66 protein-coding genes and 1 pseudogene (1 of these 67 running past the window's edge) are annotated in these 57,671 nt (G+C 37.8%); 5 read left to right on the top strand and 62 right to left on the bottom strand.

Annotated elements, in window-relative coordinates; genetic code table 11:
* The 11 genes from ACERJO_RS12015 to ACERJO_RS11965 form a co-directional block, all read right to left on the bottom strand.
* Positions 1-174, bottom strand: the beginning of a protein-coding gene (locus tag ACERJO_RS12015; protein ID WP_373647629.1) for a glycosyltransferase family 1 protein. Its footprint begins 966 nt before the window's first position; only the first 174 of its 1,140 coding nucleotides appear in the window; the start codon lies at positions 172-174; its stop codon lies off the left edge, out of view.
* A 17-nt stretch (positions 175-191) separates the two neighbouring features.
* A complete protein-coding gene (locus ACERJO_RS12010) occupies positions 192-1,316 on the bottom strand; it encodes an aminotransferase class I/II-fold pyridoxal phosphate-dependent enzyme (protein WP_247103720.1) in 1,125 nt (374 codons plus the stop codon).
* A gap of 22 nt (positions 1,317-1,338) precedes the next feature.
* The gene (locus ACERJO_RS12005; protein ID WP_373647628.1) at positions 1,339-1,989 is read right to left on the bottom strand and encodes an acetyltransferase; all 651 of its coding nucleotides are present in this window, start codon (positions 1,987-1,989) and stop codon (positions 1,339-1,341) included.
* Positions 1,986-2,597, bottom strand: coding sequence for a sugar transferase (locus tag ACERJO_RS12000; RefSeq protein WP_373647650.1), 612 nt, complete (start codon positions 2,595-2,597; stop codon positions 1,986-1,988). Before ACERJO_RS12000 ends, ACERJO_RS12005 begins: the two co-directional genes overlap by 4 nt.
* A gap of 159 nt (positions 2,598-2,756) precedes the next feature.
* On the bottom strand, positions 2,757-3,824 hold the full coding sequence (locus tag ACERJO_RS11995) for an EpsG family protein (protein WP_247103234.1): 1,068 nt from the start codon (positions 3,822-3,824) through the stop codon (positions 2,757-2,759).
* A gap of 24 nt (positions 3,825-3,848) precedes the next feature.
* Entirely contained in the window at positions 3,849-4,745 is an 897-nt protein-coding gene (locus ACERJO_RS11990) for a glycosyltransferase family 2 protein (protein WP_247103235.1), read from the bottom strand.
* A gap of 21 nt (positions 4,746-4,766) precedes the next feature.
* A complete protein-coding gene (locus tag ACERJO_RS11985) occupies positions 4,767-5,879 on the bottom strand; it encodes a glycosyltransferase family 1 protein (RefSeq protein WP_247103236.1) in 1,113 nt (370 codons plus the stop codon).
* Entirely contained in the window at positions 5,824-6,957 is a 1,134-nt protein-coding gene (locus tag ACERJO_RS11980; RefSeq protein WP_373647627.1) for a glycosyltransferase, read from the bottom strand. The genes ACERJO_RS11985 and ACERJO_RS11980 overlap by 56 nt, the downstream gene beginning before the upstream one ends.
* Positions 6,920-8,086 carry a glycosyltransferase family 4 protein gene (locus tag ACERJO_RS11975; protein ID WP_373647626.1) on the bottom strand — a complete coding sequence of 389 codons (1,167 nt, stop codon included), beginning with the start codon at positions 8,084-8,086 and terminating at the stop codon, positions 6,920-6,922. The genes ACERJO_RS11980 and ACERJO_RS11975 overlap by 38 nt, the downstream gene beginning before the upstream one ends.
* Before the next feature lie 332 nt (positions 8,087-8,418).
* Positions 8,419-9,072 (bottom strand): CpsD/CapB family tyrosine-protein kinase, encoded by a 654-nt coding sequence (locus ACERJO_RS11970; protein ID WP_247103239.1) that lies wholly within the window; start codon positions 9,070-9,072, stop codon positions 8,419-8,421.
* Positions 9,073-9,078: 6 nt separating this feature from the next.
* Positions 9,079-9,780, bottom strand: coding sequence for a YveK family protein (locus tag ACERJO_RS11965; protein ID WP_247103242.1), 702 nt, complete (start codon positions 9,778-9,780; stop codon positions 9,079-9,081).
* A gap of 333 nt (positions 9,781-10,113) precedes the next feature.
* Here ACERJO_RS11965 and ACERJO_RS11960 point away from each other — a divergent pair, with 333 nt between their 5' ends.
* Both ACERJO_RS11960 and ACERJO_RS11955 read left to right on the top strand, forming a co-directional pair.
* Complete coding sequence (locus ACERJO_RS11960) at positions 10,114-10,512, top strand: hypothetical protein (RefSeq protein ID WP_247103244.1); 399 nt, start codon at positions 10,114-10,116, stop codon at positions 10,510-10,512.
* Positions 10,509-10,739: a helix-turn-helix domain-containing protein gene (locus tag ACERJO_RS11955; RefSeq protein ID WP_247103246.1), complete on the top strand. Its 231-nt coding sequence runs from the start codon at positions 10,509-10,511 to the stop codon at positions 10,737-10,739. Before ACERJO_RS11960 ends, ACERJO_RS11955 begins: the two co-directional genes overlap by 4 nt.
* A 104-nt stretch (positions 10,740-10,843) precedes the next feature.
* On the opposite strand, the gene ACERJO_RS11950 is transcribed toward ACERJO_RS11955, so the two are convergent.
* The 4 genes from ACERJO_RS11950 to nfsA all read right to left on the bottom strand — a co-directional run bounded on the left by ACERJO_RS11950 (position 10,844) and on the right by nfsA (position 13,912).
* Positions 10,844-11,176, bottom strand: a complete 333-nt coding sequence (locus tag ACERJO_RS11950; RefSeq protein ID WP_247103257.1) for a helix-turn-helix domain-containing protein — start codon at positions 11,174-11,176, stop codon at positions 10,844-10,846.
* A 96-nt stretch (positions 11,177-11,272) separates the two neighbouring features.
* Positions 11,273-11,398 carry a DNA-binding anti-repressor SinI gene (gene sinI / locus ACERJO_RS11945; RefSeq protein ID WP_247103259.1) on the bottom strand — a complete coding sequence of 42 codons (126 nt, stop codon included), beginning with the start codon at positions 11,396-11,398 and terminating at the stop codon, positions 11,273-11,275.
* Positions 11,399-11,811: 413 nt separating this feature from the next.
* The gene (locus tag ACERJO_RS11940) at positions 11,812-12,987 is read right to left on the bottom strand and encodes a pyridoxal phosphate-dependent aminotransferase (protein ID WP_247103261.1); all 1,176 of its coding nucleotides are present in this window, start codon (positions 12,985-12,987) and stop codon (positions 11,812-11,814) included.
* Between the two features lie 196 nt (positions 12,988-13,183).
* Complete coding sequence (gene nfsA, locus ACERJO_RS11935) at positions 13,184-13,912, bottom strand: oxygen-insensitive NADPH nitroreductase (protein ID WP_373647624.1); 729 nt, start codon at positions 13,910-13,912, stop codon at positions 13,184-13,186.
* Positions 13,913-13,999: 87 nt separating this feature from the next.
* Between nfsA and ACERJO_RS11930 the strand changes: the two genes are divergently transcribed.
* A complete protein-coding gene (locus tag ACERJO_RS11930) occupies positions 14,000-15,199 on the top strand; it encodes a DUF418 domain-containing protein (RefSeq protein ID WP_373647623.1) in 1,200 nt (399 codons plus the stop codon).
* Between the two features lie 57 nt (positions 15,200-15,256).
* Here the strand turns inward: ACERJO_RS11930 and ACERJO_RS11925 are convergent, their stop codons facing one another.
* From ACERJO_RS11925 to ACERJO_RS11890, 8 genes are all read right to left on the bottom strand, one after another.
* Entirely contained in the window at positions 15,257-16,252 is a 996-nt protein-coding gene (locus ACERJO_RS11925) for a siderophore ABC transporter substrate-binding protein (protein WP_373647622.1), read from the bottom strand.
* Positions 16,253-16,361: 109 nt separating this feature from the next.
* Positions 16,362-17,117, bottom strand: coding sequence for an iron ABC transporter ATP-binding protein (locus ACERJO_RS11920; RefSeq protein WP_373647621.1), 756 nt, complete (start codon positions 17,115-17,117; stop codon positions 16,362-16,364).
* Positions 17,111-18,061, bottom strand: a complete 951-nt coding sequence (locus ACERJO_RS11915; protein WP_373647620.1) for an iron chelate uptake ABC transporter family permease subunit — start codon at positions 18,059-18,061, stop codon at positions 17,111-17,113. The genes ACERJO_RS11920 and ACERJO_RS11915 overlap by 7 nt, the downstream gene beginning before the upstream one ends.
* A complete protein-coding gene (locus tag ACERJO_RS11910; RefSeq protein WP_247103270.1) occupies positions 18,051-19,004 on the bottom strand; it encodes an ABC transporter permease in 954 nt (317 codons plus the stop codon). The genes ACERJO_RS11915 and ACERJO_RS11910 overlap by 11 nt, the downstream gene beginning before the upstream one ends.
* Positions 19,005-19,346: 342 nt before the next feature.
* On the bottom strand, positions 19,347-20,135 hold the full coding sequence (locus tag ACERJO_RS11905) for a 6-phosphofructokinase (protein WP_373647618.1): 789 nt from the start codon (positions 20,133-20,135) through the stop codon (positions 19,347-19,349).
* Positions 20,136-20,150: 15 nt separating this feature from the next.
* Positions 20,151-21,140: a Gfo/Idh/MocA family protein gene (locus tag ACERJO_RS11900; protein ID WP_247103276.1), complete on the bottom strand. Its 990-nt coding sequence runs from the start codon at positions 21,138-21,140 to the stop codon at positions 20,151-20,153.
* A gap of 15 nt (positions 21,141-21,155) precedes the next feature.
* Complete coding sequence (locus tag ACERJO_RS11895) at positions 21,156-23,213, bottom strand: ATP-binding protein (protein ID WP_373647617.1); 2,058 nt, start codon at positions 23,211-23,213, stop codon at positions 21,156-21,158.
* Positions 23,214-23,364: 151 nt separating this feature from the next.
* The gene (locus ACERJO_RS11890; protein ID WP_373647616.1) at positions 23,365-24,777 is read right to left on the bottom strand and encodes a PAS domain S-box protein; all 1,413 of its coding nucleotides are present in this window, start codon (positions 24,775-24,777) and stop codon (positions 23,365-23,367) included.
* A gap of 297 nt (positions 24,778-25,074) precedes the next feature.
* On the opposite strand from ACERJO_RS11890, the gene ACERJO_RS11885 reads away from it, so the two are divergent.
* The gene (locus ACERJO_RS11885) at positions 25,075-25,722 is read left to right on the top strand and encodes a hypothetical protein (protein ID WP_373647614.1); all 648 of its coding nucleotides are present in this window, start codon (positions 25,075-25,077) and stop codon (positions 25,720-25,722) included.
* A 98-nt stretch (positions 25,723-25,820) separates the two neighbouring features.
* On the opposite strand, the pseudogene ACERJO_RS11880 reads toward ACERJO_RS11885, so the two are convergent.
* From ACERJO_RS11880 to ACERJO_RS11845, 8 genes and pseudogenes are all read right to left on the bottom strand, one after another.
* Positions 25,821-25,973: pseudogene (locus ACERJO_RS11880) on the bottom strand (sporulation protein YhbH); the annotation flags it as partial.
* A 20-nt stretch (positions 25,974-25,993) separates the two neighbouring features.
* Positions 25,994-26,218: a DUF1198 domain-containing protein gene (locus tag ACERJO_RS11875; protein ID WP_373647612.1), complete on the bottom strand. Its 225-nt coding sequence runs from the start codon at positions 26,216-26,218 to the stop codon at positions 25,994-25,996.
* Positions 26,219-26,239: 21 nt separating this feature from the next.
* Entirely contained in the window at positions 26,240-26,464 is a 225-nt protein-coding gene (locus ACERJO_RS11870; protein ID WP_373647611.1) for a hypothetical protein, read from the bottom strand.
* 37 nt (positions 26,465-26,501) lie between these two features.
* The gene (locus tag ACERJO_RS11865) at positions 26,502-27,092 is read right to left on the bottom strand and encodes a hypothetical protein (RefSeq protein WP_373647610.1); all 591 of its coding nucleotides are present in this window, start codon (positions 27,090-27,092) and stop codon (positions 26,502-26,504) included.
* Between the two features lie 352 nt (positions 27,093-27,444).
* Positions 27,445-27,582: a DUF3953 domain-containing protein gene (locus ACERJO_RS11860; protein WP_373647649.1), complete on the bottom strand. Its 138-nt coding sequence runs from the start codon at positions 27,580-27,582 to the stop codon at positions 27,445-27,447.
* Positions 27,583-28,037: 455 nt separating this feature from the next.
* The gene (locus ACERJO_RS11855) at positions 28,038-28,526 is read right to left on the bottom strand and encodes a pyridoxamine 5'-phosphate oxidase family protein (protein ID WP_373647608.1); all 489 of its coding nucleotides are present in this window, start codon (positions 28,524-28,526) and stop codon (positions 28,038-28,040) included.
* A 288-nt stretch (positions 28,527-28,814) separates the two neighbouring features.
* Complete coding sequence (locus tag ACERJO_RS11850) at positions 28,815-29,474, bottom strand: SOS response-associated peptidase (protein ID WP_373647607.1); 660 nt, start codon at positions 29,472-29,474, stop codon at positions 28,815-28,817.
* A gap of 56 nt (positions 29,475-29,530) precedes the next feature.
* Entirely contained in the window at positions 29,531-29,848 is a 318-nt protein-coding gene (locus ACERJO_RS11845) for a hypothetical protein (RefSeq protein ID WP_373647606.1), read from the bottom strand.
* A gap of 277 nt (positions 29,849-30,125) precedes the next feature.
* On the opposite strand from ACERJO_RS11845, the gene ACERJO_RS11840 reads away from it, so the two are divergent.
* A complete protein-coding gene (locus ACERJO_RS11840) occupies positions 30,126-30,569 on the top strand; it encodes a hypothetical protein (protein ID WP_373647605.1) in 444 nt (147 codons plus the stop codon).
* 42 nt (positions 30,570-30,611) lie between these two features.
* Here the strand turns inward: ACERJO_RS11840 and ACERJO_RS11835 are convergent, their stop codons facing one another.
* The 31 genes from ACERJO_RS11835 to ACERJO_RS11685 form a co-directional block, all read right to left on the bottom strand.
* Complete coding sequence (locus ACERJO_RS11835; protein ID WP_373647604.1) at positions 30,612-31,763, bottom strand: peptidoglycan-binding protein; 1,152 nt, start codon at positions 31,761-31,763, stop codon at positions 30,612-30,614.
* Positions 31,763-32,032 (bottom strand): holin, encoded by a 270-nt coding sequence (locus tag ACERJO_RS11830; protein WP_373647603.1) that lies wholly within the window; start codon positions 32,030-32,032, stop codon positions 31,763-31,765. The genes ACERJO_RS11835 and ACERJO_RS11830 overlap by 1 nt, the downstream gene beginning before the upstream one ends.
* A gap of 89 nt (positions 32,033-32,121) precedes the next feature.
* Complete coding sequence (locus ACERJO_RS11825; protein WP_373647601.1) at positions 32,122-32,439, bottom strand: hypothetical protein; 318 nt, start codon at positions 32,437-32,439, stop codon at positions 32,122-32,124.
* Between the two features lie 95 nt (positions 32,440-32,534).
* Positions 32,535-34,703: a peptidase G2 autoproteolytic cleavage domain-containing protein gene (locus ACERJO_RS11820; RefSeq protein ID WP_373647599.1), complete on the bottom strand. Its 2,169-nt coding sequence runs from the start codon at positions 34,701-34,703 to the stop codon at positions 32,535-32,537.
* On the bottom strand, positions 34,700-35,005 hold the full coding sequence (locus ACERJO_RS11815) for a hypothetical protein (RefSeq protein ID WP_373647598.1): 306 nt from the start codon (positions 35,003-35,005) through the stop codon (positions 34,700-34,702). Before ACERJO_RS11815 ends, ACERJO_RS11820 begins: the two co-directional genes overlap by 4 nt.
* A complete protein-coding gene (locus tag ACERJO_RS11810; protein ID WP_373647597.1) occupies positions 35,005-35,583 on the bottom strand; it encodes a putative phage tail protein in 579 nt (192 codons plus the stop codon). The genes ACERJO_RS11815 and ACERJO_RS11810 overlap by 1 nt, the downstream gene beginning before the upstream one ends.
* The gene (locus ACERJO_RS11805; RefSeq protein WP_373647596.1) at positions 35,573-36,700 is read right to left on the bottom strand and encodes a baseplate J/gp47 family protein; all 1,128 of its coding nucleotides are present in this window, start codon (positions 36,698-36,700) and stop codon (positions 35,573-35,575) included. Before ACERJO_RS11805 ends, ACERJO_RS11810 begins: the two co-directional genes overlap by 11 nt.
* On the bottom strand, positions 36,693-37,148 hold the full coding sequence (locus ACERJO_RS11800) for a DUF2634 domain-containing protein (protein WP_373647595.1): 456 nt from the start codon (positions 37,146-37,148) through the stop codon (positions 36,693-36,695). Before ACERJO_RS11800 ends, ACERJO_RS11805 begins: the two co-directional genes overlap by 8 nt.
* On the bottom strand, positions 37,141-37,554 hold the full coding sequence (locus tag ACERJO_RS11795; protein WP_373647594.1) for a hypothetical protein: 414 nt from the start codon (positions 37,552-37,554) through the stop codon (positions 37,141-37,143). The genes ACERJO_RS11800 and ACERJO_RS11795 overlap by 8 nt, the downstream gene beginning before the upstream one ends.
* Positions 37,555-38,544 carry an XkdQ/YqbQ family protein gene (locus ACERJO_RS11790; RefSeq protein ID WP_373647593.1) on the bottom strand — a complete coding sequence of 330 codons (990 nt, stop codon included), beginning with the start codon at positions 38,542-38,544 and terminating at the stop codon, positions 37,555-37,557.
* Between the two features lie 2 nt (positions 38,545-38,546).
* Positions 38,547-39,197 carry a LysM peptidoglycan-binding domain-containing protein gene (locus ACERJO_RS11785; protein ID WP_373647591.1) on the bottom strand — a complete coding sequence of 217 codons (651 nt, stop codon included), beginning with the start codon at positions 39,195-39,197 and terminating at the stop codon, positions 38,547-38,549.
* Positions 39,198-39,223: 26 nt separating this feature from the next.
* On the bottom strand, positions 39,224-42,718 hold the full coding sequence (locus ACERJO_RS11780) for a hypothetical protein (protein WP_373647589.1): 3,495 nt from the start codon (positions 42,716-42,718) through the stop codon (positions 39,224-39,226).
* A 176-nt stretch (positions 42,719-42,894) separates the two neighbouring features.
* The gene (locus tag ACERJO_RS11775) at positions 42,895-43,392 is read right to left on the bottom strand and encodes a phage tail assembly chaperone (protein ID WP_373647588.1); all 498 of its coding nucleotides are present in this window, start codon (positions 43,390-43,392) and stop codon (positions 42,895-42,897) included.
* Between the two features lie 31 nt (positions 43,393-43,423).
* A complete protein-coding gene (locus ACERJO_RS11770) occupies positions 43,424-43,867 on the bottom strand; it encodes an endoglucanase (RefSeq protein WP_373647587.1) in 444 nt (147 codons plus the stop codon).
* 14 nt (positions 43,868-43,881) lie between these two features.
* A complete protein-coding gene (locus ACERJO_RS11765) occupies positions 43,882-45,282 on the bottom strand; it encodes a phage tail sheath subtilisin-like domain-containing protein (protein WP_373647584.1) in 1,401 nt (466 codons plus the stop codon).
* Positions 45,279-45,515 carry a YqzN/YkzM domain-containing protein gene (locus ACERJO_RS11760; RefSeq protein ID WP_373647582.1) on the bottom strand — a complete coding sequence of 79 codons (237 nt, stop codon included), beginning with the start codon at positions 45,513-45,515 and terminating at the stop codon, positions 45,279-45,281. Before ACERJO_RS11760 ends, ACERJO_RS11765 begins: the two co-directional genes overlap by 4 nt.
* Positions 45,508-46,344 carry a hypothetical protein gene (locus ACERJO_RS11755; protein ID WP_373647581.1) on the bottom strand — a complete coding sequence of 279 codons (837 nt, stop codon included), beginning with the start codon at positions 46,342-46,344 and terminating at the stop codon, positions 45,508-45,510. Before ACERJO_RS11755 ends, ACERJO_RS11760 begins: the two co-directional genes overlap by 8 nt.
* 1 nt (position 46,345) lies before the next feature.
* Complete coding sequence (locus tag ACERJO_RS11750) at positions 46,346-46,780, bottom strand: hypothetical protein (RefSeq protein WP_373647579.1); 435 nt, start codon at positions 46,778-46,780, stop codon at positions 46,346-46,348.
* A gap of 1 nt (position 46,781) precedes the next feature.
* The gene (locus ACERJO_RS11745; RefSeq protein ID WP_373647577.1) at positions 46,782-47,171 is read right to left on the bottom strand and encodes a hypothetical protein; all 390 of its coding nucleotides are present in this window, start codon (positions 47,169-47,171) and stop codon (positions 46,782-46,784) included.
* Positions 47,171-47,506, bottom strand: coding sequence for a hypothetical protein (locus tag ACERJO_RS11740; protein ID WP_373647576.1), 336 nt, complete (start codon positions 47,504-47,506; stop codon positions 47,171-47,173). Before ACERJO_RS11740 ends, ACERJO_RS11745 begins: the two co-directional genes overlap by 1 nt.
* 11 nt (positions 47,507-47,517) lie before the next feature.
* The gene (locus ACERJO_RS11735) at positions 47,518-48,552 is read right to left on the bottom strand and encodes a hypothetical protein (protein ID WP_373647575.1); all 1,035 of its coding nucleotides are present in this window, start codon (positions 48,550-48,552) and stop codon (positions 47,518-47,520) included.
* Between the two features lie 31 nt (positions 48,553-48,583).
* A complete protein-coding gene (locus ACERJO_RS11730) occupies positions 48,584-49,099 on the bottom strand; it encodes a DUF2190 family protein (protein ID WP_373647574.1) in 516 nt (171 codons plus the stop codon).
* A 27-nt stretch (positions 49,100-49,126) separates the two neighbouring features.
* The gene (locus ACERJO_RS11725; RefSeq protein ID WP_373647573.1) at positions 49,127-50,278 is read right to left on the bottom strand and encodes a hypothetical protein; all 1,152 of its coding nucleotides are present in this window, start codon (positions 50,276-50,278) and stop codon (positions 49,127-49,129) included.
* Between the two features lie 73 nt (positions 50,279-50,351).
* Entirely contained in the window at positions 50,352-50,513 is a 162-nt protein-coding gene (locus ACERJO_RS11720) for a hypothetical protein (protein WP_373647572.1), read from the bottom strand.
* A gap of 15 nt (positions 50,514-50,528) precedes the next feature.
* The gene (locus ACERJO_RS11715; protein ID WP_373647571.1) at positions 50,529-51,899 is read right to left on the bottom strand and encodes a DUF6883 domain-containing protein; all 1,371 of its coding nucleotides are present in this window, start codon (positions 51,897-51,899) and stop codon (positions 50,529-50,531) included.
* 9 nt (positions 51,900-51,908) lie between these two features.
* Complete coding sequence (locus ACERJO_RS11710; protein WP_373647570.1) at positions 51,909-53,402, bottom strand: phage portal protein; 1,494 nt, start codon at positions 53,400-53,402, stop codon at positions 51,909-51,911.
* Entirely contained in the window at positions 53,395-54,822 is a 1,428-nt protein-coding gene (locus ACERJO_RS11705) for a DEAD/DEAH box helicase family protein (RefSeq protein ID WP_373647569.1), read from the bottom strand. Before ACERJO_RS11705 ends, ACERJO_RS11710 begins: the two co-directional genes overlap by 8 nt.
* Entirely contained in the window at positions 54,819-55,721 is a 903-nt protein-coding gene (terS, locus tag ACERJO_RS11700) for a phage terminase small subunit (RefSeq protein ID WP_373647568.1), read from the bottom strand. The genes ACERJO_RS11705 and terS overlap by 4 nt, the downstream gene beginning before the upstream one ends.
* A 46-nt stretch (positions 55,722-55,767) precedes the next feature.
* Complete coding sequence (locus tag ACERJO_RS11695; protein ID WP_373647567.1) at positions 55,768-56,007, bottom strand: hypothetical protein; 240 nt, start codon at positions 56,005-56,007, stop codon at positions 55,768-55,770.
* A 138-nt stretch (positions 56,008-56,145) separates the two neighbouring features.
* Complete coding sequence (locus ACERJO_RS11690) at positions 56,146-57,423, bottom strand: site-specific DNA-methyltransferase (RefSeq protein WP_373647565.1); 1,278 nt, start codon at positions 57,421-57,423, stop codon at positions 56,146-56,148.
* A 109-nt stretch (positions 57,424-57,532) separates the two neighbouring features.
* The coding region (locus ACERJO_RS11685; RefSeq protein ID WP_373647648.1) for an ArpU family phage packaging/lysis transcriptional regulator at positions 57,533-57,671 on the bottom strand (139 nt) is incomplete at its 5' end.

Genomic DNA, 57,671 nt, shown 5'->3' with positions numbered 1-57,671 from the left:
TAGCTGTCTAATTTCATCATCAAAGTATGCTTTATCACCACTAAATGTAATAAAGTCAAACTGAATATGTTGAAGGTCCATATTTCGATATAAATCAATGAGCATCTTCTCCGTCCCACCATGATTCATCGCTCCAACTACATGTAGAACGGAAAGCTTATCTGACTGTCCCATTTTCTTCTCCTTTCAATTTAGAAAGCTATTTTCTCAAATGAAATCGTCTCTTTAATGCATTGAATGATACGCATTTGATCCTTACGTCTTAAGTTCGAGCCAGATGGTAAACAAATACCTGTATGGAACAAATGCTGTGCAACATCCATCCCTTTCTCGTGAGGATAATACTTCACACCGTTAAACATTGGCTGTAGATGGAGTGGCTTCCATACAGGACGTGCTTCGATATTATGTGCTACTAGCGTTCGTCTAATATCATCAACCCGATAAGCAATCTTCGAATTATCAACTCTTAACGTCGTTAGCCATCTATTCGAGCGAGTATTTTCGAGCTCTTTCGTAAAAATGAATCCAGGTATATCACCAAGCTGTTCAACATAACGCAAAAAAACTGCTCTTCTTGCATGAACACGTTCTTTTAACACTTTAAGCTGTGACCTTCCGACCGCAGCTAACAAATTACTCATTCGATAATTGTAACCAAGCTCTCGATGCTGATAATACTCTGTTGGATCTTTTGCTTGTGTTGCTAGGTATAGAGCTTTTTCTAGTGCCTTCTGATCATTCGAAACGAGCATCCCACCACCAGATGTTGTAATAATTTTATTACCGTTAAATGAGTAAACACCAAATAACCCCATCGAGCCACTATGCCTTTGTTCGTAAGTTGATCCTAATGACTCTGCAGCGTCCTCTATGACTGGAACTCCATACTGATCACATAGAGAACAAATTTCACTCATGTTCGCCACTTGTCCATATAAATGAACGACAATAACTGCCCTCGGTAAACGTCCTACTTGAGCAGCTTCAGCCAATGCAGCTTCTAGCGCACTCGTTGACATATTCCATGTATCGGGATCTGCATCAATAAAGACGGGTTCCGCCCCCCGATACAAAATAGGATTAGCGCTCGCCACAAACGTTAAGCTTGAACAAAAGACTCGATCTCCTTCCGTAACATTTAAGACATGAAGAGCTAAATGAATAGCTGCCGTCCCTGAACTAACTGCAACTGCTCCCTTTACACCTACATATTCGGCAATTTCCTTTTCGAAATGATTAACATGAGGGCCTAATGGAGCAATCCAGTTGGACTGCAGAGCATCTTGAACGTATGCTAATTCCTCACCAGACATATGAGGAGGAGATAGATAAATTCTATGATCTTTTGACAATCGAATCGCCTTCCTTTTGCTTAATTTTCGCAGGAACACCTATAGCTGTACAGTACATCGGAATATCGTGTATAACAGTTGCACTAGCTCCAACGATGGCCCACTCTCCGATCGTCTTTCCAGGTAGTACCGTTGCACTTGCCCCTAGTTGTACTCCTGTTCGTATCGTGGTCATTCCTGTTAATGTTGCACTAGGAGCAATATGAACAAAATCACCTATTGCGCTATCATGTTCTACAACTGCATTCGTATTAATAATCACATGATCACCAATAATAGATCCCGCTTGAATAACCGCATTCGCCATGACCACACTTCCATGTCCCACTTCACTTTGTGGACTAATCCAAGAATTCGAATGTATTAATGTAGCATATCGACTTTTATCCAACGCTAATGTTTCCATCATTACTTGCCTTTGCGCATTATGACCAATTGCAATGACCACCTTTGTGTCCTTTTCAGTCTTAAGATACTTATGTAGAGAAGCAATTGGACCAAGAATAAGCTCATTTTCTATTGTTTCTATTTCGTACTTATCGTCTACGTAACCTACGATCTCATAACCATTTTGAATGGCCACATCGGCAATAACTTTACTATGTCCACCATGTCCGACAATGAACAACTTCATCCAACATCACCACTTGACGATTTCACTCCTTGAAATCTCTCCATTGGTAAATTCGAAGCTTGATTAATCCCATCACGCTTGACCACTTTCAGTAAAGTCATGCCTATTATTTTCAAGTCTAACCAGAAAGAAGCGTGATCTACATACCAAAGATCGAAATCAAACTTTTTCTCCCATGATAGTTGATTACGTCCGTTAACTTGTGCCCAACCTGTAATTCCTGGCTTTACATCATGCCTTCTCATTTGTTCAGCCGAATACAATGGCAAATACTCCATTAATAATGGTCTCGGTCCAACAAGGCTCAATTCACCTTTTACTACATTCCAAAGCTGAGGTAGTTCATCTAAGCTCGTTTTTCTTAATATATTTCCAAATGTCGTTAATCGCTTTTCATCCTCCAAAAGCTCACCACCTGAATCCATTCCTTCACTCATCGTGCGAAATTTATACAAATAAAACGGCTCTCCTTTTAAGCCGGGACGCTTCTGAATAAAAAAAATAGGGTTACCTAATTGCCATTTAATGAGACAAGCTATGATCACACCCATTGGGAAAAGCGCGATTACTAATGTGATTGCTACTACCAAATCTAACATTCTCTTAATCATTATTCTTTCTCCTCTCCAGAGATCAACCTAACGTGACCCAGCTCACCAGTGGTCTTCATTACTTCCTTTACTTTCACATTTTGTCGTTCACCATATCATAAATTTTCATTAACAATTCTTCTAATTGTTTACTATTCATACGATCCCCTAATTTCATTAAAATGGTAAATACGGACTATGGTAAATGATATCCAACGTAACAACATGCTCATAAATAAAGTAAATAAAATAGCAAATTACAATACCAAAATAAATAAAACGCTGATCCTTTTCGGCGAATAATTTAACTACCCATGAAACAAGGATGAGCTGATACAAACCAAAATAAATTGAAAATCGAGCAAAAATCCAATTCTGTGTCGAAATTAGCATAAACAATAAACTAATGAGCGCCATATTAACGATCACATCACTTTTCGGAAACAGTTCTTGTAGTCGTTCACGTCCAATGTACGCTAATAAAATGGGGACAGCTGCAACAAGAACTCGTAAACTATTCGCTCCTCCTTCTTGGAAATCCTCATACCCACCATATTGCGTATCTTCAATCACACGGAAAAGAATATCCATAAAATGATTAAAGCCAATGACTAACGCAACGGAGCCGAAGATCAACACAATCGTCATTTTTGACCATGCTGGACTTCGTACAATAAAATAAACGGGTATCATAATAATTGCTGTTTGATGAAAAGTAGAAGCAACAAGCACAATTGCAAAATATCTCTTCCATGCTCCTTGGATGATAAAGGTTGTCGCAGCAAACAAAATAGCAGCCGCCAGGTATTGTCTAACCCCGTTCATTGAAACGAGGAAAAAACCTAATGTTATATAGACATACATACTAATTTCAAATAAACGTGAGTAGTGATATAAAGTCATTGTAATAAGAACATTCGTCAAAAAAGCTGTAATGAATAAGAGCAACTGTGGATCTCGAGAAATTTGCTGCAATACCATTTGCAATAGGTTAAAACCGAAATCACCAGTAAAGTCCATTTCTTCCCATGTGTATTCATTTGTGACATACGAATGAATATAGTAATAGGTATCTCCAATGTTGCTTCTTAAGCCAGCAACGAGCACAAGTGATGATGCCGCTAATCCAGCAAAGTATTTATTCGGCTTAACTGTTGCAGGTGACAATGAATCATGCCGAGCCAAATAACGTGCCAATAAGGAGAATACAAATACGAATAACACATTCGCATATAAAACCGTCACATCATCATTTCCTTTCGTGTCTAATTACTTCATTACGGTTTGCCTCCGAGTGAACCGAATGTATAAATGAAGCATAAAACCAAATGGTATCGCAAATAACGTCGTCCATTTGCATGGCGATTCAATTAAAAAGCGATGATTTCGAATAAAGAGATTACTAGACACATAGTGAATTGCTTCCCTTAAGCATTCATCCCATGTTGGTGCATATTTCATCGCTACTTTCCGAAAAAAAGAAAACCCTCTTGGATTCTTTCGGTATTGTTGCACCATATTTAAGCTAGAACCATCATTCAAATATTCAACATAACAAACGACTTCATCCATAATGAGTAATGGGCAAATTTGGTCAATTAAAATATATTTATAACTAAGCGGACAATATGTTTCCCCTTCATAAATTGGATACGGCGGTGTCTTACTCGTAAATTCTGTACGGTAAATAAGCTTCTTATCACCTTTCACGTTGTACCTCATGTATAAATCGGATAGCGTTGCTGCTTTCATTGAGTGAGGGAGAGCTGTGCCAACAATTTCTCCTGATGGATAAGCATCTAATGCAACGATTCCTGCATAATGTCCATGTCCGAATTGTCTCCAAAATGAAGTGATTTTTTCCACAGCATCATCAGCAAAATAGTCATCAGAATCTAAACAAACATTTAACTCCGTTTGAATAAGCTTATATGCTGTATTATGAGCTCCATGCATGCCTTGGTTTTCTTGATAATGATAGCAAATAGTCATGGCTTCTTCCTGAATCCACTCCCTCACTAACTCAGCTGTTTCATCAGTGGAACCATCATCAATAATCAACCAAACAAACTCACCTGAGGTCTGTCTTTTTAAGCTTTCATAACATTCGTGCAGGATATAAGCACGGTTGTATGTTGGAGTAAAAACCGTTAATAAAGCATCCATATGAATCTCCTTCCTTCATTGCTACACAGACTGCCGTTTAGCCTCCGCTAAATAATATCCCGTTAACCAATCAACCATTGAACACGTATCATAATTGTTCTCTCTTAATTGCTCACTCATATCCTTATGACCGCCTGTTACCGAAAGTACGTATTCGCTCCATTCAGACGGAGAACGAGATAGTGGAAAAAAATCAATTCTATTCGTCACATCTACCTCTTTTGTAATCGCATCAGAAACGATACAACGCAATCCAGCTGCCTGCGCTTCAATTAACACAACCGGTAATCCCTCAAATAAAGATGGAAACAAAAAGAGGTCAAAAGCTAACATTAGATCTGGAATATCTTCTCTGACGCCTAAAAAAAAGACAGCTTCTTCTATTCCAGCTCTCCTTACTTTCTCGATTATATTGCTTTTTTGTGAACCGTCGCCGACAAGTACAAGCACTGCATGTTGATTGCATCGATAAACCTTTTTAAAAATTTCAATTAGAAATTTGTGATTTTTTTGTCTATTAAAACGACCAATATGGCCAATGACAAATTTTCCTTGAATCCCTAGCTCTTCTCTTTTTTTCTTTCTTTTTATCGGATCATAAGCAAATTTATTTACATCGACAGCATTATGAAGAACCTTTATATCCTTTGTCGCTATCTCCTTACCGAAAAGCCATTCTCCAGCTCGTTTCGAACAGGCAAAATACGTTGTAGGTTGATTCTTTAACACCCTTCGTGCATATATTCGAAACGGAAGCTTATAATCAATGGCTAAATCGCTTAAATGGCTATGGGCAATACGGCAAGGTACTCCTGCTTCTTTAGCTATCTTCAAAATAAATGCGCTATTCTCATTAATATGTGAATGAACAATAACATATCGATGTTCATGAAAAAATAACTCTAGCATAGTGAAATACGTACGATACTGACCAGGTCGTATTGGTGGCATTCGATAAATACAGCCACCTAAATCTAGAATTTCTTGATCATAATGACCTTCTTCCTCACGATGAACGATAAAATCGAATTGAATACGTTCACGATCAATTCGGCGATAGTAATTCATAAGCATTGTTTCAAGTCCACCGCGATTCATAATCGTAACGACTTGTAGAACTCGTATTGGCTTCAAGCTCGTCCCTCCTTCCTTTTCTTTTTCTCATCATTTCAACACCGTGTAACATCATATAGAAAACGGTGCTGAACTTGTATTTCGCACAGAAAAAAAAGGGCTTCCATATCCATGTAAAATGGCGAAAATTTAACGTTTTCAAGGCTCGTTGCATTTGCTCGTCATGTAATATACGCTTTACTTTTTTTATTCTTTTATAATGCGAACGATTCTTCGCATAAATTTCATTTAACCCTAGTCCTAATACACTCATACTGATTCGATTTTGCAGTGCGTATCGATAGACGGCCTCCTGCCGACTTCTATCATTTGCAATACGTTCTATATGTTGAAATAAACACTTCCACTTTATTAATAAATTTGATTTATGAGTAGCTGTAACAGATTTATCATTTCCTCTCCAATAATGGTAAAAAGGTTGATTATAGAAAACAAATCTTTTGACGTGAGTAAGAACTTGTATATTAAATAAAGTATCCTCATTCGTTCCAATATCGTTTAAATCAACAAAGGTTGCTTGACTTATTCGTAGAGTCTCTTTTCGATAAAGCTTTGACCAAACCGTTCCCCATGCGTCAAGCATTTCAGGTTGTCCTAATTCATGACGAATGGGGCCAATTAAGCGTCTTAGTAAATGAGTCTGTACTTGCTTTCCTTCTAAATGAATCATTGACTGATCAGTGAGTAGCTTCTCTTTTGAACCACCTAGAAACTCTCGCACATATGAACACATGACAACGTCCGCATCCTTTTCCTCTGCTATTTGAAGTAAACGTTCATACATCGTAAGATCTACCCAATCGTCTGAATCAACAAAACCTATATATTTTCCTTTCGCCAATAATAAACCTTGATTTCGAGCAATCGAAACCCCTTTATTATTTTGATTAATGACGACAATCCGCTCATCTTTCTCTGCATAATAATGGATCAGCTCTAAGCTACCATCTGTTGATCCGTCATTGATAAGAATAATCTCAATCTCTTTAATCGTTTGTTTCAGTAATGATTGTAAGCAACGAGCTAACTCTTTTTCGCGATTATAAATAGGCACGATAATACTGATTTTCGGTTGCATGTATATCCTCCATCATAAAATGTAAGTAAACCCCATCCATTTCTCGCCGCACGTTTTCAAGTGAAAAAGGTTGGACATACTCTAAACTGCGTTCGGAAAATCGTTCTCTTAACTCCACTGAGCCGTAAAGAGTAACAAGTTTCTTTGCAAACACATCAACTTGTGAAACACCTATTAAAAAACCATTTTCATTCGCAGTTATGAGTTCTCGATGCCCTCTGTTATTTGTAGCTATTATAGGCAACCCACAAGCCATCGCTTCTAAAATATTGACCGGAAGCCCTTCACGTAAGCTTGCAGATAAAGCAATATCACATATTGGAAGTAGTTGATCAATATCATTTCGGAATCCTAAAAAGTCGATTCGATCCTTGACTTTTAGCTGTTCCGCTAACTTTTTACACTTCTCTAACAACGGTCCTTCCCCAGCAAACAAAAGACGTGCTCCACTAAGCTCGTCTTTCACATGTGCAAATGCTTGAATTAAAAGCTGATGATTCTTATTTCGATTGAATTCAGCTACATAAATCATTAAGAATTGCTCTTCAGTATAATGATAGGATAAACGCTTCAACCATTTCTCCTTCTCAGCGAGAGGACGAAATTTCTTCATATTAACACCGACTCCACGTACATGCTTTAATGTTCTTGCCTGTGCAAGGTATTTCGATGCAAATTCGTAATCCTCTTGATTAATCGTAATTAAACAATCCGTTTGTGGAGACAAAACCCTTTCAATTGGATAGTACAACCAGTTAATTAATGGTGCCCCCTTAAAAAAATGAAAGCCATGAGCGGTATAAAGAACTCTTGCTCCAGATTTCCGAATCCCCTTTGCTGCTATACGAGAAAGAACCCCACCTAATGGAGTGTGACAATGAATGATTTGATACTGTTCTTGTTCGATAATGTTCTTTAGCTGTTTACACGCCCGGAAATTGGATAGACGAAAGGGTGAACGTTGAATCGGGATTGAAAACTTCTTATTCGTATACGGTAAAGTCATTGACCCTGCTGCTGCAACATGAACTTCCCATCCTTGGTCTTGAAACCATTTCAAATAAGGCAAATGAAAAGCTTTAAAATGATAATCAACCGTTGCACAAAATAATACTTTTTTGTTATTCAAACCAATTCACCTCTTTCGATTACTTTTCCATTTAGTTCACCTTCTCTTTTCAGTAATGACTTTTTATGTAAGTCCTTACTGAAAAGAGAAGGTTTTAACATTGTATAGGGCATTGAACCCTCCCTCACACCACACCACTGATGACAAGCATCTAAGGTTTCCACCCACAGCATAGTCGAGTATCTCCATTTGATAGAGGTTAGGAGATATCACCTGTCAAACAACGTGCAATGACATTTTATATGAAAGTAGATAAATCATACTGTTAATACTATAATGATGAATATTTTCGTTCTTTATAAAGAACAAACAAACCAAAAAACATCGTTTTATTAAGACGCTGTAGAATTTTTCCCATTTAAGATCGCCCCTAATATGTTGGCTTTGACGATGGATAATGTTTTCTTAGCTTCAACAGCAGCACTATCTTCTGTATGATTATTTTTTAAAACAAGAATAACTCCATCGCATTTCATTGCTAACATTTTTGTATCGGGGGTCTCAAGCACTGGTGGACCATCCACGATGACAAAGTCATAAAGCTTGTAAACTTGTTCCATAAAACGATCCATCTCTACTGACCTAAATAATTCTTCTGTATTATAAGGAATCGCACCAGCAGTAATGACATGTAATCCCTCGATGCTTGTACGGTTAGTCGTTTCCTCCACTTTTCGTTGACCAGTTAAGATGTGGCTTAAGCCTACACAATTTTTAAATTGAAAAAGTAAGTGAACAGTTGGATTTCTCACATGGCCGTCGATTAACAATATTTTTTTTCCTTGTTTTGCAAAAGAAACAGCTATATTAGCTGCAGTCACAGATTTACCTTCTCCTTTTTGAGGAGAACTAATGACAACAGACCGTGTATTATGCTCAAATGAGGAAAATTCTATATTCGTACGAATCACATCATATTCCTCAGCTATGATAGATTGTGCATGGTGAAAAATTGTTCGTTTCTTTTTCTTTCTGCGAATTCCCATCTCTGTTCATCCTTTCAAAACAAAGGTTTCTTTTTTCCTTCTGGACTTTCGTTTCATTAATTTTCGTTTATTCATCTTTGAAACTGTTCCAAATACCGGAACACCTAATAATTGTTCAACTTCCTTCTCAGTACGCACTTTATTATCTAAGCTTTCCATTAGAAATGCTAATCCAACACCAAGTACGAGTCCAGCTATCAATCCTATACTCGTCAAATTATTGTTAGGGGGATTGATTGGCTGAGGATAAGAATCGAGTACGGCCTCAGATAATAAATCAATGTCGTTAAAATCTAAAATATTTGCTACTTCACGTTGATAAACTTCTGTTAATGTATTAACAATTTCAACTGCACTTGCAGGATCAGAGTGAACAACCGAAACCTTTACAATACGAGAATCGTCAATACTCTGTGCGGTTATTTGACTACTTAACCACTCGGTTGTATATGGTAGCTGCAATTCATCTATTACAGCTTCTAAAACTGGTGGTTCTCTTAAAACAGCTAGTAATGTAATTCGGAAATCAGAATCTTCATGAATAATCATTCGAGCAGATGCTTCATAGACTGGAACTGGCTTAACCAAATGATGATACAAAGTACCAATTGTCGTTGTCATTACCGTGAATAGAACAATCACCCACAACCTTTTTTTTAATACTCCAACCATTCTCTTCAATTCAATTTCTCTGCTTTCCTTTTCCAAGTAGCTCACCTACTATATATGTATTCATTCTTTATTAAGAACAAATTACGAATAAAAAAACCTTTGATCAAGTTCACACTATATTAGTAAACATCTCTTAATAATCGATTAGTTTTATTTTAGTTCTTTATAAAGAACATGTCAACAATTAAAATTAATTTTTCTAAATCTGGTTTTAAAGTACTAAGAAATAGGACATTTCTCCTTATTCAAATTTCAATCATATAGTCCATATCATTCATTATTAAGAATTAATATCAAAATATTGTTTACTATAACGAACATTAGATGTAGAATGTTCTTTAAAGAGAACGATAAAGAAAGGTGGATTGCATGCACATAGCTGATTTTTATGAAGATCCGTTATACGGGCAATTAAACATTCATCAAGTGAACGAGCAACTTATTGAATCCAACAAATCGAATGTACAAGTATTAACATTTTCTAGTAACTCCTTGATTTTTGCCAGCGATTTAAAATTTCCCATTACTGAATCAGTCGTTTATCGTATTTGTCTACAAATCAATCAAGCAAAGCTTGAATTATTTGGTTACATCACAGCTATTATTCAGTCAGATTATGGTTCTTCACATTTATATGAATACACGTATATCGTAAATAAATCAAAGCACTCAAGCAATAGTCATTTACTAGCCTACCGTCAAATGTACTTAGAAAAATATCAATTAAGTCTAGAAATGAATCATACTGTAAAGGAGTTAGACACATGAATGGGGGGAATATAAGAGACCTTCGTAAAAGTAAAGGAATGTCATTAAATGAGTTAGCTGATGTATCAGGAGTATCAAAATCATATATTAGCTATATTGAACGTGGACTACAAAGAAATCCGAGTATCATTGTCCTAAAGAAAATTTCAGATGCGCTTGATGTCGAGTTTATGACATTAATTGAAAAAATGAATCAAACAGAAGAGAATAAGCACAGCGGCTCATAAATATTTAGGTGCAACTCGTATGAAAGGCACAAAAAAATTCGTTTGTACTTTTTCAATGTCTTCATTAATAAAGGAGGTGTCAATCGTGACACCCCCTTTAAATGTTATGAATCAGTATTGTTTTTTCGCCATTTATTAAATTCGAGAAACTCACGAAATTGGTCTTTGCTAACGCCCGAATCCATAGCTTCTCGTACAAGACCGATCCATGCATCGTCTAATTGCTCATCTTTACTATCGTTTCTTTCATTTAGTAACGTTTCAACTGATACACCTAAAACGGTTGAAACCTTCTCCAAGAATTGAATTGATGGGTTTGACTGTATGTTACGTTCTATTGAACTTAAGTAAGATTTGGCCACACCTGCTCTTTCCGCTAACTCGGATAGCGATAAATCTTTCTCAAGTCTGTATTTTTTCACTCGCTCTCCTATCATGTCTATACCTTATCCTCTCTGACATATTAACGTCATTATAGCAAGAATCCCATCGTTCTGTAAATAGAACCGAATCCCTAATATAAAAAAACTTTACTACGTATCCTCTTCTTTGTCTTCTTTTAAAAAGTGCTGGATTTCTTCAACTGTTAGTCCGTTTTGCTTTGCTTCCAAAAGTAGCTCAAACCATTCTAGATCAATGAATTCCTGCTTTTCAGACATTCCATTTCCTCCTTATTATAACCAATAGTGACAGGATAAACATAGAAAAGTTCGGTTTCATTCACTTACTTCCTATGTATATGCTCCTAAAGCTGGTTCATATAACTGTTCTTTTTAGAGAACTGTATTATTAGTATAATATGGAATGTTTGAAATGGAAACTAATTTATATTCGAAAAAAGGAAGGATTTAACCTTAAATCCTTTTCTTTTTGCTTTTATACTCTTACATTCTCCGTTTTTTATAAAGAACAAAATGAAGAGACTAGCACAAAAATGTTTTAATAACTGAGAAACCGAAAAAATAAACATTGGTTCTAATAAACCGTTCCTGAAATATACTTCGCTACATTCACACAGTGTTCGGATTCTCAGCAGTTAAACACTTTTGTTAAGATCTAGCCTCTTCATTTATTAAGAAAATAAATTCATTTCACCAATACGTTGCATCGCTTCTTCTAGTTGCTCCTCGCCACATAATAAACCAATTCTTACGTAGCCTTCACCATGCTCCCCAAATCCGATACCAGGAGCCACGACTACTCTTGCCTCTTCTAACAATATATCTGCAAAAGATTCTGACGTATGCCCTTGTGGAACGGGAAACCAAGCAAAAAATGAGCCTTTCGGTGCTTGAACCTTCCAACCAATTTGATGTGCAGCCTCAACTAATATTTGACGTCTCTTCTCATATACATTGACTAAATTCTCTACTTCAGATTGATCAGAAGTTAGAGCATAGGCTGCTGCCTCTTGCATACCTCCAAATAGGCTGCAATAATAATGATCTTGAATAAGCTCTAATGCTTGGATAACACTTCGATTACCGACTGCAAAACCAATACGCCAACCAGCCATATTATACGTTTTTGACATCGTCAGCATTTCGATCCCGATTTCTTTTGCACCAGGCATTTGCATAAAGCTTATTGGCTTTTGACCATCATATCCAATAGCACCATATGCGAAGTCGTGAACGATACACGTATCATATGTATTTGCAAAAGAAATAACGTCATTAAACAGCTCTTTCGTTGCAACAGCTCCGGTCGGATTATTCGGATAATTTAAGAACATTAACTTCGCTTGTTCTTTTATCTCATGTGGAATATCCTCCAAATTCGGATGGAAGTCACGTTCTTCTATTAAAGGCATTGGATGCATTTTCGCCCCTACTAATGCTAATCCTGACCAATAATCCGGATATCCCGGATCAGGAACAAGCGCCACATCTCCTTCATTCAATAAACATTGACTAATCTCAACAAGACCAGTCTTAGTTCCAGCCAATATAGCAATTTCTGTTTCAGCATCTAACTCTACATCAAACTGTTTTTTATAATATTCTTTTACGGCATCCTTTAAAAAAGGAAAACCTTTAAAAGGGGGATATTTATGATAGACAGGGTTCTCAGTAGCAGCTTGCATTCTTTCCACTATTGCTTTTGGTGTTGGTTGATCCGGGTTTCCTTGACCTAAATTAATGACATCATCATGATGCTTCTTTACCTCAACAACTTTATTAACAAGCTTTGCAAAAAATTGCTCAGGAAGTCGTTCCAAAGCATTTGAATAACGATAAGATTTCATTTCTCTCACTCCAATTAATAAGTGCCTTTTTAAAGATCCATTAGCAGTAGTACACGCGTTACGCATATACGATAATTATTCATCAGAATAGTGTAAAGCGACTGAAAAAGTTTGATTTTTAACTTTTTGGTGACCTCCTGCTTTCTTGTTTATTTTCATTAGATTAGTTGATCCTTGTTCAACTGTCAAGGTACGATCACTCTTGCAAAAACCCTTGTTTTTTCAAAAAATCTCCAACCCCCTCACGGGATTTAGTAGAAAAATGTTTAGCCATTAACTCCGTCCACGTATCCTTTCGCTTCCCTTGTGTGCGAGACTTATAATAATGTGACATCACCTGATCGTATTCGTTTATCTCCTTCAAGCTATTCGATTGATCATATTCATCATAATGAACGACAACACTTTGAGGAAGTCTTGGCTTTTGTCGAGGTTGTTGATCTGGATAACCAATACATAGACCCATAACAGGGAATGTATATTGGGGGAGGTTGAGCAATATCGATACTGATTCAAGATCATTGCGAATCCCACCGATCATCACACCGCCAAGTTGATAGCTCCTAGCTGCTAGAAGCATGTTTTCTGCTACTAACGCAACATCAACAGCACCAACGATGACTTGCTCTGCCTCTCCTACTTCAAATGGCTGTCCATGCTTCTTACTTGATTCATACAGTCTAGAGAAATCAGCACAAATAACAAAGAAAACCGGACAGCTCTCAACATAAGCTTGTCCCCCTGCTAACTGTGCTAACTGCTTCCTCTTTTTTAAATCCTTTACGACAATTATACTATATGCCTGAATATGATGTGATGTTGGAGCCCATTGCCCAGCTTCAATGATTTTTGTAACGGTTTCAGGTGTTACTTCCTGTTTCGTAAACTTTCGAATTGAACGATGGCTTTTTATCAGATTAATCATGTAAAAACTCCTTTTTTTCTTTTATTCTTGTTAACTCTTTAACAATAACTTACAATAATGACAGACTACTTAAAAAGGAGACCGACAATGGATAAGACAACAACTTCACCCTTATTAACCAACGACCGTATCGAATCTCTTGATATGATACGTGGACTTGCTTTACTTGGTATTTTACTAGCAAATAGCATGCATTTCCAATATGGATTATTTCTCATCCCTGATATCCATAACTATTACCCAAATGGTATAATCGATCGCATCACAGAAGGGTTCATTTTACTTTTTATACAAGCAAGCTTTTACACTCTTTTTTCCTTTTTATTTGGGTATGGAATGGCCTTCTTGAAAGAGCGTCTACTTACGCGAGGACAGCCTTTTGCTCGTGTTTATTGGCGAAGAATGCTTATTTTACTCCTCATAGGTTACTTTCACGGTGTTTATATTTGGGATGGTGATATCCTCTTTATTTATGCCCTAACAGGATTTATTCTATTTTTCTTTTTAAAATTGAAAGTACGTGGATTATTGATATGGTCAATCATTCTATTATCCATAATGGCGTTATCGATTACGGTACCCGGAGAAGATGAATCGATGATAATTATTAATGAGCAGCTATATCATTACTCTTTGGAGGAACGTGAAGTCTTATCATCAGCAAACTATTCGGATGTTGTCACATTCCGTCAAGAAGCAGACCCTCTTGGCTTCGGTTGGATGAGTGACATCCTTATACAAGGCTCCGCTATTTTTAGCGTATTAGGAATGTTCCTATTAGGGGCTTTTGTTGCTCGTAAAAAATGGCTGGAACAACCTGAGAATTATCAGCGCCTCTTTAAACGTGTTTGGTGGATTACTTTATGCGTCGGCTTTCCTAGTAAGCTTGCCTACGTCTTAAATGAAAATACCCAAACCGAGGCACTACATACGTTTGTTGGTGGACCAATGGTTGCGATGTTTTATGCGAGTAGTATCGCTTTACTTGCTACTAACAAAAAAGCATATACGTGGCTTAAACCGCTAACGTTTGTAGGCCGACTCTCTCTTACAAACTATTTAATGCAATCAATCGTCTTTACTACTCTCTTCTATGGATATGGTATTGGCATATTTGGTAGGGTTGGTTTCTTTATTGGGGTCCTCATTTCCTTAGGATTTTTCTTTATTCAAATCTTACTAAGTAAATGGTGGCTCAAGCGATTTAAAATTGGACCAATTGAATGGCTTTGGAGATTAGGAACATACTGGAGAAGGCCACGCTTTAAAAAAGAAATCCATTCCTAAGCTAATGTGCAAAAGAAAAAAGCGGTGCTTGCCGCTTTTTTCTTCATTATCTAATACTTATTGAATCGCTGCATCTACTTCAGCAATCATTCCTTCTGTTGCTGTAATGCCACCAGTCGTGATATACCAAAATACCGGATCTAAATAAATAATCTTGTCTTCTTGATAGGCAGTTGTGTTTTCTGTAACGTCATTTTCAACTATTTGTTGCGCTGATGATTCTCCGCTAACAATAGCTCCACGGTCAACAACAAATAAATATTCTGGATCCGTTTCAACAATGTATTCAAAAGAAATACTTTGTCCATGATTTGACACTTCAATATTTTCGTCTGTCGGCTCTATACCAAACTCTCCATGAAGGAATCCAAAGCGTGAACCTGGACCAAATGCACTTAATGAACCATCATTTGCTAAAACGATTAAACCATTTACATTACTTGTCTTTTCAACTAAATCCACTACTGAAGTTTCTACATCAGCAATTTTCTCTGCAGCTAGTTCTTCTTTTCCAAAGATATCTCCTAAAAGCGTCACATTAGAAGCAAACGACTCTAAATAATTATCCGGATCTGTTGACATAAATAATGTAGGTGCAATGTCTTCTAATTCCTCATATGCTTCGGATGCACGACCAGAAATAATAATTAAATCAGGCTGCATGTCAAAGATTTTCTCAAAATCAGGTTCAAAAAGAGAACCTACATTTTCATAACCTTCTTCCGCATATTGAGATAAATAATCAGGCACACTATCAACTGGAACGCCTGCAACTTCTACACCTAAAGCATCAAGTGTATCTAGAACACCTAAGTCAAACACAACGACTGTTTCAGGAGTCTCTTCAATAACCGTCTGACCTAGCTCATGATCAATTGTGATTTCCGTTAGCTCATCAGCAGCTTCTTCACCTTGCTCATCATTTGATTCTTGTTGAGCCGTTTCTTCTGTATTTTCTTCTGGTTCTGAAGACGTATCCTCAGATCCTCCGCAAGCAACCATAAATAGTGCTAGCAACACACTTACAAACAATAGTAGTAATGATTTTTTCATTCCACACTCACCTCTATATCTTTTTTATATAATTACACAGCGTTCCCGATTAACCAAGTGTAATCGCTTTATACTAGTAAACCATTAGCCAATCAGTCAACTGTGATAATTAAAAATAAACAGCAATTTTCCGATTATCAATATTGTTAATCGGAATATCCATATCATAGATTTCTCGTAAGGCATCCTCATCAATCACTTCATGAGCTGGACCTTCTTTAATAATTCGCCCATTCTTGAGAGCAACAATGAAATCCGAATAACAGGAAGCAAAATTAATATCATGGAGAACAACAACAATCGTTTTGCCTAGCTCATCCACCATGTTTTGTAGTACTTTCATAATTTGAACTGAATGTTTCATATCAAGATTATTTAACGGCTCATCAAGTAGAATATATTCAGTATCTTGAGCGATCACCATTGCTATATAAGCCCGTTGACGCTGTCCACCACTTAATTGATCTAAATATTTATCTTGAATTTCTTCTAATTCCATATATCGAATCGCTTCATCAATATAACGTATATCCTCCTTTGTTAAATTCCCTTGCGAATAAGGAAAGCGCCCAAAGGAAACTAAGTCTCTTATTTTCAAACGTATGTTAATATGATTCGACTGCTTTAAGATGGAAATTTTCTTTGCTAAATCATTGCTTCTTTGCTTCGTAATGTCCATATCATCAATTAAAACGAGTCCCTCGTCCTTAGCAATTAATCGACTAACAATTGATAGAAGAGTACTTTTTCCAGCGCCGTTTGGCCCAATAAATGACGTAATTTTCCCTTTTTTAATTTTCACTGAAACATCGTCGACAACACTTTTCGAAGCATATCTTTTCGTTACATTTTGAACTTCTACCATTTTTTACTCTCCTTTAACAACAAATATAAAAAGTAGGTTCCACCGATAAAATTAATAATGACACTTAACGTTGTTGAGAACGTAAAGACACGTTCGACAATGAGCTGACCGCCAATTAAAGCAATGATACTTATTAGAATAGAACTTATTATTAAATACTTGTGCTGATGAACTTTCATATATTCATGAGCAACATTAACAACTAATAAGCCTAAGAATGTTATAGGTCCAACTAACGCCGTTGCAATCGATACTAAAATAGCAATAATAATTAAATAGTTCTTTATGACGTGATCATAATTGACTCCTAAGTTAATCGCATGCTCTCTCCCTAACGATAGAACATCTAAATATTTATAAAATCGATACGCATACAGCAAAATCAATATAATCAGAGTAATCGAAATACCGAGTAAATCTGTGTTCACATTGTTAAAGCTAGCAAACATTCTATTTTGTACTATAAAGAACTCATTTGGATCAATTAATACTTGCATGAATGTTGTAAAGCTTGAAAAGAATGTTCCGAATACAATCCCAATCAATAACAACAAATAAATGTTTCGATCTTCTTTATTAAATAGCAATTTAAATAAGAATAATGAAAACAAAACCATACAGCTTATAGATATAAGAAAATTAACATGCTGATTAAGCATAACAAAGCTTAACGAACCAAACGCAAAGATCATAAACGTCTGAATTAGAACGTACAACGAGTCTAAACCAATAATACTTGGTGTCAAAATTCGGTTATTCGTAATCGTTTGAAATATAACCGTTGAAAATGCTATTGCTGAACCTGTTAGAACAATAGCTAACACTCTAACCCCTCGTCTTGGTAAGATATATTCCCAATTACCGTTAGAGTCTATTGTCATGTACAGGATAATACACGTCATTGCAATTATAGCTAAAATGAGTATCTTTAACTTAGAGCCCATAGGATCTCCTCCTTAAAAGCAGGAAGAGGAATATACCACTACCAACAACTCCAACTGTTAAACCAATTGCAATTTCATATGGGTAAATAATGATTCTCCCTATAATGTCACAAACAAGAACAAAAATGGCACCTAATGCCGCTGTATAAGGTAGGTTATCCCTCAAATTATCTCCGCGATAAATGGAAACAATGTTTGGAATAATTAATCCTAGAAATGGAATCATTCCAACTGTCAAAACGACAACTGACGTAACTAAAGCAACAATAATTAAACCGATATTCACAACTTTTTTATAATTTAAGCCGAGATTGGTTGAGAATTCTTCTCCCATACCTGCAACTGTAAATCTGTTAGCAAATATATAAGCAATAATTAGAACGGGAATACTAATGTATAGTAGCTCATAACGCCCTCTTATCATTAGTGCGAAGTTCCCTTGTAACCATGCCGACATATTTTGAATTAAATCATAACGGTAAGCAAAAAAAGTTGTGATCGAACTAATAATGTTTCCAAACATAAGACCGACTAATGGAATGAAAATCGTATTCTTAAACTTAATACGATCTAATATTTTCATAAAAATAAATGTTCCTAGAAGAGCGAATGAAAAGGCAACTAGCATCTTGACAAATGGACTCGCACTCGTAAAAAGCAGCAAAGAAACCATGATACCAAACCTTGCTGAGTCCAAAGTTCCAGCCGTTGTCGGTGAAACGAACTTATTTCTTGTTAGTTGCTGCATAATTAATCCGCATATACTCATTCCAACACCAGCTAGAATAATACTCACTAAGCGCGGAAAACGAACGAGCCATAATGTTTGCTTTTGCTCCTCTGTCAAATTAAATATTTCGAGTGGCGAAATATTTTGAACACCGACAAAGAGAGAACTTACAGAAAGTAAGATTAATAGAATAATTAAATAACGTAACTTCATGATCCCCTACACTTTCTATACTGCCTTCATCTAAGCTTATTATGTATCTTATTGATAATGATTATCTCTGATAACTATCATACAGACAATTGAGATTGATTGTCAATATCCATTAAAGAAAAACCATTATGAATTTGTAGAAAATGTGAAAATAAAAAACACTGAAAAAGTTTGGTTTTAACTTTTTCGGTGTCCTCACTTATTCCGCTTTTTTGCGAGGAAACGGAAGCTAGTGACTTTATATAACCTAAAAACGCCTTTGAGAGTCATTTTTCAAAGGCGTTTTGTTTACGGTCTAAAGAGCATTAAAAAGGATTTAAATCCCTTCTAATGCTCTTTGAATCATTTATGACTGAGACACCACTGTATGATTTTCTTCGCTAACTTATTCGCAATGAGTCGATCAGCACCACTTGGATATGGCCCAAGAATGAGTGATTGATCAATTTGAACATACTTCCAATCAACCGCTACGTACTGTTCTAATTGTTTAACGACTTCGTTCGGGTTTAAATGCTCATCAAATATAATAAAGCCATATGTTTTTCCATTTGCAATTGATTGTTTAAGTAATGTAGCAATTCCCTCTAACTCTAACATATTTTGTATTCGATGTTCATTTACAGCAACGACGACATCTTGAATCAAATTTTCAGAAAGTTCTTCAGGAAGCTGAATCCCAAAAATACGTGGATGATCATATTTCATTGAGTTAATCGTATCTTTAACTTTCAAAATTTGATCGACAATACTATCCAAAGCTGTATCATAGCCCAAATTTTGCCCTGTATCTTCATCAATTAATGGAATATGTAAGTGAGCAACCGTCAACTTCTCTAATAAATCATTTCCAACATTAGATTTCTCTCCGAGCACTATAACTTGATCAAACTGATCGAATATAGAAAGATCTACTTCATTTCTTAAATGGGAAGGTCTAATCATTGGCGCTTCAAACTCTTGAGAGAATAGAATTTGTTCCTTTTGATACGATTGAACCTTCACTTCACTTTGATCATTGATTTCGATACTAAATAGCTCATGCTCCTGAATTAACTGAAATGCAACTGTTTGAATTAATTGCTGCACTCCAGCTGGTGATTCTTCGACTAACAATAAACCAATCTTCATTAATTAGCACCCCTTTTAATCTGACAAATCAGCAGAATATGTAACGCCTATTTGTCTTCTTGCTTCTTCTAAAATTAGAGCGGTTTCGACTGAATATTCTAATTTATTACACGCTACTTCCTTCTCTCCGTTTTGAATAGCTTCAATAAAAACTCGCGCTTCATCGAACATCGCTTCCTCATCTTGTGGTGCACTTATATCCTCTACACGACCATCACGATAATGAATATGAACCCTTTCAGGCGTATGTATTTTATCAATGATAATTGAACCATCTTCACCTTGTATTTCAGTCGGAAGTGCTGAATCTGTAATTTTTGAATACATAATAACCGCTTCCATACTGTCATATTGTAACAACAAACTACCTTGCCCATCTACACCTGATTTTAATAAATGCCCGATTGCCTTCACCTCATTAGGACGGCCGAACATTGCAACGGTTGGAAATACACAATAGATCCCAATGTCCATTAATGCACCATTTGAAAATTCAGGCTTAAATGCATTTAAAACAGTCCCCGCTTTATACGCGTCATACCGAGACGAATATTGGCAAAAGCTCGTTACAAATCGGCGGATCGTTCCTATTTTATGTAAATGTTCTTTTAGCACTAAAAAGTTAGGCAACGCTGTTGTTTTTAAGCCCTCCATTAGTAAAACGTCCTCTTTTTTCGCAACATGAATCATTTCTTTAACCTCAGAGCTGTTAGAAGCCATCGGTTTTTCACAAAGAACATGCTTCTTATTCTTCATCATCAAAATCGCTTGCTTTTTATGAAATGAATTTGGGCTTGCGATATAGACAGCATCTACTTCCTCACATTGAGCTAATTCTTCTAAGCTAGTAAATATGCGGTGAACTTGATGCTTGCTTGCAAACTCCTCTGCTCTTTCCTTCGTTCTTGAATAGATAGCTGTTAATTGAAATCCCTCAACTTTAGTAGCAGCTGAAATAAATCGATCTGTAATCCAATTAGTCCCTATCACTGCAAAACGTACCATAACATCCTCCTAATTCTAATCTAGTTGCTGATGATTATTGGCTTCCTCTTGGTACAAAGGTAAAGTAACTGTCACCGTAGTACCAACTTGTTCCTTACTATAAATGTCTATGAAACCATAGTGACTGTCAATGATTTTTTTCGTGACCATCAACCCAAGTCCAGTTCCTTTCTCCTTTAACGTATAAAATGGTTCCCCTAACTTATCAATTAAATGCGCTGGAATTCCACAGCCTTGATCTTTAATAATGATGGAAACCATACCATCATTCGATATCCGAATATTCGTAACGATTTTTCCGCCATCATTCATTGCTTCAATAGCGTTTTTATATACATTAATAAACACTTGTCTCATTTGATTTTTATCTGCATAAATGTATGGAGTTTCTATTTCCTGTTCAACATATAATTCAACATTGTTTAATATGGCCTGAGGCTTCAAGAAACGATTAACATTTAAAATAAGTTCATATACATTCTCTTTCTGATATTGGATAGCTTCAGGCTTTGATACAGCCATAAATTCATTTGTAATCATCTCAAGACGATCAATCTCATTTGAAATAATGGACATATATTCTTGATTAACGCTTTTTGAGCTTTGTTGAATTAATTGAAGAAACCCCTTTATAGTCGTTAATGGATTTCGAATTTCATGGGCAAATCCAGCTGCTAATTCTCCAACAACGGAAAGCTTTTCCGATTTGCGCAAAAGCTCTTCCGTTTTAATTGCGGTCGTAATATCTGAGCACGTACCGACTATCTCAATCACTTGCCCATTTTCGTATTTTGGGAATAAACTCAATAGAAAAGTATAATCCATAAATTTCATTTGAAAGACTTGCTCCTTGCCACCCCATGCCTTCTCATAATAAGATTCCAACTTTGTTGTATATTTGATAGGTAGAAAATCATTCAACTCTTTTCCTATAAGTGATTTAAATGGTATCTTTTGTATTCTTAATAATTTGCCATCGATTAACGGATGAATAAAACGGCCATGCTCTCTACGAACTCTAAATATAATTCCATTGTGCAGTTCGACTGCCTCTTGTAGCTCTTTTCGTGCCTTAATCACTTCTGCTTCTGCTTGTTTTTGTTCTGTAATGTCCCTTAATATCGCTGCATATAACGTTTCCCCGCCTCTTTTAATCATGGAGGTTGATATACTAATATCAATAAGGGCAAGATCCTTTCGCTTACGCTTCGTTTGAAAGTTGATAACAGGAACACCTTTATCAAGCTGCTGTAACAATCCTCTATATTCAATCATTAAATCAGCTGGAATTAACGATGCCACAGTTAAGTCATCCTCATCTGTATAACCAAACATTTGTTTAAACCCACTGTTACTTCTAACAATGGATAAATCCTTACGGTACACAACAATGGCATCACCGGAATGCTCGAATAACAGCTCTAGCTCATTATCGATAGAGTGTATATCAGTATTTTCCTCTAATCTTTTAAAAAATGAAAGAACGGCGTAACCTAAAAATAAAACAGCAATCACCTTAAGCGCACCGGCGTACAAAATAGCTATTCCTACTGAAAAAAGGCTCAATACAACGAATAAAAAACTCAATATCATAAAAGTAAGGGACAAAATTAATGGATTAATGAGTTTGATATTTTTCTGTTTGTGCCATCTAACCATGAAATAAAGAAGTGGAAGATAGATAGAAACCATGAAGCTATATAATGCAATAGCTAATCTTTCATAATCCATATAAGACTGAGAAAACATGAAAGAAATAAATATAAAAAAAACAATGCTAATAAGCCAGCCAAACTTTTTATCTGGCTTTAATGTAGCGACAACGGTTACAAAAATCATCCACTCTAAAAATAATATAAAGATCACCGTTCCACTTAAATACAATTGATCCCCTAAAATGACAGCCAAAATATGAGATGAATACGCTAGGATAAGCAATAAAAATAAAAAAAGGTAGAGCAATGAACTAAAAGTCTGTGAATTTAAAATTCTTTTTAGGCAATAAATGAACAGCAGAAAATAAATGACTAACACCGCACAAACAAAAACATATTCAATAACATTCTGTTCCATTATATCTCCTATCTCCCGAGAAGGATTTAGAAAAATAAGGCTAATCACGACGTACACTACAAGCATGATGATAACGATTTGACTAATTGGGTGCTGGAGTTTTAAAAGTGAAATACCCATAAGCTCTCCTTCTCTCATCTTTCCTATCCCACTATGAGGGAATTGGTAATGTAATTTGAAAGGTTGTTCCACTGTTCAATTCACTACGAACTTGAACATGCCCTCCTAAGTTCTCAATAATCCCATACGTTACCATTAGACCAAGCCCCGTCCCCTTTTCTTTTGTTGTATAAAATGGCTGTCCTAATTTCGCAAGCTTATCCTCAGAGATCCCTTTCCCTTGATCGATGACTTCAACAATTGCATCGCCATCTTCCATACTAGAACGAATCGTAATTTCGCCCCCTTTAGGCATTGCATCGATTCCATTTTTTATTAGATTAATAAATACTTGCTTCAATTCATTTTCATCACACTTAACAAAGACAGGCCCATTAAGGTCTGTTACTATTTGCACATTCTCAATTATACATTGAGGCTCCAATATACTTTTAACTTGAGTCAAAATTTGATTAAGATCATGCTTTTCTAAATGCTTCACTTGTGGCTTTGCCAGCAGGAGCAACTCATTCAAAATAATTTCAATTCTTGAAAACTCCTCCGACATAATTGAATAATAGATTTGCTTAGCCGATTCCCCCGATTGAATAAGCTGAAGAAACCCTTTTAATGAGGTTAATGGATTTCGAATTTCATGGGCAATTCCTGCAGCCATCTGCCCTACAAGTGACAGCTTCTCTGAATTTTGCATATACTCTTGGGATTTCTTAAGCTCAGTAACATCTCTAAATATCACAACCGTGCCTTTATATTGAGCATTTTCATAAATTGGGTTAATCGTATATTCAACATCAAATTGTTGTCCATCTTTTCTAGAAAATTGATCTTCTCTTACTTGCAGAGTTCCACCATTTTCAACAGCCTGAAGAAATGGACTTGTAACAACATCTTTGTCTCCTTTTAATTTCAAAATGACTTCTTGAATTCTTCGACCAATCATATCATCCTGCTTACAGCCAAGCATATTTTCAGAAGCACGATTCCAAAAGACAATTGTACCATCTGGATTTAGTCCGAATATGCCTTCGTTGATTGAGTCTAAAATAAGTTGATGCATATGATTTAATTCATTTAACTCTTTTTCCTTTTTTAATTTCAAACTAATATCAAAAATATCGACATGGTAATAAGAGGTTTGTCCCATTTCTAACATGATTATATGCAACGAAACCCACAGAACCTTCCCGTCTTTATGAACAAATCGTTGATCAATAACTAATTTATCCGTAATGTCGGAGGGGGTGTTAAACAATGATGTCGTCTTATTTAAATCATCAGGATGTGAAACAATATCAAATGCTGAATGCTCAAGTTCCTCTTTGCTATAGCCCGTAATTATGCTTAATGCTTTATTCACCTTAAACCACTGGCCATCTAATGTCATAATTGCTTTTCCAGAAGAAGCGTTTTCAAAGGCATCTCGATATAAGTTTGTATGATCCATTCATCTTCCTCCAAGTCCTATTTGTTCTCTAATAAGAATTATACGCTATTTTTCAACATAAAAAAGACATTGACGGAAAATATTGATAAAAATATGAGATTTGTCAATAGGCGTCTATAATAGACAGCATTTTTAGAGTTTAAGTAACATATTTTGACTTCTTTTGATCAATTGATCGTATGTTTTTCTTGAATCATGAACAAAATAAACTGAAAAAATCATAAAAATTGGAGGTCACCAAAAAAAGTTAAAAACCAAACTTTTTCAGTGCCCTCATTGAAATGGAGGTTTTTTATTTTGAAGAAAAACTGGCTCTATCTACTTCTTATGATTATGACTGTTCTTCTGCTTATTTCATGTGGTGCTGAACAACAGGAAGAGCAAATAGAGGAAGATGCAGACCAGCAAGAGCTAGAGGAAACAGGGGAAACTGAGAGAGATGAGGAAGAGCAGGTATTAGATGAAGCAACTGGTCATGATGAAGGAGATGTAGTTGAAAACGAAGGAGGCACCTTTACACTCATTTCCAAGCAAGATGATATTGAGTCCCAAGAGACAGGACCAATGATTGTCGACATCACACAAATCAACGCAAGTTCAGGTCAACTCCAGGGGGATCTAGCTGATTTTTTGGAAACAACTGAAATTGAATACATTCAAGTTGATATGGAAGTTGAAAACACATCAGACGACACGATCTTCTTCTATCCTGGACAAGCGACCATAACGACAAATACGGGAGAGCAGCTTGAATCTGATATGTGGCTTTCCGATCATATCGATGGAGAATTTATTGGAGCCGTCCGAAAGTCAGGCTCGCAGTTTTTCATTCTAGAAAATTCTACTGCTGATGAAATCGAAACAGTTCGAATCATCATAAACGCTCCCCATAACGAAGAATGGGAGGATGTCGGTGACAAGATTGACTTCACGGTTGAATTTTAAAGTTCACTTAAAAAGAACAAATCAACTTTTTTAGCATTTCGATTCACAAGAGTATCTAAAAGGGGGGAGATTCTCCCCTTTCAGACACTCCATTCATCCTATGCTAACGCTTCCTCCTCTTTTTTGAAAAAGGCTTTCATTGCATGATATACGTCAGCTTTCTCCTTTAAAATAAAGTGACGAAATCGCATATCATCAATGTTCTTATAGGCACTCATGAGTGTAGAATGGCGACTGTATTGATTCACTTCTCTAAGAAGTATACGAACACTTAAGTATTTATTTTTTCTCCTATCTCTTTTATACTATGTACGATTTCTTTTTGAGTTCTTAAAATTTCACTATTTAGCTTTTGGAGTTCTTTTTTATTTTGAATGGTTTGTTTAAAATCTGAAAGTGTCTCTTCTAAAATACTATTTGCTTTTTTCTGTTCTTTTTTCATCGAAATAAAACCCACAATAAAAATCAAAATGATTGCAGTCAAAATCAACCACATTTTAGAATTCACCTCAATCCCTTAATTTAACCTATCCCGAATATCTTTTACAACCTCTAGCATTTCTTTTTGTGTTTCTAATAATTCTCTCTGTATTTCTATCGTCTCTTTTTGATTTTGTAATGATTCTTTCAGATCAATTTGTGAGTCTTCTACTTGTTCTTCTGCCTTATTGTCAAACTTCCTTCTTGAAACGATTATACTAAATAAAGCGATAATAACGATCCAATACATAACATCAAGCATACTTTTATTCTCTCCTTTCATTCATTTCAATTCAAAGTTATTCAAACGTAACTTCAACTTCCAAATCTTCACCCATTGGCTCTCCTTCATAATCTGGACTTTGTACGATAAATGTCACCTTTTCAATATCTTCCAATGAAACTTCCCCCAATTCAAAGGAAACACTAATTAACATTTCTGATGCTCCTCGTAAATTATCTGAATAAAATATACTGCTAAATAATTCATCCACGTTTATTAATTGCTCTTCTTCATTTATTCTTAATTTTGGATAATGATGGTCAAATTCAATCCCATCACCAATTTCACCTTCCAAATGCATGTTCATTAAAAAGTTAGCATACTTATATTCCGTTTCCTCGGAGGTATACTCATTAGCATTAAAATGCCCTTTTAATAATTGTACTTGCTCAATCACTATATTCAATGGTCCAGTCTGGTACTCTCCTAAATCATCAGCATTTTTCACGCGATAAAACTCCCCAAATGCACCCCACCAACCGTCCTCTCTTTCTTTACCAATCATTTCAAAAGATTCTTTTGAACCCTCCATATTATCTGTTTCTGTACACGCTGTTATAACAACCATTAATAAACTAATGGTTAATAATTTGTAAATTAATTTCATATATAGATACCACCTTTTTTGGGAATATTTACATAGAATCAATTTTAACATACTATATAATTTTTTAGTGATGATTCGTTACTAATAAGAGGAATAACCGCCGGTTCTACCGGCGGTTTTAATTTCGCTCTATAAGGGCACTTTACTGACTGTCCCTAAAGGGACTCTGAATTGACCGACCGTCAATCGTTCCCTTCTATTTCTTATCTTTAAATGGATCTACATAAATCGAGGTTTTCTTATTTATATCGAAGAAACGGACCTATTGAGGGTCTTCTTTTTGTTGAACAGTATGGTTGTACTGTGTAGTAAATGAAATTGTTTTTTGTTGTTCTTCAACATAAGCTCCCATTTACTTCAATAAGAAGATTTGGATGGATACAAAAAAGCAAAATAAAAATGTACCGATACCTAACCAGCCGTAACTTTTCTTTCCCTTTTTAAACTCCCTTAATCCCATTACTAACATTTTTAAACTTAGAAACAACATCAAATATGGTTGAAGTTTAAAATCCTTAGTAATCAAACTATACCCTGCAAGTGAAATAACTGTTATTGATAAAATAATGTGCAAAATCTTTAACAATTTATCACCAGCTTTTTCCTTTTATACATATTCCTAATTGATGTTCAACTATCTCTTTTCCTCAGCAACATTTACTAATTAAGCGAAAATCAAATTATTTAAGTTTCCAAATATTCCATTCCCTACTACTTTAGTTTAACCTTAATTTCCTTTTGTTGAGATAGAAAAAAGCACTCCTTTTTGTAGAAATGTAGAAATGCTCCCAGTTAGTTGAAAAGCTACGTCAATAACAATATTCTTGATTTGGATCGAACGTTCCCATCTTCCTTTCTGAAGTATTAACCTAGAGTTTAATATAGCTACAAATGGATCAACATAGCAAAATGGATTGTCCTTTAACCAGACAACCCTTTTTGTTGTTATTTATTCAATTCAACCGTTTCATTAACATCTGTCGATTTAGAACTTTGCCCTGTCATGCGTTTATAGAGAAAGGCGATTTTCTTCGAAAAATTACCGGTTTCCCAATATTCGGCTGCTTCCGCTTTTACCTTTATCAAGACAACGTTAGGATCATCATAAGAAGTTTGCATAATTTTCTCATATACGTTGCTCCACAATTCCTTTTTCTTGTCTAAATCATCAACGATTTCTGCTCTTCCACGGACGGAAACATAGGATTTACCTGCATAAGCCACATTAACATCTTGATCATGTAAAATTTCTTCATATTTATCAGTTTCTTTTTTAGTGAAAAACCATAAGTCACCATCAAACTCTACTTCTTGTGTTTTCATAGGACGAGAAACAAGCCCTTCATCAGTAACCGTAGTCAGCATGGCCGTGTCTACGTCTTTAATTAACTCTCTTAATGTTTCCAGTTCTTCTTGTTTCATCATGTTAGACATTTCCATCACCTCATTAATATTTATAGAAGTAGTCTACCCTTTACACCAACTTTTAATCAGATATGGCGGATTACTAAACTAACTCTAACAAAATGAAACTTTAATAGAGCAATAAAAAAGCCTAATTTCTTCGAACTAAATAGAGAAATTAGGCTTTTTATTTAAAATTCCTTAACGTACTAAGTAGTAAACTAATTAATCTAACCTATACCCTTGATTTACTCATACAAAATAAGGCTATAAAATATGAAAAGAAGATGCAGTTGCAAACGTATCTCCTTTTCATATTTATGTTAATGATTGGATACAATCTACAGATTCATTCTTCGGACTATTGACTATTGTTGAAACCTCATAAGCATCCATCTCCTCACTTGGGTATGAACGTAGCAATTTTTTTAATGTCGTTACATGTGTCGTTTTATCAAGCCAACTGTCCCAATCTCTTCTATGAAGAATAACAGGCATGCGATCATGAATGTCACTTATTCGTTTATTTGGCTCTGTTGTAATAATCGTGCAAGTCGTTAACTCGTTGTCTTCCTTCTCATCTATCCATCGATCCCATAGTCCTGCAAACGTGAAAATACCCTCATTAACAGTTATGCGATAAGGTTTCTTCCCTTGCTCTGTACGTTGCCATTCATAGAAACCATCCGAAACAATTAAACAGCGTCGACGCTCGAATAAACGTTTAAAAGCAGGTTTCTCATGGATGGTTTCTCCACGGGCATTAATCATTTTATAACCTATCTTGGGGTCTTTAGCCCAACTTGGTACAAGACCCCACCTTAAGTAACCGGCTTTTTTCTGCTCACCATTCGAAACGATACTCAAAACGGGTTGACTCGGTGCGATATTGTACCTAGGAGTATAATTGAAAAGGTCCACTTGCAGATACTTTTCAATTTCCTCTTTATCAGCAGTTAGTGTAAATCGACCACACATCCTATCACCTCAGAATTAAGTATAATCAATTCAACTAATTGCATACCTATTTAATTTTAGTGCTTTGATGTACTCTCTAACAAGTGGTGTACTTCTTTTAATAATGCTAAATCTTCTTGGGAAATGGAACGCATGTGGCAAACTTTATTTCTAATGGAATGTGTTTTGCGAAGGGTTTCATATTGGGTATCTGAAAATGATAACAGGTCATTCATCTCAACAAGGTTTAAAATCTTGTTGTACGTTTCATTGTTGTGGAAATGGTGCAAATACAGTTTGGAATAAAGAAGATGCTTGAGGGTTGTTTCAATGTCGTAAATCAACGAGTAGGCTTCAACCATTATGGCTTTTGAATCAATAGCTACTGCTGTCATCTTTTCCTCCTTTCTTTCGCTATATCGTACATTCTACACTTACACTCAATTCCCTTCTCATTTTCTAAAAATTGGTATATTCCAACTCAATTCAAGAACATAGGTTTGTATATTATACGAATTAGGTGATCATTTTGGACGAGCTAAAACGAGAAAACAAGCTACGGGAAATGAAGTTTGTACTGCCTGAGCAAACTGTTACTTCGAAACAATGGAGAGAAGAGTAAAATTTAATTTTTAATATGTTAGTATGTACAAAAAGGAGAGGATGTAGATAATGTTCAAATGGTACATTAGACTAATGATTAAACTTTTTTCCGCATTTTTATCACCTCTTATATTAATGATTGGTATAATGATGGTTGGATTGGTTAGAGGAGGAACATTAGTAATCGATGTTTTCTTCTTTCATTTAATTATAATTTATTATATTTATACTCTTCCTATCTATTTGTTTTTTATCATTCCTTTTTCAATGCTCGTAGATAAAATAAATCCCAAATGGAGATTTGTATTTTATGCTATAGCAGGGGTAATTGCAGGAGCAGTTGGAAGTATTATAATAACTTTACTTTCAAATAAAAGACTACCTGATTTTTCACAATTTGATTTTCACACAATCTATACTTTTATGATTGCGGGTATAGCTTTTTACATAGCCGATATCATTATAAAAAATATCGTCCAACGTCTCATTGACGGTAAATTTTCGTTGATTTAGAACTTTAAATTGAAGCCCCCACAGGCGTGAGGGCTGTTTTCATTACCCAAACAACCTCCCCCACGTTTGCGGACCAACAATCCCATCCACAGTGATACCTTGAAAACGTTGGAAGTCTCTAACTGCTCTCTCTGTACCTCTGCCAAAAATCCCATCAAATGGACCAGGATTAAAACCTTTAATATACAGCAACGCTTGTAGCACTCGTGTAATATTACCTCTAGCCCCGTTACGTACTGTGACTAACTTAGATCGTGTTTTAGGTCCCATGATACCATCAACTGTTAGTCGAGCGTTAAATTGACGATTAAGCTCGCCTTGCAATACTCGTATTAACCCTCTTAGTGTTTCTGGTCCAGGAAGCCCATCAACCGCAATTCGGAAGCCATAATTAACTACCCACTGTTGAATTGAACGGACATAAGAATCACCTGAAGATTGTGGAGCTGGCTTCGATTGTTGTGGTGGTTTATTTGCATTACTTGATGACGACTTACCAAAGTTTATGACTTGTCCCACCTGCAACTTAGTTGGGTCGACATTAGGATTAACCTTGATAAGATCATCCACTGTCATACCATCTGCACTGTTTTTATGTGCAATGCTCCAGAACGTATCTCCCTCTTGAATCGTATATGTGGATGGTACTGCACTTGGCTTAGATGGAGTAGTTCCACCTTTTGAATTAAAGGCTTTCTTATAATCAAATGCACAACATTGCTTCCAGCTGTAGCCTGGCATCTCGTGATGAGATTTATCTTCGTTACCGATCTTGTCCGCCACTAATGCAGAGTGAAGATCGGCAATAGATGCAAGCGTCGCATTATCAAGCTCATCAGTACGATAATCACCGGCAACACAAATGCCTAAGGCAAATTGATTACTATTCCCTACATGATACGTCCGTCGATCAATGTCATGGCAATAGACGATACGAGCACGTTTGCCGTTAGGCGTGTCCACGAGATTTAAAGGTTCAATGACAAAGGTATAACCAACACCCGGCCACCCTAATGACTGTACATGATAACTTGCAAATCCAGCAGCAGTAGAACCTGCTAAATGCTTCTTCGTTAAGGAATGATGCCAAGCTCGAACAGTAATTGCTCGAGTTCGTTTTGAATAACTCCCTTTCTTCGTGAGGTTATTCCTCTGATCTGACAACTGTGGTAGTTTTTCAAATGCGTATGCCATTATCGATCCCCTCCTTTCGTACTTCCTTCTCTTTTGTTCCCAATTTCAAATAAACCGGTTGCCGCTAAACCAGCAAAGCCACCTGCCCATAATCGAAGTACTAAGTCTAAATCAGTAAACGGATAGGATATTGCTCCTACTACCAATCCGACAAATAACGACATAAGTGGAACGAAGTTTTTTCTAACATTAATTGTTCTCTTCACTAGCTCAATAAGCGCTAACACGATTGGACTAAGCACCGTCGCAAAAATTAATACTGTTTCCATTATTAAAAACCCCTTTTCTATTAGTAAATGAGTCAATTGCCTTGCCTGAAACGGCATGTGTCTTTAACCAAAATAAAAAGAACGCAGCATCAGCCACGTTCCCGTTGGTATATTTTCTTTTCCATTCTGTCCACCCTCCCTTCCATTGTAGTAAGTGTGGAACGAATTGACTTTAATGCTTCTGCGGTTTGTTCTTGTGATTCGTTCGACCTGTCTAAATGATCCATCAACCTTTCCTCACGTTGTTTTGATTCTCTACGATGATCCTCATACAAATTGATAAGATCCGTTTCTCTTCTTACATTCTCTTTCCTCATTTCTCTAATGACAGCGATCGCTAGCAAGATACATAGTATAGCCCACACAACTTGACTAGTAGCTATTTCGCTGACAACTTGATATTCCAAGTCATCACCTCTTTTCCACGAAACATCTAATTCAATACAAAAAAGCCAACATACTAATGTCGACTATAGCCTTTCATCTATCATTAAGCTAATCGTTATCTGAACAAAACACGAATGATGTTTTCACTAACTCGTTCCATTACTCGATAGCCTTGGTCACTAGCTGTCGCTATACCTTCGTCACTCGACTTACAATAGCCATTCACTTGACATGTGCCGTCGTCTCTAACAAGTAACTTACCAACCATTCCAACAGGACTCCATTCCTTGCGCTGCTCTCGTGGAATATATTCTTCTTCAGGATTCCAATTAGGGTTAAGAATAGGTAAATAACCTCTCTTTATTACAGTTTCTACTACTTCTTCCTCGTATTCTTCTTGGATTAGGTTGCCTTCCTCATCATATTTTGCTTCATGGTGAATAAGCTTTGTCTCTTCTTCCTCGTAATCTTGCCACTGATATTGAATCCGACCCCAGTCATCTGTTACATGCTTACTATACCAATCATCTTGATGGCTGTCTCCTATAATAGCAGGCTGTGCAGAAATAATACCTAGTACATAACTATCTTCATTATTGGCTTTTCTAATTTTATCTCCATCAAGAGTTACAAAATAGCCAACCCTATCTTCATCATTTGTATTTCCATCTAGCCACTCAAAGTATTCAGCATAGTCTGCACCAGTTGAGTTGAAAGCAGATAATCCATAAACTGAACCATTGAAAGTCACACGAAAAGCGTTACTTTTATTACTAGTTGATGTACCGTTACCTATAACAAATGCATCATCGTTATTGTTAATACTTGAACCACTGCCAATCATTTGTTTGCTATATCGCCCTTGTGCGTGTGAAGCATATACATTTGCTACTGTTTGCAGCCCTTCTGCGTGTGAAAAAGCTCCGCTTGCTGTGGTATTTATGCCTTCTGCATGTGCTCTACTTCCACTAGCCTCTGATTCACTACCTTCCGCATGTGCAGCTATCCCACTAGCCTTTGTATTTCTTCCTTCTGCATGTGCACCATTCCCACTAGATTCTGTGTTATACCCTTCTGCGTGTGAATAATCCATTATTGCGCTTGTGCCAAAACCTTCTGCGTGAGATACATAACCTGAAGCTTCTGTATTTATTCCTTCAGCATGAGATGCGCTTCCTGATGCTTTAGATGAATCTCCTTCGGCATGAGAAAAATCACCTATTGCCTCTGTATCAAGACCTTCTGCATTCGAATAAACGCCACTCTGTATAATGTTAGGAGAGGCTCGTTTATGCATCGAAATATCATCAACATGGTTATCAAACTCTGTCTTAGATGCTTGTTTTACATTATCTACATTCCCTAAACTTACTTGCGTCTTTGTAACACCATGAGGGTTACCAGTATTGTTTATATGACTGTTAAATGTGTTTGATAAGTTACTAATTGAATTATTCACTGCCTCAATAAACTTGTCGAATGCTTGCTTTACACGTAAAGGCGACATAAATTTTGTATTAGTAGTACCAACCTCTGCTTCTCCCTGTGTCGCCATACTATTATTTGGTACGTTACCTAAGCCAACCTGTTGTTTTGTAACACTGTGAGGGTTGTCTGTTCTGATAGCATGAGCATCAACCTTTTCCTGAGCACCCGCTGTAGTCTCCATTTCAGTCCAGTTTTGCCAACTGCCTTGTGATTTCCTCCTAGTAAAAATAGTAGGAGATGTAACATGCCTTATTGCTACTTGTATTTGAGCGGAATGACTTATTGAGATAATCACAACATAAAACCAATCTGATGAACCTTGAGGGGCGTTCATTAAATTTTGACCCGCATAAAGACCATTATCCCTTAAATCGTTCAGATCAGTATCAGAGATAATATTAAATGTATCACCCAACCCAAAACTTTTAGCCCAACCGATAGCTTGTTGTTTAGCAAGGTGTGGATCGTCGTTGTCAGTAATGTGGTTATCAAACTCTGTCTTAGATGCTTGTTTTACATTATCTACATTCCCTAAACCTACTTGTGCCTTAGTAACACCATGAGGGTTGTTATCGTCATCAATATGTTCTTTAGTTATTTCATGCGCGTCAGCTATCCCCTGCTCAATACGATTCATCATGTTTGCACTAAACCGCGTTCCGTCTACAATAATTTCATCGGGATTTTCCTCCCATGTTGGAGTAATGCGGTACCGGCCATCCTCCAACTGTTCTACTTTATATTGATCAGGGTATTCCACTACATGATCTAACCAATCATGTTGTTCAAAGCTCATTCTGTATCCACCTCCATGATTGTGTGATGAAATTCAACCATTAAACCTCGATTGCTATTTTTAGTGATGTTCACACTTCGAGTAATAGCAACCTTTTGATCAACATTAAGAATTTCTATTTTATCTATATCAACCACGTTATCAGGTATCTCGATAATAATAGTTACCTTTGTCTCATCCACATCCACTTTATACAAATCAACTTGTACAACTACCCCATTCTCTTCGTGTATAAGTGCATGATCAAGACGACCAGCAAAGTACTTTGCTAGTTCTTCTAATTCTGTCTTTGTAATATACATCATAGACCTCCTGGCTTTTGTCCAGCCCGAAATGTTCCTGCTCGAGGAAATCGTATTTCATACATTTTTGATCCACTTTTAATCTGAATTTGACTTTGATGATGAATATCGAATTCGTAGGATAGATGTGCCGGCTTGGCATTTTCAATTGTTTCTGAGACGACCCTCAAATCGAGTTCATTAAATTGATCAAAAATACTCACTCGAAAACAATAGGGAGATACATTTTGTATAATCTGTACAGGAGCTCTTGCTACTTGACTTATGATCATTTCCATACGAAATGGGGTGATCGGCCAAAAAGTATTCATTTGAGTCAAAATCCTTAAACGTCTGGCTTCTATATCCATATTATTTCGAACATGTAAACCAAGCATTTCTTCATAATATTCCAACGCCCACGTGGCCAGTTGTGGTACAACCTGTTCTCGCATGTCATTCGTCCAATTTTGTAAATCATCCATTTCAAAGCCATTCACTTGGTACATCCATAATGAGTATTCATCTTGATCATACATATTGATGACCATTTGTAACATGTGTTGAGCGGATTCAGAGGTCACTACATTATTGATCATTTATCAACACCTCACCGATAACCGCTATTTGAAACTCTTCTAATTGGATGTTCTCTGTTTGACCGTTTATACGTAAGTCTTGGTAATCTAGTATCGATAATAAACTAATGATAAGCGACCCAATTCGGGCATAAACTACTAAGCCACCAACCGATACCTCTTGAAAATATTCTGAGAGGACTCTTTTTACTTCATTTTCTGCTTCATCCTTATTTGCTGTTCCTTCTAGCACAGCATCAAAAGTGAGATTAATAACCACTTGTTGTGGAGCATCAACGGTTACCAGAGCTCCGATAGGAGCGAGGCCACCACCATTCCTAGCATCAGGAGCAATATACGTTTGTACTTCATCAATTAAAGTTGGTCCTGCAGGTGCTCCGTTTGAATCTAAAATTAACACTAATACGGATCCAGGCACGTCAGAATTCCATTCCGGAATGACATATACATCACCAACACCAGGTACCTCTTTGGCCCATCTAATATAGTCGGCAACAGACCCAGAAAGACTCATTTCACGATGTACCGCTAATATCCTAGCTCTTAAAGACTCATCTGATTCTTCATCGGTACCATCGGATGTCGGCAATTGGTTCGTTAACCCTAAAACACCTTCAATCGTAGATTCCAGCATAATAATGCTGTCTGACGAGACATTTCCTGTACTACCTGGTTCCTCTGCTTGAATAGGTACATCAACAAAGCCATTAGCATTTATGATTGCTAATTCCTTTGTAATGAATCTAATCGGTGGTTCATTTCCGTCCCCTGCTGTTGAGACAAATGTCCCTTCCGAAATAGTAGTCCCTTCAATACCTTCGAATGTAACAACACCACTCGCATGCGTTGGCGGTCTACGAACTAAACCGACTGTACCTGCGTGTAAGTCAAGCCATTCATCTTCTGCAAATTGAGGGAACATTAACTGAACCGTACGCAATAATTGAAATTGAATCATCCTGGCTTTTTCAATTGCTACTGGTCGAGTTATATCCCAAAAATAAGACCCCTCAGATTTTGCATATCTAGTAGGGGTGTTTTCAATCATTCGTTTATGAATGTCTTCTTCAGATTCTAATAAAAAATGAGGCGGTTTAAATTCAGGTAAATCAGGCAATACCATCACCTCCAAATAGAGATTCCATCGTCACACTTCCATAAATGCTTTCAATTTCGAATTGCACGTGTACGGTTTCAGCTGACCAATTAAATGTAAATTGATCCACTGATAAAGTACGAGGATTGACAGCCAATGCTTCCTGTATCTCTCTTCTCATTTCACTTTCAGCAATATCACGAGGATAATTCGCTCGTATAATCGGTTCAAGTTCTACACCAAAATCACTGCTATAGGCTTCATATTTATATCGTTCAACTAAAAGACACGTAGTGCACCATTGTTGGTACGTATCAAACCCTTCAACCATTTCTGGTTTTCCTGTCGGCGTTAACCTCACTCTACTCACCTGGATGTCAAATCGTGGTTCGAATGTATAATCATCATTAATTTGCTCTTCTTCATCGATCATTTCTGGCACTTCAAAGGTTGGATAAAGTTCAGGCATTTGGGACCACTCTCCCAATCACTACGTAATCATTCCCTTGATTAATGGGTATACAAAGGACTCTATCCCCTGGAGCAAGAGGCCTCAATTGTCGAGGTGTTGGAATAGTATGTGTGTGTGACCCTTCCGTAGATGGATGTGTATGCCGTCCATCACCTTCCTCTTGTTCATGGTCACCACTTGGACCATGAGGATGATTCCCTTCGCCCGATGGAGTGGAACCCATTATATTTGATGGAAGCATTAAATGCTCTGATACTAAATAATCACTAAAGACACTAGGAAATCCATCTACCTTCAATCCATTGTTTTGTATGGTTCCTAAAATAGGTGTTGAAAGATGCGACATATTCCTATTCATAATCTCTTGTATGACCTTTGCCATTTCATTCGCTCCATACCCCATTTAACTAGACCTCCTAACTCTAAGAGACATTGTAAGATCAATTATGTTTCGTACAATACTCTCTACAATAAATTCTCCTGATATGGTTCCTATTTTGATTACTACTCGATCTCCTTTTCTGACCCACGGTACATTGGGCACATTAATACGTGGAGACCGCTGCATGCCCCCATCATGTTTAATGATCTCAGCAGCAGCTTTCCTTGCCTCAGAAAGAGAATCAAATGAAGAAGAATAGATGATGTCCTGAAATATCCCATACTCAGTTTTGCCGTCGCGAGTTGCTTCAATGGGTGCTCTTCCACCCTCGTCTTCATTTCCGTATATCTTTACTCTGGTTACGATATTTTCGATTGAATACTCGTCATCTGAGGATACTGGCGTACTCTCGGTAAATTCATACACGGTTGTATTCGCACCTGCTTGAATGCAACATAATTTCCCTTGATCACTACGTATGACAAACTTGCCACCACCCATTTTTTCTGAATCAGAAAGTCGATCTTGTATCACTTGGCCAAGTTTGATTCCTCGATAGACCTTTTTGGCTAATTGTACATTGGGTCCATCAATCGTTTTGATAGGTATACTCCAATCCCTTACCAGCCTTCGAATACTTGACGCCCCTGTCTCTCCTTTAGAAAATAATAGGTGGTCTGAGGACATTTGCAGGTAATATAGATCGTCATAGGCTGTAAATGAAACGGTTTTATCATCTGAAGTGTGAGTCGAATATTTAAAAACAGTGCCACGATAGACTTCTTTCCATCCGTTACCTGTATTCGCTTGTATTAATAGTTTGTTATTTATCTTCACAAAATGATGGGCCCAGGTATCAAATTTGACATTTTGCATAGTAGCACTAAATTTAGACGCTAATTCTCCATCCATCTCCTCATGTTTTGCTTGCATTAATAAATTGGAGATATCCTTCCCGCTACCAGAAGGTGGGAAAGCAATCACTCGATAACGAACATCTGATAGTTTCATGGTTACCACCCCGAAGGAATGCGAAAGACCTCACCTGGATAGATGAGGTCTGGATTTTTACTTCTTGATCTGCTTTTGTTCATGGACCACATTTCCGTCCATCTAATCCCATTACCTGTGTACTTCCTAGCAATGCCCCACAACGTATCACCAGACTTAACCGTATAATTACGCTGTGATGTTGATTGAGTAGTTGCAGGAGGTTTAGGCCGTACTGGAGCTGGGAGGTTCACATCTTTTATATCGAGTTCTCTCCATTCCATGAGAGTAATCGTATAAAAAATATCACCAAACCCTCCACTGTACTTGGGATCAAATGTTTCAATAAAAACAGGAATGTTTATATTTGTATCGGTAATAATCAACCTTAGAAGCTTGGCTCTAATCGGTACTTTCATCCAGTTTTCAATTTGTTGCACGATCGAATTAGGATTACTCGAAGAAACGCCAGGCAATTTCCTACTTCTTCCTGGTAAAAAAGCAGTCCAGGTTATCTTTTTAGGTAACCTACCTCTAGAAATTTCAATTGTCCCAAGATTTAAGGTTGATAATGAGACCGTTTTTGACTCCGTTTGAACCTGAACGTCTTCTGGAGAAACAGGAAAAATAAGTGCTTGGTTATTTTGTGGGTTTAATAGTGTAAACCTCAACATGATCACCTCCATTACACCTGATATCATTACATATTCGAGAAAGCTTCTGCCGTTGCTGTTGCGATTTTATAACCAATTTCTTCGTAATCATCGTCAGAATTAATCTCAAAAGTGGCACCATTAAATAAATCATTCATATTTATCACAACGCTAGTACCTGACTGAGAGCCAGCCAACGGATAGGTAGACGATCTAGATGAATCATCTTGATTAAAACTCTGGCTTATCGAACTATTCACTAAGCTACTCTCTCCACCATTTTCATATGAATTGATTCCTAGCATTTGACCTGCTTGATTATACAAATCCATTGCACGTCCACGTTTTCCAGCCGATAAAGGGATAATCATCTCTGGACCCGCTTCACCAACTAGACCCAGGTGTGGACTAGTAATCAATCCACCGTTCGCATAACGTGGTGTACTCGAAGGTCTTGCCGATGCTGTCACACGATTGCTCGTACCAGACGCTTCTTGTCCCTTCGCACGCCCCTCATCAAAAGATGAAAAGAGATTTGAAGCTGAAGCTGAAATGTCCGATAAAACTGATGAGGCCCATCCTTTCACGCCTTCCCATTTTCCAGCCCACCATTCTTGACTAAAAAGAGAAGAAGAGATGCCCTCCTGCACCGCTTCCCAAATAGTTGTAAATTCATCCCACTTACTTGATGAAGTTTCTTTTATATCGTCCCACTTGCCACTCCACCATTCCAGATTTAACAAAGTGTCCGATATATCTTCTTGTACTGCCTCCCAAATGGTTTGATATTCCTTCCACTTCTCAACTGCATCATCTTTCAAATCACCCCACTTGCTAGACCACCACTCTTGATTTAATAATGTATTTGAAATACCTTCTATTACCATGTCCCATACAGTTTGATACTCCTTCCACTTCTCAGCTGCGTTTTCTTTTATTTCATCCCATTTACTTGTCCACCACTCTCCATCAAAAATCGTCCCTTCTGTCACATCTTTTATGCTTTCCCAATGACCAGCCCACCAACTTCCATTAAACAAAGTCGATTCTAGGTACCCGTACACGAAACCAGCTTGCTCTACCCACCAGCTTGCACTGAATAGAGTTTCACTGGCTGTTTCTTTCACTCCTTCCCACCAACTCGATGTGTCTTCGAGTTTTTGAGATCCCCAACTTTTAACCTCATTCCATTTTTCAGACCACCAACCACCGTCAAAGATCGTACTGGATATTGTATCTTTAGCTTCTTCAAATTTATCACCAATCCATGTCGCTGTTTCGGTAGCTTTCTCTTTAATTGATTCCCAATTAGCAACAATAGATTCACCGCCAATGCTACCTGCAATTGAGCCACCAATACCACCAATCACACCACCGATCGCGGCCCCTGGCGCTGCTCCAACTCCTCCGAATAATGCGCCAATCGAACCGCCGATCATCGCTCCTCCTTTAGCTCCTGCAGTTCCTCCTGCCAATGCACCAGCAACACCACCAACTGCATTGGTCCTTTTGCCTTCAGGAGCACCGATTATACTTAAAGCGCCTAATACCGTCCCGAGCAACGGTACTCGTTGTAAAGCAGTTCTTGCTCCTTTTGTTGGGTTTTCAACGTTTCCCCCTATTCTTTTTAAAGGTTCAAGGGCTCTTTTAAATGGTGTTGACATTCTATCCCAAAATGATCTTCTAGTATGAGCAGGTGAAGTAGATTGCGTGGTGCTCATAGGATTCCCTCTACTATCCACTATTACAGGTGGCCCTCCTGCATTTGGTAGGGTTTTGGGTGGAATGTTTGACTGATTACTTGAAGGAGTACTCGGAGAATTGTTCTTTCCACCCCTATTATTCTCTCCATTAGGCGGAATAACTGGAGGTGATCCGCCACCACCTCTATTATTTTTACCGCCCCCGCCTTTGCCCCAAGGAGTCATTCCCCACGTCCATGCGCCAATATTTAAGGCTCCTTTTAATAGACTTTTAATTAATTTCAATCCAGGTGCTAACTTTGTTAATGCTGCCAAAACTAAAGCATTAGCAAAAACAGCTCCAACAATCGAACCTTGGCCTGTAAAAGCATCTACGTTAACTTGCCATACTTTCCCTGTTATTCTTTTCACCATATCCCAAGGATCAATGGCATCCACTAACCCATTTACAAAGGCATGTCCCGCTTGGCTACCTATACTCGCAAATCCGTCTTCTCCTTCATCCCCTAAAATAGCGAGAAGTCCAGCACGAATAAAATCACCGTATGTTTGCCCTAAATTAAAAGCTAGATCAGGCACTTTCTGTTTTGCTGAATGAAACCATTCTTCTAAATAATTCTCTTTAAAGTCTTCCATGACCATTTCGAACCTTACTGAAAATGGTTCATCAGCTAATTGACGAATCTTATTGATTTCTTGTTGTAACTTTGGATCAAGGGATCCCGAAACTTCCATTTCTAATAGATCGTCATTTATTGCAGGAAATAATAGATTAAACCAATCACCGAGTACCTTTCCTCCTCTTCTAAGTGGGTTCATGATTCCGTTAGCCGCTCTCTCACCAAACCGTTCAACTTCTTCTGCCATCATAGCTATTCCAGCGGCATTTTCACCTCTCCATTCTCGGAATGCTTCTAATCCTGGTTGGATAGAACGTCTTAGCCCTTCTCCCCACCTCATAACGATATTATTCATAAAGAATGATCTGACCCCAAGAAATAAGTTAGCAAGATTATCAGACATTTTAATCATCATATCATCGTATCTCTCAAACTCTTTCGTGACTTGTGGCCATGTTTCACTAATATCATTTCCACTTTCAGCGAGGTCTTCGATTTTTTGTCTAGCACTACCAGAGATAGCGCCCATCTCCTGCAATCGAGATGTCATAGCTCCAACTGGTTGTCCGTTCCCCATAGCATCATATAGGCGTCCTACCCACAAGGCTACATCGTTAAAATCGGTTTGTGTACCAGCAGCAATATCCCCTACCATTTTCAATCCTTTTCCAGTAGAAAGCGCCCCACCTGTGAATACTTCTAGGACGCGACTGGCTTCAAATATATCTTCTCGTTTAAATGGTGTTTGACCAGCGAAATCAATTAATTCATCGATCCTTTTATCCGCTTCTTCAGCAGACCCCAATAAGACTTCAAAAGCCGAAACCATATTCTGACGATCAGCAGTGATTTTTAAAGGCATGACGATCCCACCGCCTACCCCACCAGCAACACCCAACATTCCCAAAGTGGAGGTGGCGGTTCTAGCGATACCGCGTATTGGACTGGTAGCCAAGTCAATAGCCTTGACCGTCACATGATACGTCCGATTAACAGCTCTTGATGCATAGTTTGATATGCTACGGATGACGGATGAAGCTCTATCGACTGCTCTTAGTGTCATTGACCATCTACCGTTTGTTAAACGATCGAGTCTCTGATTTGTTTTTTGAATAACGTGTTCAAACCGTGATACTTCACGTTTAGCTCGTCCAATACCAGAACTGTATTCGTCTCGTGTAGTAATCGGGATATCGATTCGATACGTCTCTCTTGCCAACCTCTCTCACCTCCATCAATTTTTCGGGTTCACACGCTTCTTTTCTTCTTCGAGCGCTACAATCATAGAAGCTAGCATCCATTCTTGCACCTTTTTAGGTTTAGCGTGAAATTCGTCGATGCTTTTTCCAGTGCGTTGGAATATGTGATGCAGAAGGGTAGATTTCCCTCCTGCCTCTATGAGTTTTTTGCATATTCACCTACTGATGTACTGTCTTCATCTTCATCATCTTTATAACCAGAAATTTCATCAATTTTATCAATGATGGCCTTCTTCTCTCCTGCTAGTAAGACTTTATCGATTAAATCGACACCATTTAGTACATTTAGTTGATCCCAAGCTTCTTTGTTGTTCCAAAGTTTCCCTTGATCTTCTTTTGTCGTAGCTCGATAAATAAGTAAAGAGCGAAACTTCGCTTGATTTGTCTCTTCTGCTACTTTCACACCACCAAGATTTCGAGCTTTCTTAAACTTTGTAGCATCGTTTTGGGCTTTCATATATTCTTGTTCCGTTAAAGCGTGTATGTCGAATGAGAAATACACTTTACCATTACGTGCAATTTCAATCTTTACAACATTCTGTTTTTGGTCTTCTGCAGCATCTAAAAGACCACGGAGAAAGGTTTCTTCCGTGGCCAATAATTCTTCGTTATTCGGTTTCATTTGATCATTCATTTTACTTCCTCCTTGTAATATCTCTAATGTTTTACTCTGCTAATGTTCGAATAACCCCTTGAAAATTAAAGGTTGGTCGTTGTCTATTCCTGATTCCCACTAATAATTTTTGCAAAAGGGAAGCGTCACTTATCACTGTTTCAGTAAATGTCAATGTCACTGTAAAACTAGTTGGTATCGCCCAAACCATTTCGGAACCAGCAGGTTGATAATCTGTATTTGTAAAGTTTAATTGCGCTTGCCATGTGTTGATTTCTGCCAAGCGATTACCATCACCGTCAAACAATTCACCATCATGACCTCGCAAAATTCGTCGAGGATCAAAACCACCACTATCTAACAAGCTTTGCAAGTCAGGAGGACTATTTACGCGAAAACTCCAACTTCTATTAATGATATCTCCCGGTTGTACATTAGCTATATCAATTGCACCATCGGGCACACAATCTCTAAAAATGTATCTGCCATCTGACATGTATAAAACCTCCTTTAATTTGTTGCAGGTGAATATCTAAAGCCAAACGTGAAATAAACTTTTTCCATGCTATCTACGTCATCTACTTCAATAACAAACCATGAGGAATCGCCTACAGGTTGTTGGGATGGGTCAACATAGCACTCTCCTCCGAGTAATCCGTTTTCATTCGTCATTTGTTGGATAATGCCGTTGACAATGGAAACAATCGTAGCACGACCATCATCATCATTATTGATTTGACCGACCAACGGATCCGTGCTGCGAAGTACACGTTCAATCAATGTATCCCTAGTACGTACACGACGAATCTTGGACCATCCTGCATCCAATTCATCATTTGGACTGATAAAAGTAGTAATGCCGTACTCAACTTGTATTTGCCCGAGTGCATTTCGGCTAAATACGATGGCACCTGCATTAATTGCATCGATGATTTGTTGATTTGTTAGAGGTCCGATTAGATCAGCTGCACCTGTTACGATCGCATGTGTAATACTAGAATTATAGTTTGATCCTAAAATCATCCCAGCCACTCTCGCTGCCGCATTAACACCTTCCACCGGCCCACGTGCTGTCTCAAATCCATTTGCCACATAGAGTACCCCTGGGAAATTATACGAAGCTGAATTGGTTAGCCTTTGACTTAAGCTGATCTCCGTAGGTTCTCCTACAACAGCCATCACTCTCTTACCTTCATTTCTAAGTCGATCGATATACGAATGTATAGTCGCATGAATTGAAGCATCAGCTGAATCCGTGATTAAGATATTCCAATCTACTGTTTCTAATATTTCTTCAGCTATGACATAATCCTCACCAGTCACTTGCGGATCGGCTCCGCCATCAACTAACGAATTAAAAATGGATTCTAGCGTTCCGTCACCATCACTCATTTTTTCTGCATCAAAAAAGACGCTCTCCTTATTGATGACGTCTACAAATGCTTCGATTTGATTGTCAGTTGTAAAAACAAGACGTTCTCTCTCCTGCATCTCTTCATATACAAGACATTCACGTTTATCCGCATCCCCAAGTACATCCCTTATGATTAAACGAAATTGTCTGCTTGTAGGGTACTTAGTCGATAAGCGTATAACATCTTCCTCATTACCATCTTTTAAAACCAATTCAGCTCTTGTTCCACCAGAACCTACACGAATAGCTTTAATCTCTCGTGCACCACCACGAAATACTTCACTTAGCACATTTACACCGGTTAATCCTATTTTTGACGTGATTTCATTTGAACCTTCTAAGTCAATGACCTCACCTAAAGGTCCCCAATTCGATTGTACAATGGTTGCAGCTATACCAACTGCACCTGCCAAAAATGGTGGATCACCTATATTACTAATTCTAAAATAGGTACCGGGGCGAACTTTTTGCTCACCTGGTTGAAATGTTCGAGTCATTGAGCATTCACCTTCCTCGTTTTAAATGTTTTAATTGCTTTCTCTACCTCGGATTTAGTAAATTCATCTTTATCAATCAATCGCAGAGCGCCAAACATCAACTCTCTTGATACACCAAATGATGATGATGCATGAAATACTTCTTCACGTGTGTATTTAGCTGCTACAGTTTGCTTTTTAACATGACTGACTTTTTTTATTGGCTCCTTTTCTTGATGTTCTGTTTTATCCATTGCCTTCACCTCCCTTAATCGTGTCAAATTTAGGATGAATGAGTAACGGAGCATCCGGAACCGAACCTAAAACACCAAATTGTGCATGTAATTGGATTTGTCCTGTACGAAATGGATCATCTGACGGCTCACCATTGAAAGATAAAAACATTAAAGGTGACCGATCATCCATGATCACTCTTTTATCAACACCAAGCTGATAACATACCTTTTGAACCCAATGCGTTCTCTCTTGATCGGTTAAAGCAATTAAATGTCCTTGAATTTTCACCGTTAACCAAGCACCCCATGGCATCAATTCTGTATCAGTGATCGATGCTATGCGCCAATATAACGCTGGCTTACCGTTTTGAGGTTGCCACGTTATTGGATCCGTTTCGAGATCACTGAAATGCTGATTCGTCCATTTATCCATCGTTGATACAGGGTCAGGATCAAATGGGATGGATACTAACCAAGCGAGATTAAATATTTGAAATTTTAATCCTCTCGTAATCAAATCCCATTCTTCAAGAACGGTATCTTCACCAGTCGTACCTTTATATTCGATATAATGTGGAATACCTTCGACATCAAATCGTTTCTGATTGAGGGCTTCTATCACTTTATTGGCCAAGTCATCTACCTTTGCGAATGTTGTTCGCTTTACGGAAGGCCAAACCTCATACATAGTCGTAAAATTACTATATGATTCACCCGGATCTTGTATAGCTTCCCGTAAAATTAAGTAAGGCAACGCCAACTTAGGTCCGACTGCAGTAGGTTCATGAATGTTCTCACCGACTTCTGGTATAGCAGCTATTAATACGTCTCTGAGTTCGTTTCTCATATCAACCCTCCATGTAGCTCTTAACCTTTTGTTTGATGTTCTGTATATTCGATTCTACAGTAGGGTGAATGATTGGCCTTGGAGCCATCCCTGGGTGTTTACGAACAGCTGCTACAGGATGACGTGCACCACGCCACCACAACGCTTGAGTATTTACTGGCACGATGTCATACGGTGCTCCTATTGGTCCGTGAATCCCTGTGCCATCTTCTAGAAAGGACCCTATTTTGTTTCCATGTGCAAGATAAATGGTCGTGCCATTTGGAATCCTGTCCGCTCCCCCATGTATAGCTCTTCTCGTATCCCCTGTTCTGTCGGTCCAAGGGGCTTTCATTTTTGCTTGACGTTCCATCCCTAAACCTAATGAATGCCCAACTGTCTGTAGTCCAAAGATCTTCCTTTGGATCCGTTGAATCGTTTGATCACCAAAGGTCACTCTACATCACCCTTTCTAACTCACATTGATACCCGGTTACCTCGCCACCAATTGTTTGAGGAAATACAGCTTTGACTTCAAACTCCATGCCATTTGCTTTGAAGGAATCGGTTGTATGAGTATCTGCTTTAATATCAGATTGACAATCTGCTAGAAGTCCATAATAAGTGTCGACTTGTTTTTCGCCAGCCAGAACACTAATTGCTTTAGGGGATCCACTTGTGACATACAAACGAACCGTAAATGGGCCTACATCTTTCTCTATTTCGTCAAAACCACCGCCGGCTTTAACTCTTACAAGTCGCTTAATTGAGATGTCAGTTGGATTTTGTTGAATACTCCAATTCACATGGTTGCGTCTCATTTCAATTAATTGATTTAATTGGCTCATCACAGTACCTCTGGTCGTTTTACATTTAACATAAAACTAGATGACGAAGAAGGATCTTCTTCATCACCTAATTCTTTGTAATGATCAGCCATCTTTAACGCATGATCGAGCCTATCCTTTAATTTCGTTAAATCATATCGTTCATTGCCAGCTGAATAGGACTCAATATCTCCATTAAGTAAAGCAGCTCGTATTGTCCATGCAGTAGATGCTGCTATATAAATGTTTGGAGATTCGAGAATAAAATCTTTTATCTCCTCATCATCAAAGATGGTACCGTCAACATCATTGATCAATTTCCTCAACCTTTTAGCAAGTGCTTCGCTATATTTCATAGCACTCACCACTACTCAAAGCTTATTTCTTGGACATTTTCATCGATCGCTGCATACGTACCTCGATAGGCATAACCCACAATTTGAGATTCGACTAATCGCGATAGATCAGCAGCAGTTGATTCGATAGTCAAGTCTCTCTTCAATAGTTCCTTGAATCCTCTCTTCGGACGAATCAAGTAAGCTTTTCCTTTTTCAACGCCTTGATATTCGTATTTCTTTCTTCCAACTTGAGTTTCCCAACCATCATAATAAATCACTGATTCGATACCACTAACAGCAGGATAAGTTGTCCCGTTGATTGTATATCCACCTTTTAAAGCCATTTCAATGTTGTCTTTATCTAGAGATGATGCAAGTAGAATCGTACCAAGTCTCTTTTTAACTCGAGTATCAGACAGAGCTTTATTAAGAGTTTTCCACATACCAATCCAAACAGAATCTTCCTCCGTTCCTTGGTACGTTGTTTTGTTTTGATCTTTGTACTTGTACGAAATAATAGGGTTAAGATGCATATGATTAAGTTTTGCATTGTACGCTTCACCCATCGCACGGTTCAGAATTTCTACAGAAAAGAAATCATTAAAGTCTTTCATTTCTTTCGTAAATTCAAACCCCGCAGTGAGAGTTAACACTCGCGCAATTGGCCCATGTTCAGCCTGTAAAGAACCAAACTTAACTTCTTCGCCCTCTATATGTTCTGAGAAAACCACTGTTCCGTACACAGCCCATTTTGCATCAAGCACTCGAGGCATCGATGAATCAGATAGCAATTGGTAAATAGGCTTGTACAGCAATGGCACTTCCTCTCGACCAAGTTCAACATCTAGCACCACTTTTCTCATTAAATCTTTGAACTTCGCCAAGCTACCACTCGTCATCATCTCGCCAGCCGGTTCAGCTAGCTCGAACGTCTCCATTTCTCCGTTCATAATTTTCTTTTCAAGTGTTAACATCTCCCCGTTAACAGAAAAAGGAACTACCTCAGTGATAGTCCCCTTTCTTCGTTCAGCGCGAAGTGTATCCAAAGTTATTATTTTCGTCATAGTGTGTACCTCCAAGATATTTATTCATCGATTAATTTTCTTCTAAAGCTGCAACACGATCAACGAGATCATTCCATTGTTGCTCCGTTGGAAAACCATCTTCACCAGCCGGCCCTTGTGGACCTTCTGGACCTCTTTCGCCTCCAGAACCTCCTGGGGCACCTGAACCATTTAGCAGAAACCAAATGACGTTATTAGCATCTTTAGGTGCTGTCACAAGTCCAGCAAATACCTCCGTGCTAGTTTCTGTCAGACATTTGTTTTCTTCATTCCAATAAATCGGTGTTCCAATCGTAAACTCTTGAGTTGGATCAATCTGATCTGTTTCATATTCAGCTCGTTCAATGGTTAAAATGACTTCTGCTGTCTCCCCTTCTTCGGTTTTAACCGATACAGTCGAAGCTCCTAAAAAGCCATCTAGTAAATAGAATTGGTTAGCCACGACTTCTGTATTTTCCGGAACTGTGACACGAACACTCTTACCGTCACTTACTTTTGCTCTTTTAATGTCATGCACACTCGTGGGTACAGGTTGTCCTCGATACATGTTCAATCATCCTTTCTAATTGGATTTTTAAATAGAAACTCGTTTTGTCTTTAACGAGCTACTTTCTGTTGAGTTCCGTTCTTTTCCTCCTAAAATCCCCGGTGACTTGTCCGTATGATACTGACTCACAATATCAGCTACAACAGGGTCTTTCATAAACGCGTCCATTTCTGCAGCTAACTGCTCTTTCGTCATATCGGGTTTAAGATTAGGTCGTTGATAAGACCACATGCGACCAATAACCGTCTTGTCATCTTGCAAGTCTTTACGGATTGCATCTGATTTGATTTGAGTTTCCATCATTTCACCGACTGCTTTCTCAAAGCTATACTTCTTATTTTCTTCTACTGCTTCAGCTGCTTTTTTCGCAGCATCTACAACTGACATTTCACCAGAAACGCCAAGCGCTTGGGAAACGCTCTCCAAATCTTTTTCAGCTTGTGTTTTCTCTTTTAACCAACTAGCATCCATTTCACCAGCGATTTGATCAACTTTCCATCCCATTTCACCAGCAATCATAGTAAAAGTTAATTGTTTATTACCTAACATTTCCTTCATTTTTTGTAACAGTTCTTTAGGTTCCATTTGCTTTCCTCCTTTATCTTTATCCTCTTTAAATTCAGGTCCTTTTCCGTCTAGATCCCACATTTCCCCTGATAATGCTACGATCTTTGTCGGCATTCCGGAACGATCAAGAGGCGTCCAGTCAATTGATAGAGCATCATAATCAGTTACTTGTGTTTCTCCGTTAGAAGTAGTGAGCTTCGGGTAACCAAAAATGCTTACTTGCTTTACACGGCCTGTCCTGATCCATCTCTTGAGTTTAGTAGCATCTTTATCAATGACCCCTCTGAAGAAAGCTGATTCACCTTCCATCTTCGCTCCAATCCAATGGGTAACTGGATCAACAAAACGATTTTTGACTTCTTCCGGCTTTTGATGTCCAAGGAAACCAGCCAAAGTAGACCGCATCACCTTCTCAACGATGCTTTGAAGGGCGAATTTCGTATAGTTCCAACCTCGTGTGGATGGCCCAGCTGGAATTTCCACAATAACCTCAAGAAAATCATCGTCATCCTTTTTAAAACCTTCGAGATCTACTCCATCAGCTAGAGGTACCTCATTCGTTTTCATTTCGCCTGATAAGCCGCCAAACAGCAACATCATTTGTTTTTTCAATGTTCACACCCCCTTTCCATCATCACATTGATTTTCACCATAATAAAAAGCCCCTCATAATTTGAGAGACTCTTTATAACACTTTTTCAATTTGTGCATCAGATACAGAAAATGTTAAACCGTCGTTCTCATCCACTTCCTCAACCTCATAGCCAGGAGGTGACGAGTAAATGTCCAACACGACACAATCTCTGCCGTCTAACAGTCTAACTGTATCAAATTGTTTAGCTTTCACTTGCCATCACCCTCCTTATTTTACGTATATACTCACTAATCTAGTGCGTTCAGTATTACTATCCACAATCCAAGCCGTCATTACATCTGCTTCTTTTCCATTAGGTCCCTTTAATCTCATTAGAACTTTATACCTCTGACCATATTGATCCTCACCAGTGAATTCAGCTTTGGTTCTTTTGAGGTTTCTTAATACATTATTTCTCAATTCTAAATAATTGCTCTTAGTGTACCCTAACGCTTTTTCAAAGGCAACTGCTTTATCCTTACCTATACGGTGAGTCTTATCTAATGCGTAATTCAATAATTTCTCGTCATTGAACTCTATCGTATTATTTAACGTACCAGGTAACAATTCAGTTTCAAGAGTTATTCCATCTCTTTGATTTTGATTATTTGTATTTAATTCTTTTTGGAACAGTTCCTCGATATCAGGATGTTTAGATGGGTCCTCTTCCCATTCCTTTAATCTCATTATCAAACGATCAATATCCTCCATCCGTGGGACCAATGTGCAAAGGCAATTTGGATGAGGAGGAAAAATAGGCTCCTGGCCTTTTCGATATACTCCTGCACCTAAGCCATAAAGATCTTGCTCTGCATAATGATCACAGATATCGCGTACCGGATGGCTTGGTGATAATAGCCATTGTACACCTTCATAACCTGGGTTTATACTTGCAGCTGCAATCATCCCATCAGAGTGAGCTGCTGCGGTTTCTGTTCTGGCCAATCGTAAAGCTTCATAACTTAAATCTTGAGGTAGATTTCCGATTCGATCCATCATGTTTGGATAATCAATGACAAGCGTGCTTTTTCCGTTTCTCACGTAACCTTGAATCATTTTAGCAATTTCAGTAGGGTGTACGCCATCAGCGAGGCTTTCTGAGATGATAAGACCCACCTTGTTAGCTGCATTTTCACTATTCTTCCAAATTCGATCCGACAGAAACAAACCATGATTTTGTCGATTCCACATCGCTTGTACAGATCGTTCATTCATTCGGAATACCGCACGTTTGATTTGAGTTTGTGTTATTTTCTTTATTCCCGAACGATTCACTGCATCAATAAAGTACTGTGAATGAATTGTACTACCTGTCGATACTGCTACAACAAATTGTTGATCAAGAAACTTCGTAAGATCGTCATCAAGTATCTTGGTGTACTCTTGTAAGTGATGATCAAGATTATCTACGTAAGATTGTAGTTGTCCTTGAATGTGAGCCTCCTCAATATCTTTAGCAATATGACCAATCCATTTGTCATAACGATTCCGCAATTCAATATCTTGACTCAACCGTTGTTCAATATAACTTTTTCTTTGTTGAAGCGCCCATTTTGAGTAGGAACCCGTTGCCTCAACTAACCTCTTAATCTCATCCAATTAGCTCACCTACACTCTTAGCAACTTATCAATTTCTTTAAGTTGTTTTTCGAGGAATTGCCCATCTTCAAGCCTCATACGCTTAAGTTTTGACTTTACAATGCGTTGCTCTTCTGAATCTCCTTCTGTGGAGTGATAATCATTCATGGTATCGATGAACCGTGATAAATATTGAACCGCAGCATCTTCACTTATCAGTTCATTTGTAACAGCTTGAGAAAGAGCTTTAACAATAATTTCAATTTCTTCTGCCGATTCTTTACTGTCACGCGGGTCAACTTCTGACCATTCAAGTGTTGTTTCATACGTTTCTATGTTTTTGTTCTCCCCGTGTGAAGTCATGGCTAAAACGATACGTGCAACATGCTGCCAGGACTCGCTAAACTGATCCCGTTTTCGCTCCACTTTCCTTACAAGTACAGGCATTTGCTCTTTCGTGGAAGCTAACGAGCTAGGAGTATGTACTCCAAATACAAACTCAGGAGTCTCAGATGTATCAACAATGCAATAAAAAAGAAGCTGCAATAACAGCTTCGCATCACCAGTGGCGCTTCTTACTTCTATAAATTCAGCATCTTCACTTTCCGATAAGAACAGAGCCTCTTTACCATCTAAGTTAATTCCCTTTCCCTCTTTGGCAAATTTCACTGGATCATCAATTCCATAGTTGTTTCTCAAAAAGGCAGCAACATCTTTAATCTTTAGTTTTAATTTGGGTGTACTGTGCATTTTAGAACCAGTGATAGCATGGATCATGACGTCATGATAGGCTTTTAAGAAAGGTTCGATAGCCTCAGTGTCACTCTTTCCATACTTCTCATGCTCATCCGATTTATTTTTAAAATGCACAATAGGAAGGAAGTTCCACATAGATGGAATTTGGCCAGTTTCTAAATCTGGTGGTTTAGCTCCTTCCACTTTTACAATCCTTTCCCCAGCTTTGATGATTTGAATCATCTTATATTTCTTCTTGTTGAACTCATCGTCTACCCAAGTATGCTCGGACTCTAGAATATAAGCCATCGGCTCTGATGTAATTGGATCTAATATAATGTCTTGCACTTGTTCAGGAGGAAGTATGTTCAATACAATCCTTGTGCTTGGAGATGACGGATACAGGGTCTTATTCTTTTGTTCTTCTCTAGTTATCCAAACATAGCTATCTCCATCCCTTATAGAGTTCCTGTGAATTCTTGTTGCTCTCGCTCGATATCTCTCCATAAATTCATTGAGGATTTTTTCAGCATCCTCGTCTTGAGAACGAAATCTTGGTACCCCTATAAAAGCAGCAGCAGTATTAACAACCGGTTTAACAAAACCTGCGCCTAATTTGTATTCATCATCTGTATTATCGTAGAGTTCTCTTGCTTTCTGATAGTCTACTTTTGACGAATCTAATTTATATGGACGGGACCATGAGCCAACAACACCCCAACCAAACATTCCTATATTAGTTCTTAATCTGGACATTTCACCGATCGCTTTATTTATCCAATTAGCCATATACTCTCATCTCCCTTAATAACGTTGCCGCGTCCCCATCAATTACTCTGCTTGTTTTAGCAAAAGCAAGTACCAAGGCATCAGCGCGGTCAGGAGATTTCAAACCCCTTTTTTTCATCTCATCCTTGGATTCTAATTTAATCTTGCCTTTTGACGTCATATAGTATTTTCTTGTCGTTAATTGACCAATCATATCCTCATCATTTGGAATAGAAATGGCTCCATCATGCAATAGTGTACGAATATGTGCCCAAGTCTCTGTTCCCCATTCTGCATAGTGATCTTTATCATCAGCAACTGCAGCATTATGACAATCAATGACTTCAATGTGTAACCCCTCTTCGCGAACCACTTCCCTTAAGCGATCGGTAACAGCGCCTCCCACTCCATCATCATCGACTTTAATCACACACTTAGGTCGACCGTATTCGCTCATCATTTGTCTAGCGACAGAAAGCACATAGCCAGTAGTAGTCATCGTGTCTTGTTTGTTGTACCACTTAAAATAAGGCACATGATTGCCAATTCGAGGTACAATAACCGTTTCGTCTGTTCCAAAACGTGCAACGTCCACTCCAATTTCAACTTGAGCGGTTTCCGGTAGAATAAGAGCTCCTGCTTCGTCCCGTTCATACACATCTCTCATCGTTGCTGCTTCTGCATATTCAAGTGCAATGAATGTATCTGGTTCCGACTTTGGAAAGTCTCCAAATACTCGAACACGAACGACATCGCTATCTTTTCCGTATTTCTTAATTAAACGTTCGATATTCTCTTTATTGGCTCGACTGCTGTCATATCTACTGACTTTATGTGTCTTATAATTAGCTCTATCTTTATGAAAAGAATCATAAAAAACACCCGATGTTTTAGTTGGGTTACCGCACATAAGCAATTTATTTTCAGCCCCTGACAATGTACCAAGTATAGCCTCCATTATAGGATCAGCTATACCAGAAGCCTCATCACATATAAAGAGCATATAATCTTCGTGAAATCCTTGCATGTTCTCAGGCTTAGTTGCGGTACGTGCTGTAGCCCACCATCGTTCCTCATGACCAATCATATAAACTTTTGTTTTAGTCCATTTAAGAAACTGCTTCATCATGGATTTTTCTAACCACTTAGCAATTTCAGCCCATAGAACGTCATTTAATTGTTGGCGTGTGGGAGCTGTACAAACGACTTTCGGAGTCGGTCTTGTCGATAGGTACCAAATAGTAATAATCGCTTCAATTCCTGTTTTACCAACCCCTTGACCGCTACGTACAGAAACCCAATTGTTATGGGCTATATCATGCATGACTGCCCTTTGCCAATCATCCGGAATAAAGCCTAACATATCTTCAGCAAACGCAGCTGGATCATCCCAATAGGCATCAATTAAATCAACCATTACGTTATATGGGATAGCACTCATGAGCGATCACCGTTTTTCTTAGTAAGTCGTTTCTTTGCCACAGTATGAATGGCTGATACAAACATTTCAGACTGTCTTTGTTGCAACTCGGCATCTTTTGTAACAGCTTTAACCTTTTCTTTATCTATGTTCAAGCGCTCCTGATCAATGTTTTGTTGATAATGAAAGCGATCGTCCATCTCATGTTTTAGTTTTATCGCTTTTAGCTTTTTGTCCTGTACCCTTGTGAGTGCTTCTTCAAGTTTAATCACATCATCGATCTTACGGTATTCCGTTTCTTCCAGTTCAGTAGTAACCAATTCACTTTTGCAAGTTTGAATAATTTTTGTTTCGCCTCTTTTTTCGTCATATACTTCAACCGGTACTTTCTTTTCAATCCTCTCTTGAAGTACTCTACGTTCTTTCTCGCTCATTCCCTCAATCACTGCTTTAATCCGTTGCAACATCCTCCGCTCTCTAATACTTAACAATCTAATATTCTCATCAACTTGAGTCAGCGGCGTTGTGTCGACATGTGCAAACATCTCCACTTCTTCCTCAGTCAGTACATCTTCAAAGATCGTTTCGTACTCACCAGTGGTAACAGCATTCTTATTGCCCGGTGGCGCAGCTCCTCCAGAATTCCCTACAGCATTCTTGTTACCAGGTGGAGCTTTTCCACCCTGATTCCCTTTAGCATTTTTACTACCTTTAGGAGCGCCACGTTTAGGAGCGCTCCTTTTGAGTTTAGGAGCGCTCCCTTTCAAGTCATCTTCCCATCGGTCTTGCGCTTTCCATTTTCGAACGGTTGAACTGGACACACCAAGATCAGCAGCGATATCCTTCAACTTCGCTTCTCCATTGGATTTCAACCATGCTTCTTTGGCTTCATCTCGTCTAGGATCTCTTGGCCTTGCCATCTACATCACCGCCACCTCCATTTTTTTATTTAAGTTTGTGTTTGTTTCAATATTCTTCTCGCTGGAGTTGCAAATCTAGCTCAACAAGCTTTTTTAAATCCTCTACTGTATTAACCTGGATATTACCATTTTGAAAATCCTTAACCCATTGTGATATACCAGCATTCACAATCTTTCTATATTTCTCTTTTGTTTCTTCTAACTTCTCAAAATGCTCAATATCATGTTGTAACAACAACGCTTCATTAATTTCATTGCTTTCATTTAATTTATGAATCTTATCCATTTACAGAACACCCGTTCCCATAATAAAATAATAAATGAGAGCGTGAGTCAACTCGACCGTGGCCACGGCCTTTTCACGCTCTCTGGGGTGTTCTGTGCCCCGGAAGAGAGAAGGGAGTGTTGTCAGCACTCCCTTCTTTTATTTTATTAGCTCTGGTTCAATCCCTGTGCTATTATAAAACCTCTTTTTAATCACGTCACAAAAAACAGGATCAAGCTCCATCGTTCGACAACGACGATTTGTCTGCTCACACGTCATTAATGTAGAGCCACTCCCACCAAATAAATCGGCAACAATGTCATCTTGCTTACTACTATTCTTTAGCGGAATGGCTATCAATTCAAGTGGCTTTTGTGTTGGATGTACATAATCATTTACATTCCCTCTACTTATCTCCCAAACAGTTGATGGTTCAGGAACATCACTTAATAAACCCGCTTTCCATACCGTTGTTTGTTTACGATCACCGTACCATGATGGTGTCTTACCTTTTTTAAATGCATAGAATACAGGTTCATGTTGCCATCGATACTGACTCCAACCGAACGAAGGATAATTTTTCACCCAAACACACTGAGACCTAGTGAAAATACCATGTTTGTTCATAGCATTTTCAAATTCCCTCTGATAAGACGATCCATGGAACACATAAATAGCAGCAGTATCTTTCATCAAAAGAGAATAGCTTTTAAAAACGTTATCCAAGAAATGATCGAATTCCTCTGCAGACATATCATCATTTAAAATGGATCCCCTACCTGAGTTACTCAATTCCTTTGAATCACTCGTAACAGCAACATTATATGGTGGATCAGTGATGACTAAATCCGCTTTATCTTTGCCCATAAGCTTCTGAATATCATCTATCTTTGTAGCATCACCACAAACTAAAAGATGACGCCCTAACTTCCAGACGTCACCGTATTTTGTTTCAGGCTCTATGATATTTTCAACAGCAGTCTCTACATCAAAATCATCTTCTACGACTGGTTCATCTATCCCTGAGTCCTCTGGGAGCTTGTTTAATATTTCTTCCAATTCATTCTGTTCGAATCCAGTTAATTCGATTCCGATGGGGCTGTCAGTCAGCTCTTGAAGCAATACAGCTAATTTTTCATCATCCCAATCCCCGCTAATTTTATTCAAAGCAAGGTTTAGCGCTTTTTCTTTTTCAAGGTCCATATCGACAACCGATACCTGAACCTCCTTCATCCCTTTTTCAACCAATATTTTAAACCGTTGATGGCCTCCTACGAGGTTCCCCGTTCTTTTATTCCATACTAACGGCTCCACATAACCAAACTCTTCTATGGAACGCTTTAGCTTTTCATATTCCGTATCACCTGGCTTTAAATCAATACGAGGATTATAAGGAGCCTGATTAATATTAGAAACACGTATCACCTCTACTTGCATTTTTTCACCTCATTTGCGGTTATGATATTTTTAACCTACTACCATAATAAACGGAATACTCATAAATACCCTGCCCTCCTACTGTCATTAGTTTGCCTTTTGTCTGCCATTAACTCACTTCCTCTACGACCACTTCAATTTTTAAGATAAATGCTAACTTATAAAATGCACGACTCTTTATTCGATAATACTGCCTTTCGCTCAAACCAAGATCGTTATATATTTGATAGTCGAACTCATCTTCTACA

The sequence above is a fragment of the Halalkalibacter sp. AB-rgal2 genome, assembly GCF_041821005.1.
GTDB lineage: Bacteria > Bacillota > Bacilli > Bacillales > Bacillaceae_D > Halalkalibacter.
This window is presented reverse-complemented; position numbering and strand designations above follow the sequence as displayed.

What these genes read in the sequence shown, in the direction of transcription:
- ACERJO_RS11835 (WP_373647604.1), bottom strand. Translation starts at nt 31,763, where the DNA reads ATGGCATACGCATTTGAAAAACTACCACAGTTGTCAGATCAGAGGAAT.
- ACERJO_RS11690 (WP_373647565.1), bottom strand. Translation starts at nt 57,423, where the DNA reads ATGCAAGTAGAGGTGATACGTGTTTCTAATATTAATCAGGCTCCTTAT.
- ACERJO_RS11865 (WP_373647610.1), bottom strand. Translation starts at nt 27,092, where the DNA reads ATGAAATTAATTTACAAATTATTAACCATTAGTTTATTAATGGTTGTT.
- ACERJO_RS11800 (WP_373647595.1), bottom strand. Translation starts at nt 37,148, where the DNA reads ATGCCTGAACTTTATCCAACCTTTGAAGTGCCAGAAATGATCGATGAA.
- ACERJO_RS11910 (WP_247103270.1), bottom strand. Translation starts at nt 19,004, where the DNA reads ATGAAGTTACGTTATTTAATTATTCTATTAATCTTACTTTCTGTAAGT.
- ACERJO_RS11870 (WP_373647611.1), bottom strand. Translation starts at nt 26,464, where the DNA reads ATGCTTGATGTTATGTATTGGATCGTTATTATCGCTTTATTTAGTATA.
- ACERJO_RS11795 (WP_373647594.1), bottom strand. Translation starts at nt 37,554, where the DNA reads ATGGGGTATGGAGCGAATGAAATGGCAAAGGTCATACAAGAGATTATG.
- ACERJO_RS11960 (WP_247103244.1), top strand. Translation starts at nt 10,114, where the DNA reads ATGCACATAGCTGATTTTTATGAAGATCCGTTATACGGGCAATTAAAC.
- ACERJO_RS11785 (WP_373647591.1), bottom strand. Translation starts at nt 39,197, where the DNA reads ATGTTGAGGTTTACACTATTAAACCCACAAAATAACCAAGCACTTATT.
- ACERJO_RS11970 (WP_247103239.1), bottom strand. Translation starts at nt 9,072, where the DNA reads ATGGGAATTCGCAGAAAGAAAAAGAAACGAACAATTTTTCACCATGCA.
- ACERJO_RS11810 (WP_373647597.1), bottom strand. Translation starts at nt 35,583, where the DNA reads ATGATCAATAATGTAGTGACCTCTGAATCCGCTCAACACATGTTACAA.
- ACERJO_RS11900 (WP_247103276.1), bottom strand. Translation starts at nt 21,140, where the DNA reads ATGGTACGTTTTGCAGTGATAGGGACTAATTGGATTACAGATCGATTT.
- ACERJO_RS11895 (WP_373647617.1), bottom strand. Translation starts at nt 23,213, where the DNA reads ATGGAACAGAATGTTATTGAATATGTTTTTGTTTGTGCGGTGTTAGTC.
- ACERJO_RS11990 (WP_247103235.1), bottom strand. Translation starts at nt 4,745, where the DNA reads ATGGATGCTTTATTAACGGTTTTTACTCCAACATACAACCGTGCTTAT.
- ACERJO_RS11980 (WP_373647627.1), bottom strand. Translation starts at nt 6,957, where the DNA reads ATGCAACCGAAAATCAGTATTATCGTGCCTATTTATAATCGCGAAAAA.
- nfsA (WP_373647624.1), bottom strand. Translation starts at nt 13,912, where the DNA reads ATGATTAATCTGATAAAAAGCCATCGTTCAATTCGAAAGTTTACGAAA.
- ACERJO_RS11875 (WP_373647612.1), bottom strand. Translation starts at nt 26,218, where the DNA reads ATGTGGTTGATTTTGACTGCAATCATTTTGATTTTTATTGTGGGTTTT.
- ACERJO_RS11950 (WP_247103257.1), bottom strand. Translation starts at nt 11,176, where the DNA reads ATGATAGGAGAGCGAGTGAAAAAATACAGACTTGAGAAAGATTTATCG.
- ACERJO_RS11740 (WP_373647576.1), bottom strand. Translation starts at nt 47,506, where the DNA reads ATGAAATATAGCGAAGCACTTGCTAAAAGGTTGAGGAAATTGATCAAT.
- ACERJO_RS11915 (WP_373647620.1), bottom strand. Translation starts at nt 18,061, where the DNA reads ATGGGCTCTAAGTTAAAGATACTCATTTTAGCTATAATTGCAATGACG.
- ACERJO_RS11955 (WP_247103246.1), top strand. Translation starts at nt 10,509, where the DNA reads ATGAATGGGGGGAATATAAGAGACCTTCGTAAAAGTAAAGGAATGTCA.
- ACERJO_RS11925 (WP_373647622.1), bottom strand. Translation starts at nt 16,252, where the DNA reads ATGAAAAAATCATTACTACTATTGTTTGTAAGTGTGTTGCTAGCACTA.
- ACERJO_RS11840 (WP_373647605.1), top strand. Translation starts at nt 30,126, where the DNA reads ATGTTCAAATGGTACATTAGACTAATGATTAAACTTTTTTCCGCATTT.
- ACERJO_RS11890 (WP_373647616.1), bottom strand. Translation starts at nt 24,777, where the DNA reads ATGGATCATACAAACTTATATCGAGATGCCTTTGAAAACGCTTCTTCT.
- ACERJO_RS11760 (WP_373647582.1), bottom strand. Translation starts at nt 45,515, where the DNA reads ATGGATAAAACAGAACATCAAGAAAAGGAGCCAATAAAAAAAGTCAGT.
- ACERJO_RS11940 (WP_247103261.1), bottom strand. Translation starts at nt 12,987, where the DNA reads ATGAAATCTTATCGTTATTCAAATGCTTTGGAACGACTTCCTGAGCAA.
- ACERJO_RS11860 (WP_373647649.1), bottom strand. Translation starts at nt 27,582, where the DNA reads ATGTTGTTTCTAAGTTTAAAAATGTTAGTAATGGGATTAAGGGAGTTT.
- ACERJO_RS11775 (WP_373647588.1), bottom strand. Translation starts at nt 43,392, where the DNA reads ATGAATGATCAAATGAAACCGAATAACGAAGAATTATTGGCCACGGAA.
- ACERJO_RS11845 (WP_373647606.1), bottom strand. Translation starts at nt 29,848, where the DNA reads ATGACAGCAGTAGCTATTGATTCAAAAGCCATAATGGTTGAAGCCTAC.
- terS (WP_373647568.1), bottom strand. Translation starts at nt 55,721, where the DNA reads ATGGCAAGGCCAAGAGATCCTAGACGAGATGAAGCCAAAGAAGCATGG.
- ACERJO_RS12010 (WP_247103720.1), bottom strand. Translation starts at nt 1,316, where the DNA reads ATGTCTGGTGAGGAATTAGCATACGTTCAAGATGCTCTGCAGTCCAAC.
- ACERJO_RS11830 (WP_373647603.1), bottom strand. Translation starts at nt 32,032, where the DNA reads ATGGAAACAGTATTAATTTTTGCGACGGTGCTTAGTCCAATCGTGTTA.
- ACERJO_RS11730 (WP_373647574.1), bottom strand. Translation starts at nt 49,099, where the DNA reads ATGTATCGAGGACAACCTGTACCCACGAGTGTGCATGACATTAAAAGA.
- ACERJO_RS11920 (WP_373647621.1), bottom strand. Translation starts at nt 17,117, where the DNA reads ATGGTAGAAGTTCAAAATGTAACGAAAAGATATGCTTCGAAAAGTGTT.
- ACERJO_RS11815 (WP_373647598.1), bottom strand. Translation starts at nt 35,005, where the DNA reads ATGTATATTACAAAGACAGAATTAGAAGAACTAGCAAAGTACTTTGCT.
- ACERJO_RS11930 (WP_373647623.1), top strand. Translation starts at nt 14,000, where the DNA reads ATGGATAAGACAACAACTTCACCCTTATTAACCAACGACCGTATCGAA.
- ACERJO_RS11790 (WP_373647593.1), bottom strand. Translation starts at nt 38,544, where the DNA reads ATGAAACTATCAGATGTTCGTTATCGAGTGATTGCTTTCCCACCTTCT.
- sinI (WP_247103259.1), bottom strand. Translation starts at nt 11,398, where the DNA reads ATGTCTGAAAAGCAGGAATTCATTGATCTAGAATGGTTTGAGCTACTT.
- ACERJO_RS12005 (WP_373647628.1), bottom strand. Translation starts at nt 1,989, where the DNA reads ATGAAGTTGTTCATTGTCGGACATGGTGGACATAGTAAAGTTATTGCC.
- ACERJO_RS11765 (WP_373647584.1), bottom strand. Translation starts at nt 45,282, where the DNA reads ATGACTCGAACATTTCAACCAGGTGAGCAAAAAGTTCGCCCCGGTACC.
- ACERJO_RS11850 (WP_373647607.1), bottom strand. Translation starts at nt 29,474, where the DNA reads ATGTGTGGTCGATTTACACTAACTGCTGATAAAGAGGAAATTGAAAAG.
- ACERJO_RS11905 (WP_373647618.1), bottom strand. Translation starts at nt 20,135, where the DNA reads ATGAAGATTGGTTTATTGTTAGTCGAAGAATCACCAGCTGGAGTGCAG.
- ACERJO_RS11855 (WP_373647608.1), bottom strand. Translation starts at nt 28,526, where the DNA reads ATGTCTAACATGATGAAACAAGAAGAACTGGAAACATTAAGAGAGTTA.
- ACERJO_RS11710 (WP_373647570.1), bottom strand. Translation starts at nt 53,402, where the DNA reads ATGGCTAATTGGATAAATAAAGCGATCGGTGAAATGTCCAGATTAAGA.
- ACERJO_RS11705 (WP_373647569.1), bottom strand. Translation starts at nt 54,822, where the DNA reads ATGAGTGCTATCCCATATAACGTAATGGTTGATTTAATTGATGCCTAT.
- ACERJO_RS11745 (WP_373647577.1), bottom strand. Translation starts at nt 47,171, where the DNA reads ATGAGCCAATTAAATCAATTAATTGAAATGAGACGCAACCATGTGAAT.
- ACERJO_RS11770 (WP_373647587.1), bottom strand. Translation starts at nt 43,867, where the DNA reads ATGTCAGATGGCAGATACATTTTTAGAGATTGTGTGCCCGATGGTGCA.
- ACERJO_RS11755 (WP_373647581.1), bottom strand. Translation starts at nt 46,344, where the DNA reads ATGAGAAACGAACTCAGAGACGTATTAATAGCTGCTATACCAGAAGTC.
- ACERJO_RS11735 (WP_373647575.1), bottom strand. Translation starts at nt 48,552, where the DNA reads ATGACGAAAATAATAACTTTGGATACACTTCGCGCTGAACGAAGAAAG.
- ACERJO_RS11695 (WP_373647567.1), bottom strand. Translation starts at nt 56,007, where the DNA reads ATGGATAAGATTCATAAATTAAATGAAAGCAATGAAATTAATGAAGCG.
- ACERJO_RS11820 (WP_373647599.1), bottom strand. Translation starts at nt 34,703, where the DNA reads ATGAGCTTTGAACAACATGATTGGTTAGATCATGTAGTGGAATACCCT.